This window comes from Streptosporangium sp. NPDC005286, from assembly GCF_040607515.1.
Classification (GTDB): Bacteria; Actinomycetota; Actinomycetes; order Streptosporangiales; family Streptosporangiaceae; genus Streptosporangium.
The window spans coordinates 57,672-113,689 of record NZ_JBEXGU010000005.1 but is presented as its reverse complement, the minus strand read 5'-3'; the positions used below and the strand labels follow the sequence as shown (position 1 = coordinate 113,689).

The following is a 56,018-nucleotide window of genomic DNA, read 5'->3' as shown; positions in this document are numbered from 1 at the left end:
AGGACGGCTATGCCTGGCTCGCCCAGCCCGTCAAGTTGAAGATCGTGAGCGCCGAACCGCTGCACTTCGTCAGCGACCGCGTCCCGTTGCGCAACGCCCGCGCGCTGAAGCCGTACGCCGCGACCGTCGGCGGCCTCACCCGGGGTGACGCCGAGGGCCTGACGTTCCGCAAGACCTCCGGGCCCCGCTGGGTCACCGTCGGCTCGGACGGCAGTATCTCGGGCACCCCGCGCCCGCCGGACGCGCTCCGGCCCGCGGCCGTGCGGATCGAGGCGCGCAACGGCGCCGGCGAGACCGCCTCGGTGACCGCGGCGATCGAGGTCAGGGTTCCGGGCGCCAAGCTCGTGCCCGACCTCAAGGCGATGAGCTGGAACCTCTGGCACGGCGGCAGCCAGGTGAAGGGCGCCCGCGAGAAGCAGCTGAAGTTCCTGCTCGACCACGACGTGGACGTGGTCGGTATGCAGGAGACCTCCGGCACCTCCGCGAAGGAACTGGCCGAGGCGCTGGGCTGGGAACACTTCCAGGCCGGGAACGACCTGGGCATCGTCAGCCGCTACCCGATCACCTCGCGCGGCCCGCTCCCGGCCGCGTCGGGACTGGCCGGGATCACCGCCAGGATCCGGGTCGACGACCAGCACAGGCAGGACGTCGTCATCTGGAATGTCCACCTCGGCTACACGCCCTACGGTCCCTACGACGCCTGCTTCGGGAAGATGAGCCACGAGCGGCTCCTGGCCAACGAGGTCTCCTCGGGGCGCACCCCGCAGATCACCGCGGTCCTCGCGGCCATGCAGTCCGACCTGCGGGACGCGAAGCGGACCCCCGTCCTGCTGACCGGTGACTTCAACGCTCCCTCGCACCTGGACTGGACGCCCGCGACCAGGCGCTGCGGCTATGACTCCGTGGCCTGGCCCGCCTCGGTCCTGCCGGAGAAGGCGGGCCTGAAGGACTCCTACCGGGTCGCCCACCCCGACCCGGTCGCCGCCCCCGGCATCACCTGGTCACCGATCTACCCGACCTTCACCGGCGGCTACGGCCACGACGCCCACAAGGGCGAGCCGGAGCCGCAGGACCGGATCGACTTCGTACACTACGCGGGCGATCTCCGGGTGCTGGACTCCAGCGCCCTGGTCGAGGGCACCCCCGCCCCCATCCCCGGCCACTCAGGCAACGCCTGGACCTCCGACCACGCCGCGGTTCTGACCACCTTCAGGATGCATTGACCGGACGCACCGAACCTCCCCGCGGAGGAAGGGCGGCTCCATGCCGCCCTTCCTCCGTTCGTACAGCCCGCGCCACCTGGAAACCGACACGACATCAACGTGCAACGTCACCGAAACCACCGGTTCCTATGGTCCGGGAATGCGGCTCACACCACACGAGCAGGAACGCCTGCTCATCCACGTCGCCGCCGGTCTCGCCCGCGACCGCAGGTCACGTGGCCTCCGGCTCAACCACCCCGAGGCCACCGCGATCATCGCGTCCTTCCTCATGGAGGGGGCCAGGGACGGACGGACCGTCGCCGAACTGATGGAGGCGGGGCGCAAGGTGCTCTCCCGCGACGACGTCATGGAGGGGGTGCCCGAGATGCTGTCGTCCGTACAGATCGAGGCCACCTTCCCCGACGGCACCAAGCTCGTCACCGTCCACCAGCCGATCCCGTGACCCCAAGGAGCGGTGAGCGCCGATGACACCCGGCGAGATCCTGTACGGCGACACGCCCATCCCGCTCAATCCGGGCCGCGAGCGCGTCACCGTCCGCGTCGTCAACACCGCGGACCGGCCGATCCAGGTCGGCTCGCACTACCACTTCTCCGCGTGCAACCCCGGCCTGGAGTTCGACCGCCAGGCGGCCTGGGGCACCCGGCTCGACGTCCCCGCGGGTACGGCGGTGCGGTTCGAACCCGGTGTGGAGCGCGACGTGACCCTCGTGCCGATCGGCGGGCTGCGGATCGTCCCCGGTCTCCGTCCCGAATGGGCCGGACCTCTCGATGGGAGTCCCGGTGTTCATTGAACGATCCCGCTACGCCGCGCTCTACGGCCCCACCGTCGGTGATCGGATCAGGCTGGCGGACACCGACCTGCTCATCGAGGTCACCGAGGACCTGTCGACGGGCCCCGCCGGAGCGGGCGACGAGGCGGTCTTCGGCGGCGGCAAGGTCATCAGGGAGTCGATGGGCCAGGCCAGGACCACCAGGGCCGAGGGCGCGCCCGACCTGGTGATCACCGGCGCGGTGATCCTCGACCACTGGGGCGTGGTCAAGGCGGACATCGGAGTCAGGGACGGCCGTATCGTGGCGATCGGCAAGGCCGGAAACCCCGACACCATGGACGGTGTCCATCCGGACCTGGTGATCGGCCCCTCGACCGAGATCCTCGCGGGCAACGGGAAGATCCTGACCGCCGGGGCGATCGACTCCCACGTCCACCTGATCTGCCCGCAGATCCTCGACGAGGCCCTCGCCGCGGGAGTGACGACCATCGTGGGCGGCGGCACCGGGCCCGCCGAGGGCACCAAGGCCACCACCGTCACCGGCACCTGGTATCTCGCCCGGATGCTGGAGTCTCTCGACTCCTACCCGATCAACGTCGCGCTGCTCGGCAAGGGCAACACGGTCAGCCGCGAGGGGCTGCTGGAACAGCTCCGCGCCGGGGCCTCCGGTTTCAAGCTGCACGAGGACTGGGGCACCACCCCGGCCGCCATCGACGCCTGCCTGTCGGTGGCCGATGCCACCGGCACCCAGGTCACGATCCACACCGACACCCTCAACGAGGCCGGGTTCGTGGAGTCGACGCTGGCGGCGATCGGCGACCGGATGATCCACGCCTACCACACCGAGGGAGCCGGCGGCGGGCACGCACCCGACATCATCCGGGTCGCCTCCTACGGCAACATCCTGCCGTCCTCGACCAACCCGACCCGCCCGCACACCGTCAACACGCTCGACGAGCACCTCGACATGCTGATGGTCTGCCACCACCTCAACCCGTCCATCCCCGAGGACCTGGCGTTCGCCGAGTCCCGGATCCGGCCGTCCACAATGGCGGCCGAGGACATCCTGCACGACATGGGCGCGATCTCGATGATCGGCTCGGACTCGCAGGCGATGGGCCGGGTGGGCGAGACGATCATCCGGACCTGGCAGACCGCGCACGTGATGAAGCGCCGTCGGGGGGCTCTGCCGGGTGACGGCCCCGCCGACAACCTCCGGGCCCGGCGCTACGTCGCCAAGTACACGATCTGCCCGGCCGTGGCCCACGGCCTGGACGGCGAGGTCGGCTCGGTGGAGACCGGCAAGCTGGCCGACCTGGTCCTGTGGGACCCGGCCTTCTTCGGTATCAAACCGAACCTGGTGGTCAAGGGCGGTGTGATCGCCTACGCCCAGATGGGCGACGCGAACGCCTCCATCCCGACCCCGCAGCCGGTCATGCCGCGCCCGATGTTCGGTGCCGCCCCGGTCACCGCCGCCGCCACGTCCGTCCACTTCGTCGCCCCGCTGGCGATCGAGGACGGCCTCGCCGACCGGCTGGCCGTACGCAGACGCCTGCTGCCGGTGGCCGACGTCCGCCGCAGGGGCAAGGAGAGCATGCCGCTGAACGACGCCATGCCCAGGATCGACGTCGACCCCGACACCTTCGCGGTCAGCGTCGACGGCGACCTGATCGAACCCGCCCCCGCCGAGACCCTGCCCATGACCCAGCGCTACTTCCTGTTCTGATCTCCTGCCCGGCCGAAGGGAGCCCCGGATGAACGCCGCGCTGCTGCTGCTGGCCGATTCCCGGCTGCCCGCCGGGGGACACGGTCACTCCGGTGGCGCCGAGGAGGCGGTCAGGATCGGCGCGATCCACGACCTCGCCGGCCTCGCCGCCTTCCTGCGGGGCCGGCTGGCCACCGCGGGCCTGGTGACGGCCGCCCTCGCCGCCGCGGCCTGCGATCTCGGCGCGTCTCCCCCCGCGGCGACCGGCCGCCCGGAGTGGACGCGGCTGGACGCGGAGGCAGACGCCAGGATCTCCTCGCCCGCCCAGCGGGAGGCGAGCCGCACCCAGGGCAGGCTGCTGCTGCGGACCTCGCGGAGGATCTGGCCCTCCCCGGTGCTCGACACGCTGGCCGGGGCCCTGCCCCAGGGCGCCCACCATCCCCTCGCGCTCGGCGCGGTGGCGGCCGTGGCGGGATGCTCCCCCGCCGAGGCCGCCCTCGCGGCGGCCTACACCTCCGTCACCGGACCCGCCACGGCGGCGGTACGGCTGCTCGGCCTCGACCCCGTCGCCGTCCACCGACTGCTCGCCGAGCTCGCCCCGGCCTTGGAAAGGGTCGCGGCCACCGTCCCCACCGGCTGGGAGGCGCTGCCCGCGCATGCCTCCCCCGCGCTCGACCTGCTCGCCGAACACCACATTCATGCGGATCTACGGCTTTTCGTCTCCTGACGACCATCTGGAAGGACGGTGACCCATATGGGCGCCAACCACGACGACCACCACCATGCGGCCGACCCGCACGGCCGGGCGTTACGCCTGGGCATCGGAGGCCCCGTCGGCAGCGGCAAGACCGCGCTGACCGCGGCGCTGTGCCGGACACTCGGCCCGTTCATGCACCTGGGCGTGGTCACCAACGACATCTACACCACCGAGGACGCCGACTTCCTGCGCAGGGCGGGCGTGCTCGACCCGGAACGGATCGTCGCCGTGCAGACCGGGTGCTGCCCGCACACCGCCATCCGGGACGACATCGCGGCCAACCTCGACGCGGTGGAGACCCTGGAGGAGCGGTTCGGCCCGCTCGACCTGGTGATCGTGGAGAGCGGCGGGGACAACCTCACCGCCACCTTCAGCAGGGGCCTGGCCGATCGGCAGATCTTCGTGCTGGACGTGTCCGGCGGCGACAAGGTCCCGCGCAAGGGCGGCCCCGGCGTGACGACGGCCGACCTGCTCGTGATCAACAAGACCGATCTGGCCCCGATGGTCGGCGCGGACCTCACGGTCATGTCACGCGACGCGGCGGCCGTACGGGACGGCAAACCCGTGCTTTTCACCTCGATCAGGGAGGATCCACGAGCGTACGCGGTCTCCGAATGGGTCACCGGCCTCGTCGAGTCCTGGGCCCACGAGCACTCCCACGCCTGACCCATGCCCCTCACCGACCCGGTCCCCGCACCCGTCCTGCCCGCTCCGGCACCGGCGGGGTCCGTACCACGGCCGGAGCAGGCAGGACGGCGGGCGATGAGGGCGCGGGCGGCGATCGCCACCCGGCGGGACGCGGCCGGCCGGACCGTCCTCGCCACGATGCGCTCCGGCCCACCGCTCACGCTGCGGGCGACCGCGCCCGGCCGGGTGCACCTGGTGTCCACCGCGGCGGGTCCGCTGGGCGGTGACGATCTGGCCCTCGACATCGAGGTGGCGCCGGGAACCGAACTGGAGGTGCGGTCGGTCGCGAGCACTCTGGTGCTGCCCGGCCCCGCGGGGGCCGAGTCACTGATGACGATCACGGCCCGGGTCGGCGCGGGCGCCTCGCTCAGGTTCGCGCCAGAACCGACGGTGCTCGCGGCGGGCTGCCTGCACCGCATGGTCGTCCGGCTCGACCTGGCCGAGGACGCGCGGGTGCGCTGGCGCGAGGAGATCGTCTTCGGCCGGTACGGCGAGCGCCCCGGACGCTGCCACTCACGCTTCGACGCCGTTCTCGGAGGGGTCCCGCTGCTCCGGCAGGAGTTCGTGGTGGGCGACCCGGAGATCGACGGCAGTCCCGCCGTCTACGGCGACGCCCGCTGCGTGGGCAGCATCCTGATCACCGGCCGGGCGCCGGAGACGGTGGTCGGCCGGGGCTGGGCCGCCCTGCCCCTGGCCGGGCCGGCCACCCTGGTCTCCGCGCTCGGCCGGGACGCGGTCGAGCTGCGGCGACGGCTCGGGCACGGAGAGGAGGCCATCACCGACCGCCGCTGAGGGGCACTGAGGGAGCACCGCCGCGGTCCCCGGGAGCCGGGCCCGCACAGCCGCGGCTCGCGCCGCCGTGCCGGGAACCGTCAGTCGTAGAAACCCAGGCGGCGGAGCTGTTTGGGGTCGCGCTGCCAGTCCTTGGCGACGCTGATGCGCAGGTCGAGGTAGACGCGGGTGCCGAGGAGCGCCTCGATCTGCCGGCGGGCGCGGCTGCCGACATCCTTCAGCCGGGAGCCCTTGTGCCCGATCACGATGGCCTTCTGGGACGGACGCTCGACGAACATGTGAGCGTAGATGTCGAGGAGGTCGTCACGCCCCTGTCTGGGAAGCATCTCGTCGACGACCACCGCGATCGAATGCGGCAACTCGTCGCGCACCCCCTCCAGGGCCGCCTCCCGGATCAGCTCGCCGACCAGCACCTGCTCGGGCTCGTCGGTGAGCTGTCCTCCCTCGTACAGCGGCGGGCTCTGGGGCAGGCGCTGGACCAGCACGTCGGCCAGCACGTCGAGCTGCTCACCCGACTGCGCGGAGACCGGCACGATGTCATCGAACTCGGCGAGCTGGGAGACCGCGAGCAGCTGCGCGGCGATCTGCTCGCGGGTCGCCAGGTCGCACTTGGTCACCACGGCGACCACCGGGGTCTTCTTGACGCCCGCGAGCTTCTCGGCGATGAACCGGTCGCCCTTGCCGATGGGCTCGTTGGCGGGCACGCAGAAGCCGATCACGTCGACCTCGGTGAGGGTGGAGAGCACCAGGCTGTCCAGCCGCTCACCCAGGAGCGTGCGGGGCCGGTGCAGGCCCGGCGTGTCGACGATGACGAGCTGGGAGTCGGGGCGGTGCACGATGCCACGGATGGCCCGGCGGGTCGTCTGGGGCTTGGAGGAGGTGATCGCCACCTTCGTGCCGACCAACGCGTTCATCAGCGTGGACTTGCCGACGTTGGGCCGGCCGACGAAGCAGGCGAAACCGGCATGGAAATCAGCAGCTGAGGAACTCACGTCAACCATTGTCGCCGATGCCGGACTCAGCTCTGACGCGGTGTCCCGTCAGGACCGGCCACGAGCAGGGTCTCGGCACCCAGGTCGCGGACCGCCCGCGTGTCGTCGTCGGAGGGCCCCTCACCCGCGGTGACCAGCGCGGCCGCCTCCAGCGACTCCGCTCCACCGGACACCGCCATCGCCACGGCGACCTGGATCGCCGACAGGGTCAGCGACGGCAGCGCCACGTTGGTCGCCGAGTAGGTCCGGCCTGTCTCGTCCCGTACGGCCGCGCCCTCGGCGGCTCCGTTGCGTGCACGGGCGGAACGGGCCAGCACGATGATCTTCTTGTCCTCGGGATCGAGGGTCGCGTCACTCACAGCACAAGGGTATTCAGCTCCCGGCGCCAAGGACGACACGGGTGCGGCCCCGGCACCAAAACGACACGGCTGCCGCCTCTCTCAGGCGGCGACCTCGTCGACCAGCAGGCGGGCGAGCTCCCGGGTGCGCTCGGCGTCGACGTCCCTGACACCGGCGTGCACCAGTGAGATCAAGGTATGGCCGCTGAGGGCGAACACCAGGTGCATCTCGTACGGATATCCGTTCAGCTTTCCGTTCAGCCTCCTGGCCTGCACCTCGTCACCGACCCCTGCCAGGTTCAGGGGGGAGACCCGAAGAGCGGTGCCGCGGCCCGCCCCCTGGGCACGTGCGACCGGACAGCCGCTCAGCGCCTCCGTGAGCTCGTTGAAGTGAAGCTCGGCGTCGTCACCGCGGTAGGAGGCCAGACCGAATCCGGCCAGCTCCCCGATCCCGTCACCCTGGTAGGTCACGGCCGCCCGCGCCCCCAGTGCCCGCTGCGGCGGCCTGCCTCCCGCGATGTCGAGAACGAGCCGGCAGTCCTCGTTCACCGGCTGGAACGGGGCGCGCCAGCCGTCCCGCGGACGGGCCGAGAACCCGTCGGGCAGCCCTCGCGTCTCGTCGAGCACTCCCCGCAGCCGGTTCAGCTCCGCGGCGCCGTCCATCGCGTCGCCGGCCCCCGCTCCGCCGGCGCATCCGGCCGCCCCGCCCACGATAAGTCCACATAACACCGCAAAAACGACAATATTCATCCCCCGCGTCATGACCATCCCCCCGATGTCATGTGCGAGGCGTCTCGTCCTCGCCGACTCGCTTTCTTCCCCGTCCGCAAAAGCGGCAATCATTAAGAAACGCCTAAGGGTGCCCTCAACCGTATTTCACGGTCGAGAACACCCCTAAGCGAGTGACGCAGGACAGCCACGAAGCCCTACGTGAACTCTTCTCCCCCGTGAGCCGACCCACGCGCCGCGAACCCCTCCGGACGCGGGGACCTCCCACCGGCTCCCGCGCGACCAGGTGCCGTGCGAGAAGCATCACCCGTGCCGCTTGCAGAGCACTTGCGGACGACTTGGGGCAAATCCACCGCCCCAGCCCGTCACTGGTCGGGGGAGGCCGAGACCGAGTCGGGCTCCGCGGGGGCGATCCTGGTGACGAGGACCGTGCCGATCCGGTTGCGACGCCCGGCGAGGCTCTCGGCCGTCAGGCTGAGACCCTCCACCACCGCCTGGGAACCGGCGATCGGCACCCGGCCCAGCGCGTGTGCCAGCAGCCCTCCGACGGTCTCGACGTCGTCGACCTCCAGTTCGATGCCGAACAGGTCTTCCAGATCGTCCACCGGGAGCCTGGCGGTCACCCGTACCGCGCCGCCCTCAAGCGGCTCCACCCTGGGGACCTCCTGGTCGTACTCGTCGGTGATCTCACCGACGATCTCTTCCAGGATGTCCTCAATGGTGACCAGGCCGGCCGTGCCACCGTACTCGTCGATGACGATGGCCTGGTGGATCTGGCGGGCCTGCATCTCGCGCAGCAGCTGGTCGATCGGCTTGCTCTCCGGCACGTAGGTGGCCGGGCGCATGATGGACTCCACCGGCTCGGCGCGCCCGTCGTCACCGGTGTCCTGCACCCGGCGTGCGATGTCCTTGAGGTAGGCGATGCCGATGACGTCGTCCTCGTTCTCGCCGACCACGGGAATCCGGGAGAAACCGCTGCGCAGCGCGAGGGACATGGCCTGGCTCAGCGTCTTGCCGCGCTCGATGAACACCATGTCGGTGCGGGGCACCATGACCTCGCGGACCAGGGTGTCGCCGAGCTCGAAGACCGAATGGATCATCTCCCGCTCGTCTGGCTCGATGACCCTGCGCTCCTCGGCCAGATCGACCAGGTCCCGCAACTCCGCCTCGGAGGTGAAGGGGCCCTCGCGAAAGCCCTTGCCCGGCGTCACCGCGTTGCCGAGCAGGATGAGCAGCTTGGGCAGGGGGCCGAAGATCCGGGTCAGGCCGTACACCACGGGGGCGCTGGCGAGCGCGATGGGCTCGGCGTGCTGGCGGCCCAGCGTGCGCGGGGAGACCCCGACGATCACGTAGCTGACGACGATCATGACCGCCGCCGCCGCGGCGTAGGCCCAGCCCTGATCCCCGAGCCAGTCGATGAAGAGCAGCGTGCCGATCACCGTGGCGACCAGCTCGCAGCTCAGCCGGAGCAGGAGCAGGAGGTTCAGGTAGCGCGGCGGGTCGGCGACGATGGCCTGCAGACGCACCGCGCCCCGGCGGCCGTCACGGACGAACTCCTCCGCGCGAACCCTTGAGATACGAGTCAGAGCCGTCTCCGCGCTGGCGATCAACCCGCCGACCACGACGAGGACGACGGCGGAGAACAACCACCCGTTGGCGAGGTTCACCGCTGGGGGCGCACCTCCTGCCACGACTCCAGAAGCTCGCCCTGAAGGCCGAACATCTCCTTGTGCTCCTCGGGCTCGGCGTGGTCGTAGCCGAGCAGGTGGAGGATGCCGTGCGTGCACAGCAACTCCAGCTCGGCCTCGGTGCCGTGCCCGGCCTCGGCCCCCTGCTTGGCGGCCACCTGCGGGCAGAGCACCACGTCACCGAGGAGCGCCGGGTCGGTGGGCGAGTCACCCTCCTGCCGTGCCCCCGCGCCCGGTCCCGGCCGCAGCTCGTCCATCGGGAAGGCGAGCACGTCCGTGGGGCCCGGCTCCCCCATCCACCGTTCGTGCAGAACCGACATGGTCTCCTCGTCGACGACCAGGATCGACAGCTCGGCGAGCGGGTTGATGCCCATCCGCTCCAGCACATGCCCGGCCAGCGAGACGATGAGCCCCTCGTCGATCTCGACGCCGGACTCGTTGTTGACCTCGACGCTCACAGGTCCCCCCCTGCTTCCCCCGTGCCGCGCGACCCGCTCCGGAATCGTTCCGCGCTCATGTCCTCTCCCGAGGACGCTGCTTGACCATGCCCTTGATCTGCTGCGGCGCGCGTTGGCGCTGCGTCTCGTCATAGCGCCCGTACGCGTCCACGATGTCGCCCACCAGCTTGTGGCGCACCACGTCGTCGCTGGTCAGACGGCTGAAGTGGATGTCAGAGATGCCTTCGAGGATGTCCTGGACGACCCGCAGACCGCTCTGCGTGCCGTTCGGCAGGTCGACCTGGGTGACGTCGCCGGTGACGACGATCTTCGAGTTGAACCCCAGCCGGGTCAGGAACATCTTCATCTGCTCCGGCGAGGTGTTCTGCGCCTCGTCCAGGATGATGTAGGCGTCGTTGAGCGTGCGGCCCCGCATGTAGGCGAGGGGGGCCACCTCGATCGTGCCCGCGGCCATCAGCCGGGGGATCGACTCGGGATCGAGCATGTCGTGCAGCGCGTCGTAGAGCGGGCGCAGGTAAGGGTCGATCTTCTCGTAGAGCGTTCCCGGCAGGAAGCCCAGCCGCTCGCCCGCCTCGACCGCGGGGCGGGTGAGGATGATCCGGTTGACCTTCTTCTCCTGGAGGGCCTTCACGGCCTTCGCCATCGCGAGGTAGGTCTTGCCCGTGCCGGCCGGGCCGATGCCGAAGACGACGGTGAACTTGTCGATCGCGTCGACGTACCGCTTCTGGTTCACGGTCTTCGGGCGGATGGTCCGGCCCCGCGAGGAGATGATGTCCAGCGAGAGCACCTCGGCGGGACGGTCGGAGGTCATCCGCAACATGGCGATGCTGCGCTCGACCGCGTCGACCGTGAGCTGCGCGCCTCCGCGGACGAGTTCGGACATCTCCTCGAAGAGCCGCACCACGGTGCTGCTCTCCTCCGGGCTGCCGGTGACGGTGATCTCGTTGCCCCGGACGTGGATGTCGGCGCGAAAGGCGCCCTCGATGACGCGCAACAGCTCATCGCGCGAGCCCAGCAGGCTGACCATCGACTGATCGTCCGGAATCACCACCTTTGCCTGAGTCCGGCTGGAACCCCTGGACCTCGGCGACGTTCTGCTGGAATCGTTTGTCTCGGACATGAGCTGGCCCTACGGCCTGTTCGCCTCCAGATATAGGCGTGGAACTTCAACGCCATCGTATCCGTGATCGCCAGGATCGCGCTTGCCGGTTTTCAGCCGGGCGGCCACTTCAGCCCGCGCCCCCCGATCACGTGTCCATGCACGTGGAAGACGGTCTGACCGGCCTCGGGTCCGGTGTTGAACACCAGCCGGTAGCCCGATTCCGCGACTCCCTCCTGACTGGCGACCGCGTGCGCGGTCTTGAGCACGTCGTCGGCCAGCCCCTGGTCGGCGGCCGCCAGCGCCGCGGCGTCCCGATGGTGCTCCCTGGGGACCACCAGCACATGGGTCGGCGCCTGGGGGTTGACGTCACGGAAGGCCAGCGTGCGATCGGTCTCATAGACGATCTCCGCGGGGATCTCCCCGGCCACGATCTTGCAGAACAGGCAGTCGGCTTCGCTCACCATGCAGGCACCTTATCGCCGAGGACGTTGTGAATCGGTGATGGTTCCCGCCAGCAAACAAAGATCCGCCCGGATATGGTGGTTGTGCAAAACTTCAACCAAGACAGCCTTTGCGCACAGCACCATATGGCCGCCTGGCGAGGACACGACTGGGTCATGCCCCTTAATGAACCGGAAGAGCGTAAACCCTCTGGGAAGGCCGAGCGTCCCACTGATGTGACCACCGAGACCCTCGTGGCAGACAGATCGCTCGGGGCGGCGCCCGTCGGGTGGGATGCCGACATGGCCGTTACCGCGCTCTACAGCGCGCACTATCGGTCTCTTGTCCGTCTCGCCGTACTCCTCGTTCGCGACATGGCGACCGCGGAGGAGGTCGTGCAGGACGCGTTCGTCGCCATCCATGGCGCCTGGCGTCGCCTGCGCGACACCGACAAGGCACTGGCCTACCTGCGACAGTCGGTCGTGAACCGATCACGTTCGGTGCTTCGGCACCGGGCGGTCGTCGAGAAGTACGCGCCCAAGGGCATGCCCGACGCGCCGAGCGCCGAGAACGGGGCGATCGGCGAGTTCGAGCGCTCCGCCGTCATCGAGGCGCTCCGCGGGCTGCCCGCGCGCCAGCGGGAGGCCCTGGTCCTGCGCTACTACGGAGACCTGTCCGAGGCGCAGATCGCCCACGCGATGGGCATCAGCAAAGGCGCGGTCAAGAGCCACACCGCTCGCGGCATGGCCGCCCTACGAACCTCACTGGAGCAACTGTCATGACCGACTCCCCGGATGAGTACGGCGAGCTGCTCCGCCGTGCGCTCAGCGCGGAGGCGAACTCGGTCGTTCCCTCCCCTGACGGGCTGGAGATAATTCGCGCCCGTATCGAGCGACGTGGGCTCCGCTGGCTGACGTGGTGGCGGACCGGAGCCTCCGTCGCCGGTGCGCTCCTCGTCGCGGCGACCATCGTCATGGTGGTCCCCCAGTTCCGCGAACAGGTGATCCCCCAGGTGAGCACCGGCACGGTCAACTTCACCGAGTCCACTCCCCCGCCGGACGGATCAGCCACCTCAAGGCCCCCGGCTCCGTCCCAGCCGTCGTCCGGCCCCGCCCAGCCCCCCGCCGTCGGCAAGTCGGAGGCGGGCAACGGCACGCTCCCGCCGACGCCCACGCCGTCCAGGAGCACGACGCCCAGCACGAGGCCGACCTCCAAGGCGACCCCGGCACCGCCGGCTCCCAGGCCGACGCCGACGCCCACCTGCCCCACCCCCCTCGACGAACCGCCGGTCGACCCCAGCGGGATCTCCAAGCAGTGCGAGGAGGCCGAGGCGACCCCCGCGCCGACGAAGACGAGACCGCCGGCTCCCTCGGAGAGCCCGTGCTCGGCCAATGAGTGCGGGCCATCCGATGACGCGTCGCCCCCGATGCCGACGGAGGCGAGCATCCCCGCGCCGACCCCGGTCAGCAGCTAGACCCTGTCCGGCGGATCCCGGCGTGCCGAGGATCGGTCAGACGGCCTCTCCCGAGGCGGAGGAGTCCCGCGGGGCGAAGGAGGGAGCCGCGGCGTGCCACGGTGCCCGACGCGGTAGGCGGAAGGCACCGGGCGCGGGGCTCAGGACCGCCGGCCGGGGATCACCAGCGGCCGCTGCGTGCCTGGAGCACCGCCGCCGCGACGACCCCGGCCGTCGAGGTACGCAGCACCGTCGGCCCGAGCAGCGCCGGCACCGCCTTGGCCTCGCGGAAGACGGCGATCTCCTCCTGCGACACCCCGCCCTCCGGGCCGACCACCACGACGATGTCGCCGCCCGCGGGGAGCGGCAGGCCGGACAGCGGGGAGGCGGCCTCCTCGTGCAGCACGACGCCGAGCGCCGCCGCCGACAGCAGGGCGGCGACCCCGGCGGTGGAGGCGAGCTCGGTCACCTCGGGCAGGCGGAAGCGACGTGACTGCTTGCCCGCCTCACGCGCCGTGGAGCGCCAGCGGGCCAGCGCCTTGGCCGCGCGCTCGCCCTTCCACTGGGTGACACACCTGGCCGCGGCCCAGGGGACGATCACGTCCACCCCCGCCTCGGTCATCATCTCCACGGCCAGCTCGCCCCGATCGCCCTTGGGCAGCCCCTGGACCACGACCAGACGCGGGGACGGCACGGGCACCTCGTGACGGCGCAGTACCTGGACCCGGAGCGAATCCTTGCCCGCCTCGATCACCACGCACTCGGCGACGGAGCCCGCCCCGTCCGTCAGGTCAAGCCGCTCCCCGGCCCGCAGCCGCCGTACGGCCGCCGCGTGGCGCCCTTCGGGGCCGCCGAAGACGAACTCCGGCCTGGCCAGGTCGGCGGGTTCGGCCAGGAAGACCGGAACGGTCATGAGCCGTCGGGGCGTGAGCGGGAGCGGTCCGGGTCAGCGGCCATTGAAGGCGTCCCGCAGCCGGGAGAAGAAACTCTGCTGCCCGGGGGCGAACTTGCCGGGCGGGCGCTCCTCGCCGCGGAGCTTGGCGAGCTCCCTCAGCAGCTCCTCCTGTGCCGTATCGAGACGGGAGGGGGTCTCCACGTTCACATGGATCAGCAGATCGCCGCGGCCGGTCTCGTTCAGGCGCTGCACACCGCGGCCGTAGAGCGGGATCGTCTGCCCCGACTGCGTACCGGGACGGATGTCCAGCTCCTCGGCTCCGTCGAGCGTCTCCATGGTCAGGATGGTGCCGAGCGCGGCCGCGGTCATCGGGATCTGCACCGTGCAGTGCAGGTCGTCGCCGCGCCGCTCGAAGATCTCGTGGGGGCGCTCGACGATCTCCAGGAACAGGTCGCCGGGCGGGCCGCCACCTGGGCCGATCTCACCCTCTCCGGCGAGCTGGATGTGGGTGCCGTCCTCCACCCCGGCCGGGATGCGGACCTTGATGGTCCGCCGGGTACGGACCCGGCCGTCGCCGGAGCACTCCTGGCAGGGGTGGCGGATGATCGACCCGAAGCCGCCGCACTGGGGACAGGGCCGTGAGGTCATGACCTGGCCGAGGAAGGAGCGGGTGACCTGGGAGACCTCGCCCCGGCCATGACACATGTCACAGGTGTCGGGGTGGGTGCCTGCGGCGGCGCCCGAACCCGTGCAGACCTCGCAGACCACCGCGGTGTCGACGACCAGCTCACGGGTCGTGCCGAAGCCCGACTCGCGCAGGTCGAGCTCGACCCGGATGGTGGCGTTGCGTCCGCGACGGGCACGCGAGCGGGGGCCGCGACCGCCGCCGCCACCGGCCGCGCCGAAGAAGGCGTCCATGATGTCGCTGAACGGGAAACCGGCACCGAAGCCTCCGGCCCCCGCACCGCCCGAGGCGAACGGGTCGGCCCCCATGTCGTACATCTGCCGCTTGCTGGAGTCGGACAGGACCTCGTAGGCCTGGGTGATCTCCTTGAAGCGCTCCTGAGTCTCGGGGTCGGGGTTGACGTCAGGATGCAGTTCGCGCGCCAGACGTCGGTACGCCTTCTTGATCTCTTCCGCACTGGCGTCACGGCGCACCCCGAGGGTGCCGTAGTAGTCGCTCTTAGCCACTTTTCGTTGACCTCTTATGATGCAGCCAGGATCTGGCTGACGTAGCGTGCCACCGCGCGCACCGCGCCCATCGTGACCGGATAGTCCATCCGCGTTGGGCCCAGCACACCTAGCCGGGCCAGTTGCTTGTCCCCAGAACCGTATCCGGCGGCGACGATCGACGTGCCCTGGAGTCCGGTGTAGGGGTTCTCCGAGCCGATCCGCACGGTCAGCGCCGACAGGTCGGAGGTCTCACCGAGCAGTCGCATGAGCACGACCTGCTCTTCCAGCGCCTCCAGCACATCGCGGAGCCCGACCGTGAAGTCGGCTCCCGCGAGGTTGGCGGCCCCGGCAAAAACGATCTTTTCATCGTGCCTGTCCACCAGGGACTCCAGCAGCACGGACAGGATCGTGGCCGCGAGCGGCCGGTCCTCGGCGGGCAGCCGCTCCGGCAGGTCGGCGACCTTGTCGGGAACGCCGGTGAGCCCGCAGCCGTCGAGGGAGGTGTTGAGGACCGCTCGCAGATGGGCCACCCGCTGCTCGTCCACGACGTCGGGCAGCTCGACCACGCGCTGCTCCACCCGGCCGGTGTTGGTGATGAGCACGAACATCAGCCGGCGCTCGCTCAGCGGCACCAGCTCGACGTGCCGGACCGTCGAGTTGGTCAGCGTCGGGTACTGCACCACGGCGACCTGCCGGGTGAGCTGGGCAAGCAGCCGCACCGTTCGCATGACGACGTCGTCGATGTCCACCGCACCCGCGAGAAAGCTCTCGATGGCCTTGCGCTCCGCGCTCGACAGGGGTTTCACCTGCGAGAGCCGGTCAACGAAGAGCCGGTAGCCCTTGTCCGTGGGCACCCGGCCGGCGCTGGTGTGGGGCTGGGCGATGTAGCCCTGCTCCTCCAGCACCGCCATGTCGTTACGGATCGTCGCCGGGGACACCCCCAGACTGTGCCGATCCGCGAGAGCCTTGGAACCCACCGGCTCGTTGGTGGACACGTAGTCCTCGACGATGGCGCGAAGCACGGCGAGCTTCCGGTCGTCGACCAACGTGGTCACCTCCCTGCCTGCGTTCAGATGGGAAACACGAGGTCTGGCACTCTGTGTTCCCGAGTGCCAAGTGTACGGCCCCCGTGCGGAAGGCGCGATAAGCAAGAGGTGCGGATGATGACGCCAAGCCATTGGCAAGTCAACTGCTATCGCGCTTCAACCGGTTCCCGTCACAATTCGTACATGTCCAATGATTTTGGTTCTTTTCCGGGCGACGCCTCCCGCGGCCCCGGTTACGGCTCCCCCCAGCAGCCGTATGGTCAGCAGCCCCACCAGAACGGCCCCTCCTACGGTTACGCACCTCCCGGCTACGGCGCCCCGCAGAGCCCGCCCCCCACCGGGAAGATCAAGCCCGGTATCGGATGGATCGTCGGGGTATGGCTGCTCGCCCTGGTCAGCATCATCGTCGGCATCGGCGGCTTCGCCGGTGGCGTGCTGGGCGCGGTCACCAGCGCGGCGCCGACGAAGACGTTCGCCCCCGGCGAAAACACGACGGTCACGCTCGACCCGGCCGACAAGCCCGCCATTTATGTCTCCACCAGTGGACCCACCAATTTCGAGTGCACGCTGACCGGCGGCACCGGCACGCCCAGCCTGCAGAAGCCGCTCGTCCAGCAGACCGTGTCGGGCTCCGATGGCGTCGTCTGGGAGATGGGCCTGCAGATCGGCGTGGAGCAGGCAGGCGACTACCAGGTCACCTGTACCGCCGACCCCGTGGAGGGCACCACGTTCGGCGTGGGCCGGGAACTCACCGCCGGATCACTGGTCGGCGGGGTGGTCGCCCTGTTCGCGGTGCCCGGCATCGGGATCCTGCTGGCCATCATCGTGACGATCGTCGTATTGGTGAAGCGGGGCAACGCCCGCAAGCGCAGGGCCGCCGCGTCGGCGGGGCAGTGGGGAGCGCCGGGACCCTACGGCAGGTGACCGTGGCGTTTGCTAGCGTCCCACGTGATCCTTTGCGAGAGACGGTGGGCGGTCGGTGATGTACGAGCGTGACGTTCTGGCGGGAGACTGGCGGCGCCCCCGCAGAGGGGGGATTCCCCAGGTTCCCGCCGAACTCGATCTGGTCGTCGAGGACGCCGACGGCGGCTTCTGCGGCGCCGTGGTGGCCTGCGACAAGGAGGCCGTCACCCTGGAGGACCGCTTCGGCCGCCGGCGGGTCTTCCCACTGGAGCCCGCCGCCTTCCTCCTGGAGGGCAAGGCGGTGACGCTCGTGCGCCCGGCCGCCGCACCACATGGCCCCAGGCGGAGCGCGTCGGGCTCCATCGCGGTGGAGGGCCTGCGGGCCCAGGTGGCCAGGGAGAGCCGGATATACGTGGAGGGCGTGCACGACGCCGCGCTCGTGGAGAAGGTCTGGGGCCACGACCTGAGGGTCGAGGGTGTGGTCGTGGAGTATCTGGAGGGGGTCGATCACCTGCCCGCCATCGTCGAGGAGTTCCGACCGGGCCCTGGCCGCCGCCTGGGTGTGCTCGTCGACCACCTGGTCCCCGGTTCCAAGGAGAGCCGGATCGCCGCGCGGATCTCCTCCCCGCACGTGCTAATCGTCGGGCACCCGTTCGTGGACGTCTGGCAGGCGGTCAAGCCGCACACGCTCAAGATCTCCTCCTGGCCGTCGGTGCCGCGCGGCGTGCCCTGGAAGGAGGGCGTCATCGCCGCGCTGGGCTGGAAGACGGAACCCGGCGACGCGTGGCGCCGCATCCTCGGATCGGTTACGACATATGCCGATCTGGAGCCCGAGCTGCTCGGTCCGGTCGAAGAGCTGATCGACTTCGTCACGGTTCCCGGCGAGGATGGCTAGGCCGTCAACCCAACAGGAGGGGCCATGAGCGAGAACCTTGGGGATTCACCGGGCGAGGACCGGACGGAGCGGCGCATCGGCGATCCTCCGCCCGGCCACACGACGCCGGGCCACACGACACCGGGCCGCACCATGCCGGGCCACACGACACCGGCCCACACGACACCGGGCCGCACCATGCCCGGCCAGAGCGTCCCGCCGCCGGGCCAGGGCCACGGACAACCGGGCCAGGGCTACCCCTCCCCCCCGTACGACCCGAGCGGTTACGGCTACCAGGATGGATACGCCCAGTACGGCGGGTACGGCCGGCCGGTGGGTTACGGCTACCAGGCGCCGCCGGGGACCTACGGCCCGCGGCCCGGCAGTGACGACACCACCATGGCGATGCTCGCCCACCTGCTGGGCCTGCTGACCAGCTTCGTCGGCCCGCTGGTGCTCTACCTCGCCAAGAAGGACGAGTCACCCTACGTGCGGGACCAGGCCGCCGAGGCCCTCAACTTCCAGCTCACGGTGATGATCGCCTATTTCGTCTGCATGGTCCTGGTGTTCGTGCTCATCGGCTTCGTGCTGATGTTCCTCGTCTGGATCGGGTCGATCATCATGATGGTCATCGCCGCGGTGGCGGCCAACCGGGGGGAGAACCACCGCTATCCGATGAGCATCCGCTTCGTCAGCTGACCGGGGCCGGAACTCAGGTGAGGTCGCGGACCAGGGCGTCGGCCAGCAGGCGGCCGCGCAGGGTGAGCACCGCCCGGCCCGCCTTGAACGGCTCCGTCTCCAGCAGGCCGTCGGCCAGCGCGCGGGCGACCACCCGGGGGCGGTCGAGCTCCCCGAGCGGGAAGCCCTGGGCGAGCCGCAGCTCCAGCATCAACCGCTCCACCGCCCTGTCCCCGGCCCCCAGCACCTCTCGCGCCTGGGCGGGCGAGGTGCCCGCGGCCAGTCGCCGGGCGTAGGCGGCGGGGTGCTTGACGTTCCACCAGCGGGTGCCGCCGACGTGGCTGTGCGCCCCCGGACCGACGCCCCACCAGTCTCCGCCGGTCCAGTAGAGCAGGTTGTGCCGGCATCGCCCGGCCTCGGAGGTCGCCCAGTTGGACACCTCGTACCACTCGAACCCCGCCTCGGCCAGCATGGCGTCGGCGATCAGGTAACGGTCGGCGGCCACGTCGTCGTCGGGCATCGGGAGCTCGCCCCGCCTGATCCTGGCGGCCAGCCTCGTCCCGTCCTCGACGATCAGCGAGTACGCGGAGACATGGTCGGGTCCCGCCTCGATCGCCGCGGCCAGCGAAGCGCGCCAGTCGTCGTCGCTCTCCCCCGGCGTGCTGTAGATCAGGTCAAGGTTGACGTGCTCGAACCCCGCCTGCCTCGCCTCCCGTACGGCCCGCGCCGGGCGGCCGGGGGTGTGGCGACGGTCCAGCACCGCGAGCACGTGCTCACGGGCACTCTGCATCCCGAAGCTCATCCGGTTGAACCCACCCTCGCGAAGCTCCGCCAGGTAGGCGGGGTCCACCGACTCGGGGTTGGCCTCGGTGGTCACCTCGGCGCCGGGAGCGAGCCCGAACTCCTCCTCGATCGCCCCCAGGATCCGTACCAGGTCCCCGGCCGGTAGCAGGGTCGGGGTGCCCCCGCCGAAGAACACGGTCTCGACCGGGAGGCGCGCGGCGCCGAGGTTGGCCCGCGCCCGCCGCACCTCGTCGACGGCGGTGTCCGCGTAGTCCCGCTGCGCGGCGCCGGGACCGAGTTCCGAGGCCGTGTAGGTGTTGAAGTCGCAGTAACCGCACCGGGTCACGCAGAAGGGCACGTGGACGTAGAAGCCGAAGGGCCGCTCGCCGAGTCCGGCGAGCGCGCTCTCGGGGAGTTCGCCCGAGGCGGGTACGGGATCCCCGTCGGGAAGTGTGGATGGCACGCCCCAAGTCTGCCGCTCCCCACGCGATGCCCGGGACGTCGCCCCGGCTGTGGAACGCCCGCCGCCGGCCGTCCACCGGTCAAACCACCGCGGGCCGTTGACGGCCGGATCGCACAGGTCTACGATCCGGGAAAACTTAAAGGAAAGTTTCCTATAAGTTACTATTCCGAGCAGTGGAGAAGCCCGTGCAGAGACTCCTCCGGAACATGATCGCGGCAGCCCTCGCCGCAGGTCTCGCGGCAGTGGCCTTACCGGCCCCGGCCCAGGCCCAGACCCCCTCAGGAAACGGTGACCGCTTCAAGCGGGTCGCCTACTTCATCCAGTGGGGCGTCTACGGCCGCGACTACCACGTCAAGGACATGGAGAGCAGTGGCGCCGCCGCCAAGCTGACTCACATCAACTACGCCTTCGGCTTCGTCAACGCCGAGGGCGACTGCTACTCCGCCGACCCGTGGGCCGACTGGCAACGCCCGGTGGCCGCCGAGCAGAGCGTGGACGGCGTCGGCGACGCCGAGGGCCAGGCGCTGAACGGCAACCTGAACCAGCTGAAGAAGCTCAAGGCCAAGCACCCCGGCCTCAAGACGCTGATCTCCCTCGGCGGCTGGACCGGCTCGAAGTACTTCTCCGACGCGGTGCTGACCCCCTCCGGACGCGCCAGGCTGGCCTCCTCCTGCATCGATCTGTGGCTCAGGGGCAACCTGCCCGGCACCGCCCCCGGCACCGGAGCGGGCGTGTTCGACGGCATCGACCTCGACTGGGAGTGGCCGGGCTCCTCCGGCAACGAGGGCAACGTCATCCGTCCCGAGGACAAGCGGAACTTCACCCTGTTCGTCACCGAACTGCGCCGCCAGATGAACGAGTTCGACCGGCGCACCGAGCTGACCGCCTTCCTGCCCGCCGCCGCCGCGAAGATCGACGCGGGCTTCGAGGTCCGCGACGTCTTCAAGCAGCTCACCTTCGCCACGGTCCAGGGCTATGACCTGCACGGCTCGTGGGAGAACGTCACCGGCCACAACGGCAACCTGTTCAACGACCGGCGCGACCCCAACCCGGTGAAGTACAGCGTGGATCAGACGGTCCGCGACTACCTCACGCGTGGCGCCCCGGCCAAGAAGATCGTGGTGGGCGTGCCCGCGTACGGTCAGGGCTGGACCGGCGTCACCGGCGGCAGGAACGGCCTGTACGGCACCGCCACCGGTCCCGCGCCGGGCACCTTCGCCGCCGGCAGCGAGGACTACAAGATCCTGGTGAACAAGCCGGGCAAGCGCTACCGCGACCTGCTGACCGGAACCGTGTGGCTCTACGACGGCAACGAGTTCTGGTCCTACGACGACCCGGCCTCGCTGGCCCAGAAGGCGGCCTACATCCGCCTGAAGGGCCTCGGCGGCTCGATGATGTGGTCCATCGACCAGGACGACACCTCGGCGTCGCTCACCTCGGCGCTCTACAGAATCCTGCGCTGAGCGACCCTCTCATACCGGGCGGGGCCGCAGAATCTGGGTCACCTGCGGCCCCGCCCGCACGTTCGTCCCCGGACGCCTAACCGCGCTCGCGGCCCAGCACCCGCTCGGCGACCCTGTCCCACTTCTCCGGGTGGCCCGGGTGGGCGAGCAGGCGGCGCAGCAAGTCTCTGTCACCGTGGTAGGCGCGGAAGGACTCGGTGACCGTGACGCTGCCCTCGGGGCGCGAGACGATCTCGACGGTGTCGCCCCGGCCCAGCTCGCCCGGCTCGACCACCCGCAGGTAGGCGCCGACCCGCCCGGCCCGGGTGAAGCTCTTGAGCCAGCCCTGCTCCCCGATCCAGCCGCGGAACACCGAGCACGGCACCCTCGGTCCGGTCACCTCGGCCAGAACCGTGCCCATCCGCCAGCGCTCCCCGATCCTGGCCCCGTTGACGTCGAGCCCCGCTGTCGTGAGGTTCTCCCCGAACATGCCGTCGCGCAGCTCCCGGCCCAGCTCGGCCTGCCACCAGTCATAGTCCTCCCGCGCGTAGGCGTAGAGCGCCTGATCGGAAGAGCCGTGGTGCTCCAGGTCGGCCCTCTCGTCCTGGGCCAGACCGCTCTCCGAGGCCCCGACCCGGCCGCCCACGGGGGTCTTGTCTATCGCGGTGCGCTTGAGACGACCGGCCCACTCCGCGTCGACCGCGCGACCCACGTTCACCGAGACAATGTGCATGACCGGACGGTATCGGAGCCCTCAATCGGAAGGCGAACCGATATCCACCGCTTCTCCATGCCCGGTTCCAAGCCTGGCCGGGCCCTCGGCGTCCTTTACTTCTTGGACTTGTCCACGGAGGACTCGGTGGACAGCGCGGCGACGAACGCCTCCTGGGGCACCTCGACGCGGCCGACCATCTTCATCCGCTTCTTGCCCTCCTTCTGCTTCTCCAGCAGCTTGCGCTTGCGGGAGATGTCGCCGCCGTAGCACTTGGCGAGGACGTCCTTGCGGATGGCACGGATGTTCTCACGGGCGATGACCCGGGCGCCGATGGCCGCCTGGATCGGCACCTCGAACTGCTGCCTGGGGATGAGCTCGCGCAGTTTCTTGGCCATCTCGACGCCGTAGGCGTAGGACTTCTCCCGGTGAACGATGGCGCTGAAGGCGTCCACGGCCTCACCCTGGAGCAGGATGTCGACCTTGACCAGGTCCGACTCCTGCTCGCCGGAGGGCTCGTAGTCCAGCGAGGCGTAGCCGCGCGTACGGGACTTGAGCTGGTCGAAGAAGTCGAAGATGATCTCGCCGAGCGGCATCGTGTAGCGGATCTCGACGCGATCCTCGGACAGGTAGTCCATGCCCTGCAGGTTGCCCCGGCGGTTCTGGCAGAGCTCCATGATGGCGCCGATGAACTCCGACGGGACGAGCACCGTCGACTTCACCATCGGCTCGAAGACCTTGTCCACCTTGCCGGTGGGGAACTCCGAGGGGTTGGTGACGACGACCTCCTTACCGTCCTCCATGATCACTCGATAGACCACGTTGGGCGCGGTGGAGATGAGCGAGAGGTTGAACTCGCGCTCCAGCCGCTCGCGGACGATCTCCATGTGGAGCAGGCCGAGGAAGCCGCAGCGGAAGCCGAAGCCCAGGGCGGCGGAGGTCTCCGGCTCGTAGACCAGGGCCGCGTCGTTGAGCTGGAGCTTGTCCAGCGCCTCGCGGAGCTCGGGATAGTCGTCACCGTCAATGGGGTACAGACCCGAGAAGACCATGGGCTTGGGGTGCTGGTATCCGCTGAGCGCCTCGGCGGCCGACCTCGACACGGAGGTCACCGTGTCACCGACCCGCGACTGGCGGACGTCCTTCACACCGGTGATCAGGTAGCCCACCTCACCGACGCCCAGCCCCTGGTCGGCGATCTTCGGTTCGGGCGAGATGACGCCGATCTCCAGCGTCTCGTGGGCCGCGCCGGTGGACATCATCAGGATGCGCTCACGCTTGCCCAGGTGTCCGTCCATGACCCGGACGTACGTGATCACGCCTCGGTAGGTGTCGTAGACCGAGTCGAAGATCAGCGCGCGGGCGGGCGCGTCGGCGTTGCCGACTGGGGCCGGGATGTTCTCGACCACGTGGTCCAGGAGCTCGCGAACGCCCACACCGGTCTTGCCGGAGACCCTCAGCACGTCCTCCGGGTCGCAGCCGATGAGGTGGGCGATCTCCGCGGCGTACTTCTCCGGCTGGGCGGCGGGCAGGTCGATCTTGTTGAGCACCGGGATGATCGTCATGTCGTTGTTCATGGCCAGGTAGAGGTTGGCCAGGGTCTGCGCCTCGATCCCCTGCGCGGCGTCGACCAGCAGGATCGCGCCCTCACACGCCTGGAGCGACCGGGAGACCTCATAGGTGAAGTCGACGTGCCCGGGAGTGTCGATCATGTTGAGGACGTAGTCGGTCTCGCCGACCTTCCACGGCAGCCTGACCGCCTGCGACTTGATCGTGATGCCGCGCTCGCGCTCGATGTCCATCCGATCGAGATACTGGGCGCGCATGGAACGGTCGTCGACCACTCCGGTGATCTGCAGCATGCGGTCGGCTAGCGTCGACTTGCCATGGTCGATATGCGCGATGATGCAGAAGTTGCGAAGCACCGCGGGGTCGGTCTGGCCAGGCTGAATGCGCACCGGGGTCCGTTTCAACAGATTGATGACGATCACACGACTGGCATGCCAGCCGCCTTCCATGGTGACATGTCCGGGTGATTGCCCGGACCAGAGCACGACTCGGCCTGCGTTTTCTCGCTGTGGTGGCGGCCCTGCTCCTTGCGCTTCCAGGGTTGGCCGTGGCCACCCTCACCCTGCAGTTTACCGGGACGCCCGCCCCGTGGGCGAAGACGACCGGCCACGACGCCCTGTGGCTCGGCCACGCATGGGTCGACGGCAGGAAGACCCACGACGACGTGCGGACGCTCGCCGCCAGGCTCCGCAAGACCGGTATCAAGGACGTCTATCTCCACTCGGGACCGTTCGACCACGACGGGACGTTGCCCATCGAGAGATATCCCAGGGCCGTCGACCTTCTGAAGTGGTGGCGCGAGGAGTTGCCGAAGGTCAGGATCTCGGCCTGGCTCGGCCAGAAGGTCGACGGCACCCTGGACCTCGACGACGCGGCCTCCAGGCAGCGTGTGCTGGACGGGGCGCGCGCGATCATGGCGCTCGGCTTCGACGGCGTGCACTACAACTTCGAGCCGATCGGCGACGGCGACACCGAGTTCCTCGACCTGCTGACTCGGACCCGCGCGATCGTGGGCGACGGTCTGCTCTCCACCTCGACCCCGCAGATCGAGCCGTTCCCGCTCACCCGCCCGGCCGTACGCGCCGTCCTCGGCCACGACAAGTACTGGTCGCCCGACTACTTCCGCCAGGTGGCGAAGCTTACCGACCAGGTAGCGATCATGACCTACGACTCGTATCTCCCCTTCCCCTCCGTATACGGCGGCTACGTCGTGCGGCAGAGCACGCTGGCGCTGGAACTCGTCCCCGAGGAGAAGACGGTGCTGATCGGCGCCCCGGCCTATCACGACCACGGCGTCTCCTGGGCCGACGAGGCCGAGAGCGTCGAGAAGGCGGCCAGGGGCGCCCGGCTGGCACTGACCTCGTACGGCAAACCCCGTGAGCGGTTCGGGCTGGCGATCTACGTCGACTTCGCCGCCACCAAGGAGGACTGGGCTGAGTACGACAAGTTCTGGTTCAAGCCGTGAGGATTACGGTCCGAGCGATCAGAATCACACGCTAAACTGATCAGGCATCCCTCTGCCCGGCCTGTCGATTTGAGCGACGACCTCGGCAGTTGGTAGCCTAGTCAACTGCGTGTGGCGCGCCCTCTCTGCCCGCGCGCCCCATCCAACGACATTCACCGAGGCTTCTTCGTGGCGAACATCAAGTCCCAGATCAAGCGCAACCGGCAGAACGAGAAGGCCCGGCTGCGTAACAAGGCTGTCAAGTCTTCCCTGAAGACGGCCATCCGCAAGTTCCGCGAGGCCGCCGACCAGGGTAACGTCGAGCAGGCCGCTGTGCTCCAGCGCGCCGCCGCCCGCCAGCTGGACAAGGCTGCCAGCAAGGGCGTCATCCACAAGAACCAGGCCGCCAACCGCAAGTCGGCGATCGCCCAGCGCGCCGCCGCCCTGTCGACGGCCACCAAGTAGTTTCAGGTTTCGCGGACGCCGCCCCCCTCGCGGGGTGCGGCGTTCTTGCGTTTCATCCGCCCGTGACGCTTGGCGCACCGAGTTTCTCGCCCCTGGTGGCCTCGTGACGCGTCGCCGACGGCACGCCCCTGTGGGCCGGGGCGGCGTGATGCCGAGCGTGTCCCCGCCCGGCCGGCCCCGTTTTCCGCACCTGCCGCATCGTTGCAGCTCAGCTGCTATACCTGATCCAGTGCAGCGGGTGATCACCCCAGGTCGATCGGGGTCATGTGCGGAATGCAGGCTAGCGTCCGGTGCGGCTGGCGACCACGGTCTGGACCATGTGCTCCAGCGCGTACGCGGGGTCGGCGCCGCCGCCCTTCACCTGAGCGTCGGCGGTGGCGACGGCCTGGATCGCGCGGGCGAGGCCCTCGGGCCCCCAACCGTTCAGCTGCCGCTGGACCCGTTCGATCTTCCAGGGCGGCATGCCGAGCCGACCGGCGAGTTGACCGCCCCTCAGGTTGCGGGGAGCACCGCCCACCTTCGCCAGCGAGCGCAGGCCCCCGGCGAGCGCGCTGACCAGCAGGACCGGTGCCGTACCGGTCGCCAGGGCCCAGCGCAGTTGCTCCAGGGCGTCGCCCAGGCGCCCCTCGACTGCCGAGTCGGCCACGGTGAACCCGCTGACCTCGGCCCTGCCCCGGTGGTAGCGCGCCACGGCGGCCTCGTCGATCGCCTTGCCGGGGGTGTCGAAGGCGAGCTGGCTGCAGGCGGCGGCGAGCTCGCGCAGGTCGTTGCCCACGGCGTCGAGGAGCGTGGCGGCGGCGTCCGCCCCGATGGTGCGCCCGGCCCGTTTCAGCTCCGCCTTGACGAACGCCAGCCGCTCGGCCGGTTTGGTCACCTTGGTGACCGAGACCACCTGTGCCCCGGCTTTCTTGACCCCGTCGACCAGTGCCTTCCCCTTGACGCCCCCCGGATGGACGAGGATCAGCACGGTCTCCTCGGCCGGGTGAGCCGCATAGGAGACGACTTCGGCGATGACGTCCTTGCCGAGGTCCTGGGCCGAGCGGACGACCACCACGGACCTGTCGCCGAACAGCGATGGCGACGTCAGACGGGTGAGCTCCCCGAGCTCCATCTTCGCGCCGGGGAGGTCGTGCACCTCGGCGGTCGGATCGGCCGCCTTGGCCGCCGAGGTCACCTCGCTCACCGCGCGGTCGGCCAGCAGTTCCTCGTCGCCGAGTATCAGGATCACGGGTGCCGGATCGGTTGCCGCCATGCCGAGCAGCATGCCATGTCCCGGTGACGGGAGGGGCATCGGCAAGTCGTTCGCAATTGGAATGCAGGTGCCGTGAGACACCCTGGGAACATCACAGGAGGTGAAAACCATGACAAACTCCACTATTCGCCGCCACGCCTGCCCGCGCTGCGGAACATCCCTCGACGAGGGCCCGATCATGTACCGCTGCGCGCGCTGCAGCCGGTCGGTCTACGCCGCCGACGTGGACACCGAGTTCCGCCGCCCGGCCAAGGTCACGTCCTAGCCCCGTACCGGAGCCCCTCCGGCCGGAGCGCTCCTTTGGGGGATGACGGACAGGGCTCCCCCACTGTCCACCACGGCGAGGTCCCCCGACAGATCCGTCCGGTGGACGCGCACACCGAGCCGGTACAGCGTGGCCAGGGTCGACGGGGCGGGATGGCCGTAGTCGTTGTCCGCCCCCACGCTGATGAGGGCGGCACGAGCACCGATGGCGGCGAAGAAGGCCGGGTCGTACCTGCTGGACCCGTGATGCGGAACCTTGAGGATCTCGGCGGGCGGCAGGCCCCTGCGGAGCAGCTCCGCCTGAGCCTCGGTCTCGATGTCGCCGCTGAGCAGAGCCGACCCCGCGGCCCAGCGAACATGCACCACGACGCTGGCGTTGTTGACGGCCGCTCCCTTCCCCGCGCCAGTCAGGGACGCCTCGGCCACCGGGCCGATGACCGTCAGCTCGGAGGGCCCGAACCGCCAGCTCGCCCCCGGACTCGCCACCCACTCGACCACACGGCGGCGGGCGAGATCCTCGCTCAGCCTCACCCCCTCGTGCTCCCCGGCATCGCCTCCGGTGCCGCGCGGGGTCACCAGCACCGCTCCCACCGCACGCCCGCGGAAGACACCGTCGAGCCCTCCCACATGGTCGAGGTGCGGATGGGTGAGGATGACCAGCGGCACCTCCCCGATTCCCATGGAACGCAGACAGCGGTCCACCCGGACGGGATCGGGCCCCGCGTCCACTACCACGGCTCGCCCAGGCCCTGCCGCGACCAGCAACGCGTCTCCCTGACCGACATCGCAGGCCACCAGCAACCATCCGCGAGGCGGCCAGCGAGTCACGATCGGCGCGGCCACCGTCACGGCGAGAACCAGGCCGACGACGGTCGCCAGGGCGATCAGGCGTGTCCCCCGGTGCCGTAGTACCAGCACGGCGAGCGGGACGGCAGCGGCCAGCAGGAGCAGCCCGGTGACACCGCCCGGCCACGGGAGCACACCCAGCGGGAGCCCAGCGGTGTGCCCGGCCACCTCGATGATCCATCCGGTGGCCAGACCCGCCGGCCGGACCAGCAGCTGCGCGAGCCCCATGTGCAGGGGGGCGACCAGCGCCACCACGAAGCCGAGCAGGGTGGCCGGGGCCACGGCCGGGCCCGCGAGCAGGTTGGCCGGGATCGCCACCGGTGCGAGCTGCCCGGACATGAGGACCAGGACGGGGGTGACGGCGGCCTGGGCCGCGGCGGCCACGGCGATCGCCTCCGCCGCCCAGCGGGGCATTCGGGTCGAGAGCCGGTCGCGCCAGCGCGGTGCGAGGACCAGAATGCCCGCGGTGGCGAAGACCGACAGGGCGAAGCCGTAGGAGCGGGCGAGGTCGGGGACAAAGAAGATCAACCCCAGAACCGTCGCCGACAGAGCCGCGACGCCGTCGCGCGAGCGGCCCGTGCCGAGTGCCACGGCGGCTACCCCGCCCATCAGTAGAGCCCTGAGCACACTGGGCGAGGGCCGGGCGACGACCGAGAAGGCGACCATGGCCGAGATCGCCAGCACCGCCCGCGCGGCGAGTGGCAGACCGGCCATCCTGGCCATCGCGACCGCCGCACCGGCCACGACGGCGAGGTTCGCGCCGGAGACGGCGAGCAGGTGGCTGAGGCCGGCCGCCTTGAAGTCGGCCCTGACCTGGTCGTCCATCCGGGACACGTCACCGACCACCAGGCCGGGCAGCAGCCCGCGCTGCGCCGGCGGCAACACCTCGGCCGCCTTCCTCAGCCCCGATCTGAGCACCCCGGCCGCGCGTTGCTCCCAGGAGGGCCCGCTCAGGACTCGCGGTGCCCCCCTGACCAGCACCACCGCCGCGAGCAGCTCACCGGGGTCCGCCGGGCCGAAGCGCCCGCTGACCTCGACCCGCTGGCTGGGCAGCAGCGAGCGCCACTCCGCGCCGGAGACGAAAAGCAGCACCGGAGCCCGCAGCGTCACCCTGTCCGCTCCCGTCCCGACCGACTCGACCCGGGCGGGCACCACGAAGCTCTCCCGTCGGAACAGCCCGCCACGCCGGGCCACCTCCCGGGGGTCGTCGGTCACCACCGCCTCCGCCACCGCCGAGGCGTGCCTTCCGGCCAGCTCGGCGACCGGTCCCGTACCGGCGGCGTGCACCCGGAAGGCCACCGACCCGGCCACCGCGGCCGTGCACCCCAGGACCGCGATCACCGCGTTACGCCAGCCCGCCGTCCTCCCTGTCCGGACCGGAACAGCCACGGCCAGGGCACCCACGGCCGTGAGACCGGCCACCACGGCACCCGTCGCCGCAGGACAGCCCAGCAGGACGAGGGCGGTCACCCACGATGCCGCCGCGGGCAGGAGCAGATGCGCGGCATGCGCGCCCCACCCCTTTCCGGAACTCCTGGAACCGCCGGCCTTCCCGGGAGCGCCGGAACCATCAGGGCTCTCGGTATCCCCGGCGCGCTCGACCTCGACGGCCGGGCCGGCTCGCATCGCGACCGCCCTCCCCGACCGGCGGATCACACGCGGACCTTGTCGCGCATCTCGGCATACTTACGGTCGCCGATGCCGCTCACGTCGCGGAGCTGCTCAACGGCGCGGAAGCCGCCATGGGCGGCGCGATACTCGGTGATGCGCCGGGCGAGCACCTCGCCCACGCCCGGTAGCCGCTCGAGTTGCTCGGCCGTGGCCGTGTTGAGGTCGACGACGGCGGTGGCGGGGTCCGCCGGGTCCACCGAGGCGGGGGCCGCCGCGACGGCGGGGCCGGTCGAGCCGACGACGATCTGCTCGCCGTCGACGAGTCTGCGCGCGAGGTTGAGAGAACCCGTGGCGGCTGCCCCGCGAACGCCCCCGGCCGCCTGGACCGCGTCGGCGACCCGGGAACCTCCGGGCAACGTGATCACCCCGGGGCGGCGGACCTTGCCGGTCACGTGAACTGTCAGCTCGGTGGCCGGCGCGGGCCGGGACCGTGCGGCGTTGACAGGCTCCGACAGCGGGGCCCCGGAGATCGGTGCCGGCGGGGCCAGCGGCTCGGGCTCCGGCTGGGACCTCCAGGCATACACGCCGCCGGCGACGGCGGCCGTCAGGGCGACGAGCAGCAGGAGGCGCAACCCCGGCCTGCCCGGACCGAGAGCCTGTCCCTGTGCGGCCACGACCTTGCGCAGTGCCTCGAAGGCCGGGGGAGGCGGCATGGAACGCATGCGCGCGGCGGGACCGTCGAGGGAGACGGCATCCTGCGGCCGGCCCTGCCCACCGGACCACGCATCCCCAGCCGAACAGGGCAGACCGGCCCCGGCCTCCCCATGAGAGAGCGGATCTCCCGAATCGGCGGGGCCTACCGGCCGGAACGGCGAGAACCGATCGTTGGGCTGCGGCAAGGCGAGCAGGTCGGTCGACCTGCGTGGGAGGGGCACGGCGGTAGGTGATCCACGCCCTGTCAGGATCCGCAGCCGCGACTCGGCTCGGAACCGCTCGATGTTCTGGCCTGTGGTCCGCACCCGCAGGACGCTACGGCGACGACACCGGGAACATCCTCACCGAACTCCGTTCTGTGGATATCCGGCCGACCGTACGGCCAGGCTGTGGACGGCGATCCGGCGGACGGGCGCCCGGACCGGGCATGCGCGCCCACGGGTGTCAGGAGGGCGGGAAGGAGACGGTGATGCCGAGCATCCCGGGGCCGACATGGGCGCCGATGACCGAACCGACCTCGACGACTGTGACCTCGACGAGTGCGGGGATGCGCCGGGGCAGGCGCGCCGCCAGCGCCTCGGCACGGGCCGCGGCGCCGAGATGCTGGACCGCGACCTCCACCGGGGCGGTGCCCGCGGCCTCGACCGCGAGATCCTCGAGACGGGCGATGGCCCGGCTCGCCGTACGGACCTTCTCCAACGGAACGATCGCGCCGTCACGGATGTGCAGGATCGGTTTGATCATCAGTGCCGAGCCGAGGAGGGTCGCCGCCGCACCGATCCGGCCTCCCCGGCGCAGGTATTCCAGGGTGTCGACATAGAAGAAGCTGCGGATCGACTCCGCACGGCGGCGGGCGGCATCCGCCACCTCCGTCCGGGTCGCGCCCGCGGCGGCGGCACCCGCGGCGGCGAGGACGGGGAATCCCAGGCCCATCGCGATGGACCTGCTGTCGATGACGTCGACCGGAACCGGTGAATCCTCGGCTCCCGCGCGGGCGGCCTCGACCGTGCCGGACATCTCCGCCGACAGGTGGATGGAGACGATGCCGGTCGCGCCTTGGGCCGCCGCCTGGTCGTAGGCGTCCGCGAAACGCCGCGGAGCGGGCCTGGAGGTCGTCACCGGAGCCCGCTCCCCGAGCGCGTCGTCCACGCTCGCGCCGTCGAGCCGCGCCATGTCGTCGAGCGACCTGCCTCCCACGACCACCTGGAGCGGTACCACGATGATTCCCAGGCGGGAGGCCTGCTCTCGCGGCAGGTAGGCGGTGGAGTCGGTGACGACGGCGACCGATGGCGACATGTCCAGAGATTACTCGGAGAAGATCAGACGAAGAAGGCCGGAGTCACGGACGTTGGACCTACTGGACGGGGGTGCCTCCACGCCAGACCCGGCGGGGCTTGAGGCCGAAGGCCCAGGCGAAGGCGCCCTCGTGGTCGGCGTCCCACTGGACGATGTCGGCCAGGCGACCTGGGGCGAGAACACCGCGGTCGGAAGCCCCGAGGACCGTGGCACCGCCGAGGGTGGCGGCGCGCAGGGCGTCGCCGACGCTCATGCCGAAGGCCGCCACCGCGAGGCTGATGACCAGTGACATCGAGGTGATGCCGCAGTGGCCCGGGTTGTGATCGCTGCCGAGGGCCACGGTGACCCCCTGGGCGAGCATCCGGCGGACGGGAGGCAGGCTGCCACGCTGGAGGGCGGTTCCCGGGCAGACCACGGCGGGGACTCCGTAGCGGGCCAGGATCGCGATGTCCTCGTCGGTGGTGTGGTGGAGCAGGTCGGCGGAGGCGCAGCCGAGCTCGGCGGCGAGCTGAACGGCGCCCCGGCGGGTGTACGCACCGGCGTGCACGCGGGGCTGCAGGCCGACGTTGCGCCCGGAGGCCAGGACCCAGCGGGCCTCTTCCGCGGTGAAGTGACCCTCGTCGCAGTAGACGTCGACGCTGTCGGCTCCCGCCGCCGCGGCGTCGGCGCACCAGGAGCCCACGGCCTCGACGTAGTCGCGCTGGCGGCCGAAGTACTCGGGCGGGACGACGTGCGCGGCCATGAAGGTCACGTGCACCCGCGGCATCATCGGCTCCTTCTCCAGCTCGCGCAGGAGCCGCACGTCGGCGAGTTCGCCGTCGCGGGTGAGGTGGTAGCCGGTCTTGGCCTCGATGGTGGTGGTGCCGCTGAGCAGCCAGTCTCGGAGCCGCTCACGGACACCGTTGCAGAGCGTCCAGGGATCGGTGCCCCGGGTGACCGTCACGGTGGAACCGATGCCGCCGCCCGCCGCGGTGATCGCGGAGGGGGTGGAACCACCGGAGCGCATCGCCATCTCGGCGTAGCGGTTGCCCGCGTAGACCGGATGGGTGTGCGCGTCGATCAGGCCGGGGGTGACCAGCGCGCCGCCCAGGTTCTCGACATGGTCGACGTCGACGATGTCGTCGACGACGCCGGGCACGCTCTGCGGTAGATCCGCGGCCCGGCCGACCCAGGCGATCCTGTCGTTGTGAACGAGGATCGCCGCGTTGCTGAACACATCGTTTCCGGTCCAGAGCCGGCCGATGTTGGTCAGAAGGCGGACCGTCATCGCATCACCGCCTTGTGTTCAGGGGAAGACGCTTGGAGGAGGAGGACCACACCCGGACGGGACGAGTCGCCCCTGACACTGCCGGGCACCGTGCCCTTCAAGCCCGCTGTGACTCCGGACGGCATCGGGGGTCTCCTGCTCTCATCCGCGTATCTGTTGTGCGGCGACAGTATCGCCGAGATCATGATCGGGCGATTTCAGTTCAGTTACGTTATTTCACAAGTCAGCCCGCTGTACAGGCTAATTGGGAAGAACGCCGCCTCACCGCGACCGCACCTCGCCCGCCGGCTCGACGATCACGCGTGGCGTTGAGCACCTTTCCACAGCTCAGACTACTTCTTCATCGTCCGTAACAGTAGTCACCAGAGCAACTTGCGTCATAACATCTCGCTAGATTTGCCTTATGGTAGCAATCTAAACCCCGGCCGACCACTGCGGCTTTCGCGGCTTTTGTACGTTTTCGCGACCACAGTGCACCCCACAGAGCCTTTCGGCGCAAGCCCCGCCATTGAAACGCGATTCGCGATCAACCTAGGCTGGTAATCGGGAGGCTTGGACCATGATCCTTACTCCCCTCCACATCGGCGGGCGGCTGCGTCGCCGTGCGGGCACCTGGGACGGCCGCGACATCGACCCCCGACACCTGCCGACCAAATCCCTAGAAAAGGCCGCAAGCAGGACGCTCCATGTAGCCTTTCGTACGAGTTGTCTGCAGGTCACACGCATAGGAGTTGCCTTGTCCGTCCACGCGGACGCCGGTCGGCGTCGCATTGAAGAACTTCTCCAGGGGCACGAGGAACGCATCCTCAAGCGCTGGCTTGAGGTCGCCGGCTCCTCCACCGGAAGCCAGGTGGATCGCGGAGGACTGGCCGAGCAGCTACGTGAGCTCTACCAGGCACTGCGTCGGTCGTTCGGCGATTCCGGCGACCTCAGCGACCTGCGTGGCCTCCTCGCCGAACTCTCCCGCGACCGCGCCCGCCAGGGGTTCACCCCGACCGAGACCGCGATCGTGGTGTTCGGCCTGAAGGAGGCGCTCTACGAAAGCGTCGAGGAGGACGCCTCCCCCGAGGCCCTGCGAGGTTTCATCTGGTTCTCCCGGGTAATCGACGACCTCGGGCTCTTCACCGTGGAGAGCTACGCGGCGGCCAGGGAGAAGATCATTATTGACCAGGCGGAGCAGTTGCTGGAGCTGTCCACCCCGGTGGTCAAGCTCTGGGACGGCATCGTCGCGGTGCCGCTGGTCGGCACGCTCGACTCGGCCAGGACCCAGGTCGTCATGGAGAAGCTGCTGCAGACGCTCGTCGACACCGGCTCCGAGCACGCGGTCATCGACATCACCGGGGTGCCTGCCGTGGACACCGAGGTCGCGCAGCACCTGCTCAAGACCGTGGTGGCGGCCCGGCTGATGGGTGCCGAGTGCGTGATCTCCGGCATCCGCCCGCAGATCGCCCACACCATCGTCACCCTCGGCATCGAGTTCGGCGACATCGTGACCAAGGCCACGCTCGCCGACGCGCTGGCCCACACCCTGCGGGCGAGCGGCGTCAGGGTCGTCAAGGGCGGGGAGTCCCGCATCGCCGTGAGAACGGTTGAGGGCTGATGGAGCGCGTACCCATCCTCAAGCTCGGCGACATCCTGATCGTCTCCATCCAGATCGACCTGCAGGACATGAGCGTGCTCGCGCTCCAGGAGGACCTGTCGGAGAGGGTGGTCGCGACCGGCGCCCGAGGGGTGATCATCGACATCACCGCCGTGGAGATCGTCGACTCCTTCATCGGCCGGATGCTGGCCACCATCGCGGCGATCTCCCGCATGCTCGACGCCGAGACGATCGTCGTCGGCATGCGACCGGCGGTGGCGATCACCCTCGTCGAGCTCGGCCTCTCCCTCGGCGGCGTGCGCACGGCGCTCAATCTCGAGAAGGGTGTCGCGCTGCTGAACCAGATCGAAAACTCCCAGACCTCTACGGCCGCCTGGTGACAACCGCCGAGGAGTTGCCCATCAACGTCAACGGCGACGTCGTGCTGGTCCGCCAGCGCGTCAGGACCGTCGCCGTGAACGTGGGCCTGTCCCTGGTCGACCAGACCAAGGTGGTGACCGCGGCCAGCGAGCTGGCCCGCAACGCCCTGGTCTACGCGGGAGGGGGACAGGTACGGGTCGAGGTCGTGCACAAGGGGGTACGGCGCGGCCTACGGATGACCTTCAGCGACAACGGGCCCGGCATCCCGGACATCGAGCAGGCGCTGACCGACGGGTGGACCACGGGCAACGGCCTCGGTCTCGGCCTCAGCGGCTCCCGCCGTCTGGTCGACGAATTCGCCCTGGAGTCGACTCCCGGTGAGGGCACGCTGATCACGGTGACGAAATGGGCACGTTGATCCGCTCGCGGCACGACGTCTGGGTGCGCGCCGAGGACGCCAGTGCGATCGGCGCGCTCCGCCGTACCGCCGTGGCGCTCGCCGAGATCCGGGGATTCGGCGAGGAGGACACCGGGCGGGTCGCCGTGGCGGTGAGCGAGGCCGCGTCGAACCTGGTGAAGCACGCGATCGAGGGGGTCATGCTGATCCGGCCGCATCCCGAACTGGACTCGGCGGTCGAGGTTCTCGCGATCGACCGGGGGCCGGGGATGCACGACGTCTCCCGTGCCCTGCGCGACGGCTACTCCACTGCGGGCACGCTCGGCATCGGGCTGGGCGGCATCGCCCGGATGGCCAGCGGATACGAGGTTCATTCCATGCCCGGCCGGGGAACCGTGCTCGGCATGTACTTCGTCGCGCAGGGCGCCCCGCGGCCCCCGTCCCAGGTGAGCGGCCTGACGCGCCCGATCGGCGAGGAAACCGTCTGCGGCGACGCCTTCGTGGTCACCGAGACCGGCACCGCGATGACCGTGATGCTCTGCGACGGGCTCGGCCACGGCCCCGCCGCCGCCCATGCCTCCCAGGAGGCGGTGCGCCTGTTCCTGCGGCACGCGGACCTCGCACCGGTCACCGCCCTGGAGCGCATCCACACCGGCCTGGGCCACACCAGGGGCGGCGCGGTCGCCGTGGCCCGCGTCGACGGCGCCGCGGGCACGGTGAGCTTCGCCGGCCTCGGCAACATCTCCGCGTGGATCGCCCACGGCGACGGCCGTCAGGGGATGATCTCGGTACCGGGCATCGCCGGCCACAAGGCCAGGACCCTGCGCCAGTACGAGTACACCGTGCCGCGGCACAGTGTCGTCCTGTTCCACTCCGACGGCCTGTCCGAGCGCTGGGACATCACCTCCTACCCCGGGCTGGTCACACGCCTCCCCTCCGTCGTCGCCGGCACGTTGCTGCGCGAGGCCGGTACCCGCAGGGACGACGCCTGCGTGGTCGCCGTCAGGCCGGGCGCATGACCGGGGACGAGCTGATCAGGGTCGGCGTCCGGGACGACCAGGACGTCTTCGCCATGCGCAGGCTCGGCCGGGAGGTCGCGGAGAGTGTCGGGTTGGAGGCCCAGGACCAGATCCGGGTGGCCACCGCGCTGAGCGAGATCGGCAGGGAACTCCTCGAGGCCGAGATCGAAGCCTCCGTCGCCTTCCGGCTGGAGCGGGACGCCCTGCTCGTCACCGTCGGCTTCTCGGCGGAGACCGGTTTCCGCCCCTCGGACGGTGTGACGCTGGCGGGGCGTCTCGTCGACCTCATCGAGGTCGATTCCGCAGAGGGAAGAATCAGCATGGTCAAACGGCTCCCGCAGGGCCGCAAGCCGAGGCTCTCGGCAGAGGAGATACGCGGCAGACTCGCCGGCGTGGCGCCCACCACCGCCCTCGACGAGCTGCGCCTGCAGAACCGCGAGCTCGCCGAGACCCTGGAGGAGGTCCTGCAGCTCAACACCGAGTTGCAGGAGACCAACCAGGGAGTGCTGGCGCTCTACAACCAGCTCTCCGAGGAACTGGAGGAGACCAACCGCGGCGTCGTGGCGCTCTATGCCGAGCTGGACGAGAAGTCCGCGCAGCTCCGGACGGCGAGCGACGCGAAGAACAGGTTCTGGGCCACGGTCAGCCACGAGCTGCGCACCCCGCTCAACTCGATCATCGGCCTGGTCCGCCTCCTGGTGGGTCCCGGCGGGGAGCCCCTGGCCGCCGAGCAGCTCCACCAGGTGAACCTCATCGGCTCCTCGGCGCAGACGCTTCTGGCACTGGTGAGCGAGCTGCTCGACATGGCGAAGGCCGAGGCCGGGCGGCTCGATCCCCAGCCCGCCATGGTCGACCTGGTGGCACTGGCGGAACGGCTGCGTATGACGCTCCACCCCACCAGCGGCAACGACGAGGTGGCGCTCACGGTGGAGATCCCGCAGGCACCGTTGGAGATGATGGTGGACGAGGTGATGCTCACCCGGATCCTGCGGAACCTGCTCTCCAACGGGCTGAAGTTCACCGAGCGGGGCGAGGTCAGGCTGGAGGTGAGCATCGACGCCGCCACCCACGACCTGGTCTTCACCGTGACCGACACGGGGGTAGGCGTGCCCGAGGAGCACCTGGAACGCGTCTTCGAGGAGTTCTTCCAGGTGCCGGGGGTGATCCAGGCACGGACCAAGGGGACCGGGCTCGGCCTGCCGTACGCCCGCAGACTGGCCGAGGCTCTGGGCGGCGGACTGCAGCTGGCCAGCACGGTGGGATCCGGAACCACGGCCACCCTGAGGCTGCCCTACCGGCACGACGAGGCCCCGATGGTCGGCCGGTTGCTCGTCGTGGACGACGACGCGGAGTTCCGCGCCACGGTACGGCGGATGCTCACCGGTTTCGCCGCGCACATCGACGAGGCCTCCGACGGGCTGGGGGCGCTGGAGACGATGGCGAAGAACCCGCCCGACCTCGCGCTGGTGGACCTGCTGATGCCCCGTCTCGACGGCACCGCGCTGATGTTGCGGATGTCCGACGACGAACGACTGTGCGGGATACCGGTGATCATCGTGACCGTCGCCACGTCACGGCAGGCCCCGGAGGGAGCACACATGGTGATCTCCAAGCAGGGGCTCCGCCGTGACACCCTGCTGGAGGCGATCGGAAGCGCTCTGGGACACGCCCATGGGTAGCGGCGGAGCGACGGTGCTGGTCGTGGACGACACCCCGACCAAGCTGTACATCCTGTCGAGCTGGCTGCGCCGCTCGGGACACCAGGTCGTGCAGGCCACCGGCGGCTTGGAGGCGCTCACCAAGGTCAGGGAGCTCCAGCCGGACCTGGTCGTCCTCGACGTACGACTGCCCGACATCAGCGGCTACGAGGTCTGTGAGCGGATCAAGGCCGACCCGGCGACGTCGTCGATACCGGTCATCCAGATCTCCGGAGCAGCGATCACCCCGGCCGACCGCGCCCAGGGGCTCGAACGCGGAGCCGACGCCTACCTGGCGGAACCGGTCGAGCCTGACGAGTTCGCCGCGACGGTCGAGGCCACGCTGCGCTACTACCGCGCCCGGCAACGGGCCGAGCTGATGGCCCGGCGGCTGGCCGCCCTCACCGAGGTCACGCTCTCGATGAACTCCGCCGAGACGTTCGACAAGCTCCTCGGCACGGCCGTCGAGGGGACCTCCAGGATCCTGGAGCGGCAGGCGGGCACGCTCGCCCTGCCTCCCGACGGCCGGACCCGCAGGTTCTCCGCCATGCCCCCGGAGAACGTCGTCGTCGCCAAGGTCGCGGCGTCGGACACGCTGAACAAGTTGAGCGCGATGTCCCTGGGCGACTCCGCGGGCACCCAGGTTTTCACGATCCCCGCCGCCGAGTGGATGGAGCTGGTGCCCGACTCGAAGATCAGCGGCGACGTCTCGGCCGTGGTCTGCCGCACCAAGCTGGGCAGGCCCCCCGTCTATCTCGGGGTGGACGGGGTCCCGCCGCTCGACGTCGACGAGTCCAACGTGCTGCGCCAGCTCGGCCAGGCCCTCGCCCTCGCCGTGGACGCGCTCCGGGCGTACGCCGAGGAGCACGCGATCGCCCTCACCCTGCAGCGCAGCCTGCTGCCGGCGCGGATCCCCGAGACCCCCGGGCTCACGATCAGCTGGCGGTACCAGCCCGCGGTCGACAACGTCGAGGTCGGCGGCGACTTCTACGAGGTCCTACGGCTGGGCCACCGGGTGCTCATCGCCATCGGCGACGTCCAGGGACACTCGCTGCTGGCCGCCACCGTCATGGCGGAGCTGCGCCACGCACTGCGTGCCTCCATCATCGGCACCTCGGACCTCGGCACGTCGATGGCCCTGCTCAACGATGTGCTGCGGCGCTACCACCCCGGTATGACCGCCACCGTCTGCCTGCTCCTGCTCGACCCGGTGACCGGGGAGATGGAGATCGCCAACGCCGGGCACATCCCGCCCCTGTTCATCGCCGACGGCCAGGCCCGCTATCACCGCCTGGGCAATCTCCTGCTGGGCGTGGCCGAGGAGAGTTACCGGGTCGACCGGGTGAACGTGCCGCGGGGAGCCGCGGTGCTGATGTTCACCGACGGACTCATCGAGGACCGCGACAAGCTGCTCGACGAGAGTCTGGAGATCGTACGGCACCTGGCCGAGGAGGCGGAGGAGGACCTGGAGGTCTTCTGCGACCGGCTGATCGAGAGGTTCGGCGCCAGGGAGGACGACGTGGCACTGGTCATGTTCCGCCGCGAGAGGTGAGGGAAGGCGTCGCCGTCCCGCCGTACCGCCCCCAAGGAGGCGGTACGGCGGAAGGAGCCGATCAGACGGTCTCGACCGGCTTGGCGGTCTTCTCCAGCTCGGCGAAGAGGCCGGGCAGAACCCTGGCGTGCAGCACCGTGCCGTCCTCGGTGTGCTCGATACCGAGGACCTCACCCTCCCCGTGCGCCCTGGAGATCAGGTCGCCGCGCTCGTACGGCACGAGAAGCCTGACCTCCTGGTCGAACCGGGGCAGCTCCCGCTCGATCACGGCCCTCAGCTCGTCGATCCCGGCGCCCGTGCGGGCCGAGACCACGACCGTGTGCTTCTCCCGCGCGGTCAGCTGGGCCAGCACCACCGGGTCGGCGGCGTCGGCCTTGTTGATAACCACGATCTCCGGGATGTCGCGGGCGCCCTCGATATCGGCGAACACCTCACGCACCGCGGTGAGCTGCGACTCGGGGTCGGGGTGCGAGCCGTCGACCACGTGCAGGATCAGGTCGGCATCGCCGACCTCCTCAAGCGTGGAGCGGAACGCCTCGACGAGCTGGTGCGGCAGGTGCCGGACGAACCCGACCGTGTCGGCCAGCGTGAACAGGCGGCCGTCGGGCGTGTGCGCCCTGCGGACCGTCGGGTCGAGCGTGGCGAACAGGGCGTCCTCGACCAGCACTCCGGCACCGGTCAGCCGGTTCAGTAGCGAGGACTTGCCCGCGTTGGTGTATCCGGCGATGGCCACGGCGGGGACCTCGCGCTGCAGGCGTCGCGCCCGCTTGGTCTCGCGGGCGGTGGTCATCTCGCCGATCTGGCGGCGTAGCTTGGCCATCCGCTCGCGGATCCGGCGGCGGTCCAGCTCGATCTTGGTCTCACCGGGACCGCGACCGCCCATGCCGACGCCGCCCGCGGCGCGCCCGCCGACCTGGCGGGACAGGTTGCCACCCCAGCCTCGCAGGCGCGGCAGAAGGTAGTTGAGCTGCGCGAGCTCGACCTGGGCCTTGCCCTCGCGGCTCTTGGCGTGCTGGGCGAAGATGTCGAGGATCAGCATGGTCCGGTCGATGACCTTGACCTTGACCGTCTCCTCGAGCTGACGGAGCTGGCCGGGGCTCAGCTCACCGTCGCACACCACGGTGTCGGCACCGGTGGCGGAGACGATGTCGGCGAGCTCCTGCGCCTTGCCCGAACCGATGTAGGTCGCCGTGTCGGGCTTCTGGCGGCGCTGGATCAGCCCCTCCAGCACCTGTGAACCCGCGGTCTCGGCGAGGAGCTTGAGCTCCAGGAGGGAGTTCTCGGCGTCGATCGCCGTACCGGAGGTCCAGACGCCGACCAGGACGACCCGCTCAAGTCGCAGCTGGCGGTATTCGACCTCGGTGACGTCTTCCAGCTCCGTGGAGAGGCCCGCCACCCGGCGGAGCGCCTGGCGCTCGGCCAGATCCATCTCACCGGTGTCGAGCAGGTCGTCGAATCGATCGATGTCCATGTCCAGCGGCTCACGAGTGTCTATGTCGTCGCTCCATTCAGATGGTGGGTCCGTCGTTCTTCTCATATGAGTGAACGCCCGAACACCCCGGGTCTCTTCCCCCCGATGGTGCCATGGGAACCGCTCCGTCATCACCTGGTTATCACCGCTCCGTCCGCCGACCGGCGCGGTGCCGGTGTCGGTGTCGGTGTCGGGTTCAGGAGAGCAGAACCCGGGCGTCGCCGGAGCCGGTCTTCAGCGTGATCTTGTGCGGCGCCGAGGGGTCCCTGACGACCTCCACGGTCTCGTCGCCGGAGCCGGTCTCGGTGGTCACGTCGTAGCCGCCCTTGGGAAGGTACGCGGCCACGTCGCCGGAACCGGTCTTGATCTCCACCCTGTCGGGCATGACCGCGAACCTCGCCTCGACCTCGCCGGAGCCGGTGTCGGCGGTGAACTGCTTGGAACCCAGGTTTCCCGCCTCGATGTCGCCGGAGCCGCTCTCGGCGCTCACTCCCCCGGTCAGCCCACGCAGCGTGATGGTCCCGGAACCGGTGTCGAGTTTGGCCGTCAGACCTGGCGGGATCTCGACCTTGTAGTCGACCGAGCAGCTCATCCCGTCGCAGCGGTGCCGCAGGGCGAGCGTGCCGCCGTCCACCGGATGCTCGGTGGTGGGCCTGTCGCCGCCGCGCCAGTGGATGGTCTCGGTCACGTGGACGGCCTGCCGGTCCGACTCGGTGACCACGATGTCGCCCGAGCCCGTGGCGACGTCCAGGGCCGTCACCCTGCCGGTGACGTCGTAGGAGACGACGTCCTGCTGCCGGTCACGGAAGTCCAGGGCGAACTCGCACCCCGAGAGCATGAAAACCGCCCCCAACAGCCCACCGGCGACGAGCGTGTTCCTCTTCATGCGCTCAATCCTCGACTTCCCGGGAAGTCTCCGCTTCCCATTCGCGACTTGTCCGTCCTCTCCCTCTACCGGGAGGCGCTGATCCAACTGTCTCCCAGTACATCCCCCAGATCATCGGGGAATTCCCCGAGCGACCCCTGAGGAGGACCCTGCCTTTGACCGAGAACCGGCCGTCAAGTAGCGTCTATTCCACAATTCAGAAGTGGTTTTCCATGATACGGAAAGAGGGCTCATGGACGGTGTTGAGATCAGTGGCCCCGGTCAGGACCGTTTTGACGAGATCCTCACGCCGGAGGCACTGGCCTTCGTGGCCACCCTCCAGCGCGAGTTCAACGACCGGCGTCTGGAGCTGCTCCAGGCCCGCCAGGACCGTCAGGCGGAGCTGTCGGCGGGCGGCACCCTCGACTTCCTGCCCGAGACCAGGCACGTGCGCGAGTCCGAGTGGCACGTCGCCCCGCCCGCGCCCGGCCTGGAGGACCGCCGCGTGGAGATCACCGGCCCGGTCGACCGGAAGATGACGATCAACGCACTGAACTCCGGCGCCAAGGTCTGGCTGGCCGACTTCGAAGACGCCAACGCTCCCACCTGGGAGAACACCATCAACGGCCAGCTCAACCTCCGCGACGCGCTCGACCGGACCATCGACTTCTCCGCCGGGGAGAAGAGCTACGCCCTCAAGCCCGACTCCGAGCTGGCCACCATCGTGGTCCGCCCCCGCGGATGGCACCTGAACGAGAAGCACCTCACCCTCGACGGGGTGCCGTTCTCCGCCTCCCTCGTCGACTTCGGGCTCTACTTCTTCCACTCGGCGCAGCGGCAGATCGCCAAGGGCAAGGGCCCCTACTTCTACCTGCCGAAGATGGAGTCACACCTGGAGGCCCGCCTCTGGAACGACGTCTTCGTCAGGGCCCAGGAGCTGCTCGACATCGCCCAGGGCACGATCCGGGCGACGGTGCTCATCGAGACCTACCCGGCCGCGTTCGAGATGGAGGAGATCCTCTATGAGCTGCGCGACCACTCCGCCGGCCTCAACGCGGGCCGCTGGGACTACCTCTTCAGTGTGATCAAGAAGTTCCGCACCCGCGGCCGCGAGTTCCTGCTGCCCGAGCGGAACGCGGTGACGATGACCGCCCCGTTCATGCGCGCCTACACCGAACTCCTGGTCAGCACCTGCCACCGGCGCGGGGCCCACGCCATCGGCGGGATGGCCGCGTTCATCCCCTCCCGCCGCGACCCCGAGGTCAACAAGATCGCTCTGGAGAAGGTCACCGCCGACAAGACCCGCGAGTCCGGCGACGGCTTCGACGGTTCGTGGGTCGCCCACCCCGACCTGGTGCCGATCTGCCGCGACGTCTTCGACGCCGTCCTCGGGTCGCGGCCGAACCAGCTCGACCGCCTGCGCGAGGACGTCTCCGTCTCCGCCGCCGACCTGCTCGCGGTCGCCCAGACTCCCGGCGACATCACCGAGGCGGGGCTGCGCAACAACGTGGACGTGGCACTGCGCTACCTGGCCGCCTGGATGGGCGGGCTGGGCGCGGTCGCGATCCACAACCTGATGGAGGACGCGGCGACCGCCGAGATCTCCCGCTCCCAGATCTGGCAGTGGATCCACAACGACATCAAGCTCGCCGACACCGGCGCCGTGGTGACCAGGGAACTGGTCGAGCAGATCATCGACGAGGAGCTCGCCAAGATCAAGGAAGAGCCCGGATACGACGAGGCCCTTTACGACCAGGCGACCGCGCTGTTCAAGGAGGTCGCCCTGGACGACGACTTCGCGGAGTTCCTTACTCTCCCTGCCTATGCGCGTATGCCATGACATGACCGGCCCGACGGTGAGGAATCCTCATCCCCTGACGAGGATTCCTCACTCCAGGCGGTCATCGGCGGCGGATGCGGAGGCCGAGCCGAGTGGATACTTTGCGTGCATGAGTGATGACAGGAACGGCGAGGAAGCCGGTCGGGGCGACTACGGGTCGCTGCTCGACGCCGTCAAGCGCGAGATCACCGGCAGCCGGGGGCGGGTGGCCCTGCTCACCACCGATGCCGAGCTGATCCGGCAGTACTGGCGGATCGGCCGCCACATCCTCGAACGGCAGACGGACGATGACTGGGGCAGGAAGGCGGTGCCCCGGCTCTCGATCGACCTGCGCGGCGCGTTCCCCGAGGCCATGGGCTACTCGCGGACCAACCTCCTCTACATGAGGGCATTCGCGGCGGCCTGGCCGGACTCCGTCCCGCAGACCGGGCGGCCGATCCCGTGGGGCCACCACATCGTCCTGCTGGACATGCTGGACAGCCGGACGACGAGGGAGTTCTACGCGCGCAAGACCGCGGACGAGGGGTGGGCCAGGGGCGTCCTGATCACGATGATCAAAGGTCGGCTCCACCTCCGTATCCGTCACTCCCCGCCAGGCCCCGCCCGTATCTCGCCGGTCCCCGACTGCCGGTCCGCCCAGCGGGAATTCGCCGGCCTGCTGGACGAGGGCCCCAGGCACGGCAGGAACGCCGGTGCCCCCGCACTGAGCGAGAATGCGAGATGAGGGTTATGTCGTTAATCGGCCGATGCAGGCCGGTGGGCGACGGCGACGGCGTCCCCGTCGTCGCCGGACCCTCGGTCACATCGCAGGAGGAACGATGTCGACGAAGACGCTGGACGAGTCGGCCCGCAGGTTCGAGGAGCTCCTCGGCCCCGGGTCGGTGATCACCGACCCCGTGCGGCTGCGCACCTACGAATGTGACGGACTGACCCACCACCGGGCCACTCCCGGCGTCGTGGTGCTTCCGGAGAGCGCCGAGCAGATCGCGGCCGTGGTGAGGATCTGCAACGACTACGGTCTGCCGTTCGTGGCCAGGGGCGCCGGGACGGGTCTGTCCGGCGGGGCTCTGCCGAGGACCGACGGGGTACTGGTGGTGACCTCGAAGATGCGGCGGATCCTCTCCGTCGACGTGCCGAACCGGCGGGCGACCGTGGAGCCGGGAGTCACCAATCTGGCGATCACCGAGGCCGTCCGCGACCTGGGCTACTACTACGCGCCCGACCCCTCCAGCCAGCAGGTCTGCACGATCGGTGGCAACGTGGCGGAGAACTCGGGCGGCGCGCACTGCCTGAAGTACGGCTTCACGGTCAACCACGTGGTCGGCCTGGAGATCGTCACCCCCGACGGTGACATCGTCGAACTCGCCGACGTCGATCCCGGCTACGACCTGCTGGGCGCGTTCGTCGGCTCGGAGGGCACGCTCGGCATCGCGACCAAGGTCGTCGTACGGCTGAGCCGGCTTCCGGAGGCCGTGACGACGCTGCTGGCGGCGTTCGAGGACATCGAGCGGGGCGGGCGGGCGGTCTCGGCGATCATCGGCGGCGGCATCGTACCGGCCGCGATCGAGATGATGGACGCCCTGGCCGTCGAGGCGGCCGAGGCGGCCGTGGCGTGCGCCTACCCCGAAGGGGCCGGCGCGGTGCTCATCGTGGAGCTGGACGGTCCGGCCGAGGAGGTCGCGCACCAGTTCGGCGAGGTGACGCGGATCTGCCGGGAGAACGGCGCGTTCGAGATACGGGTCGCCGACGACCCGGTGGAGCGGGCGGCCATCTGGCGGGGCCGCAAGTCGGCGTTCGCCGCGGTGGGCCGGATCAGCCCCGCCTACATCGTCCAGGACGGCGTCGTACCGCGGACCGCGCTGCCCGAGGTGCTGGCGAGGATCGACGGGCTCTCCCGCGAGTACGGGATCAGGGTCGCGAACGTCTTCCACGCCGGTGACGGCAACCTGCACCCACTGGTGCTGTTCGACGACGCGGAGCCGGGCGCGGGCGAGCGGGCGGAGATCGTCTCGGGAAGGATCCTCGACCTGTGCATCGAGCACGGCGGTTCCATCACCGGTGAGCACGGCGTCGGAGTGGACAAATCCCGATATATGCCAAAAATGTTCTCCGACGACGACCTCGACACCATGCAGCTGGTGCGCTGCGCCTTCGACCCCCGCGGCCTGTCGAACCCGGGCAAGATCTTCCCCACCCCGCGGCTGTGCGGCGAGGTCCCCGGGGTCCGCAAGGGCGTGCACCCGCTGGTCGAGTCCGGACAGGCGGAGCACTTCTGATGGAGGCACTGCACGAGACGGGTGTGACGGTCCGCCCGGCGACCCCCGGCGAGACGGTGGGTGGAGTCCTCCCCCGCTGGGTGGCCCTGCCCGAGAGCACCGATGAGGTCGCCGCGCTGATGCGTGTCTCGGCCGCGCACGACCTGGCCGTGGTCCCGACAGGAGGCGGCACGAAGCTCGGCTGGGGAAATCCCCCCGAGCGGTGTGACCTGCTGATCGACACCCGCCGCCTGCTTCTCGGCAACGGATCGACGGTCGAGCACTCCGCCGGCGACCTCGTGGCACGGGTCAGCGCCGGGCTTCCCCTCGACGTCCTCGACTCCACGCTCTCGCGGTTCGGGCAGGAACTGGCCCTGGACGGCGCCCCGCGCGCCGGCACGGTCGGCGGCACGCTCGCCACCGCAGTCGCCGGCCCCCGCAGGTTCCGCTACGGCACCGCCCGCGACCTGCTGATCGGCATCACGGTCGTGCTGGCCGACGGCACGACCGCCTCCTCGGGCGGCAACGTCGTCAAGAACGTCGCGGGCTACGACCTGGGCAAGCTCTTCACCGGCTCGTACGGCACGCTCGGCGTCATCACGGAGGCCACCTTCCGTCTCCACCCGATCCCGGCCGACCGCCGCTGGATCACCGTGGAGCCGGCTTCCCGGGCCGGAGCCGGCCACGGAACGGCCGCGCTGGTCACCGAGCTCGCGGCCGCCCTGGCCGAGCCGAGCGCGATCGAGCTGGACTGGCCGGACCACCCGCTGGGCGCACCCACCGTGTCCGCGCTCGTCGAGGGGGTGGCGGCCGGCGCCCGGGCGGAGGCCGTGCGCCGGCTCATGGACGGGTACGGGAGCGCGCTGATCACCATGGAGGCGCCCGCCTGGTGGGCGGTACCGCCCGGTGCGGACGTGCTGCTGGAGTTGCGGGTCCCGCCCGCCGCCGCGCACCTGGCGCTGCGGGCGGTCGCCGCGCGCGGGCTGCCCGCGCGGGTGCGCGGTTCGGTGGCCTCGGCGGTCCTGCGGGTCGCCCTGCCCGCGGACGTCGACGAGGCGGTCTTCGCCGGGTTCGTGACGGGCCTGCGCGACGACCTCCGCGAGCTCGGCGGCGGGCTGACCGTGCTCACCGCGCCTCCTGAGACCGCCTGCGGGGTGGATCGCTGGGGTCCGTCGGGCGCGCTGCCGCTGATGCGGCGGATCAAGGAACGGTTCGACCCCGACCGGAGGATGTCCCCCGGCCGGTTCGCGGGAGGGATCTGACATGGACCCGAAGCTGATCAATGACTGTGTGCACTGCGGTTTCTGCCTGCCCTCATGCCCGACGTACGTCCTGTGGGGCGAGGAGATGGACTCCCCGCGCGGCCGGATCCACCTGATGAAGCAGCACGTCGAGGGCACACCGCTGACACCGGAGATGGCCGGGCACTTCGACGCGTGCCTGGGATGCATGGCGTGCGTGTCCGCCTGCCCGTCCGGGGTGAGGTACGACCGGCTGATCGAGCAGACCCGCGCCGAGGTGGAGCGGGTGCACGTGCGCAGGCCCGACGACCGGGCGCTGCGGGCGCTGGTCTTCCAGTTGTTCCCCTACCCCCGGCGACTACGGGCGATGCGGCTGCCGCTGCGGCTCAGTGCCGGACTGCGCCGCGCGATCGCCCCGAGGCTGGAGCGGATCAACCCGTCCCTGGCCGCGATGGCCGACCTCGCTCCCCCGGCCGCCGCCAGGGAGGAGTTGCCGCGCGTGCTCCCGGCGCGGGGCCCGCGCAGGGCGACGGTCGGGATGCTCACCGGTTGCGTGCAGGGCGAGTTCTTCCCGCAGGTGAACGCGGCCACGGCCCGGGTGCTCGCGATGGAGGGCTGCGACGTGGTGATCCCGCCGTCGCAGGGCTGCTGCGGGGCGTTGTCACTGCACTCGGGCCAGGAGAGGCAGGCCCTGCGATTCGCGAAGCGGACGATCTCCGTCTTCGAGCGGGCGGGCGTCGACACGATCGTGGTCAACGCCGCCGGCTGCGGATCGACGATGAAGGACTACGCGGAGATCCTCGAAGCCGAGGAAGGCGAGTGGGCCGACAGAGCACGGGCGATCAGAGTCGTCGACCTGGCCGAGTATCTCGTCGCGCTCGGGCCGGTGGCCGAACGGCACCCGCTGCCGCTCACCGTGGCCTACCACGATGCCTGCCACCTGGCCCACGCGCAGGGGATAAGGTCCGAGCCCCGCAGGCTCCTGGAAGGCGTGCCCGGCCTGGTACTGAGAGAGATCGCCGAGTCGGCGATCTGCTGCGGCTCCGCGGGAACCTATAACCTGTTCCAGCCCCAGGCCGCCAGGGATCTCGGTGACCGCAAGGCGGAGCGGGTGCTGGCCACCGGCGCCGACCTGCTGGTCTCGGCCAATCCCGGCTGCACCATGCAGATCGCCTCGGCGATCCGCCGCCGTGGGGACGCGCCCATCCCCGTGGCGCACACCGCCCAGGTCCTCGACGCCTCGCTGCGCGGGCTCACGGAGGTGCCGTGAACGAGCCGTCCGGCGGCCATGGGGCACGTAAGGATCCGGGGTCGCCCGGCGAGGAGGTCAGATGAGCGCCGTGCAGTCGGTCGACCGGGCACTGGACGTGCTGGAGGCGCTGGCCGAGCAGGGCGGGGAGGCGGGGCTCTCCGAGATCGCGGCCAGGACCGGCCTGCCCTACGGGACGATCCACCGGCTGCTGCGCACGCTGCTCGCACGGGGCTACGTGCGCCAGGAGTCCGACCGCCGCTACGCCCTGGGCGGCGCGCTGGTACGGCTCGGTGGGGTGGCCGAGCGCATGGTCGGCGTATGGGCGCAGCCCCACCTGACGAAGATGGTCGAGCTGTGGGGCGAGACGGCCAATCTGGCGGTGCTGGAGGGGGACTTCGTGGTCTACGTCGCCCAGGTGCTCTCGCCGCGGCGGCTGCGGATGTTCGCCGAGGTCGGCAGGCGGGTGCTGCCGCACAGCACGGCGGTGGGAAAGGTGCTGATGGCCGACCGTCCGGACACCGAGGTGGCGTCGCTGGTCAAGCGCACCGGCATGCCCCGGCGGACCGCCAACACGATCACCGACCTGCAGGGGATGCTCACCGAGCTCGAGCGGGTGCGCGAGCACGGGTACGCGATGGACCTGGGCGAGGAGGAGATCGGCGTGCACTGCCTGGCGGTGGGCGTACACGACGGGGCGCGGACCGTCGCCGCACTGTCGGTCTCCGGGCCCGCCGAGCGGATCTCCGCGCTCGACCGGCGGGACCTCACCGAGGGGATGCGCAGGATCGCGCGCGACTTCGGCGCCGAGCTGGGTCCGGCCACTTCCACCAAGGCGGACGGCACGGCATGAACCGGTCACCCGTGACGGTTCCGGCCACCGGGGTCAGCAGCCGGGAGGGGTGATGTTGAGGTTGCTGCCCTGCGGCACCGGGACCACGCTGACCTGCCCCTTCTGGATGGCCTGCCAGAGCACGGCGCCCTGCGGGCCGAGGACTTTGACAAGGTCCTTGATCGATTCGATCTCGGTGCGGACCTTGGCGTTGCGCTGGGTCTGCGCGACGTTCTCCGCCTTGGCCGCCTGCTCCGAGGCAGGGCGTTGACCAGGGCCTCCGGCGGCTCGGGCTTCTGGATGGTCAGGGAGCTGTCACCGCACTGCCCACTGCCCGCGTAGTTCTGGTTGCAGAAGTAGTCGCCCCCCGCCGTCTCCTTGATGAACTCCCTGGCGAGCCGGCCGACCCGCGCCTCCCACGCCTGCTTCACCTTCGGGTCGTTGAACAGCCCCCGCCGCTCGAACTCCTGCGAGGCGGCGTCCATGGCCCGGTCCAGCGGCACCCGCATGTAGATGTTGAGCCTCCGCCGCCAGCCGTCGGACGACACCCAAGGGAGACATGTCCGTCTATGGAACCCGATGGAGGCGGTCGGCGGAGTAGGGAGTGAGAGTGCGTACGCGCTCCGGAAGGATTCCCTCTTGATGACGACTGGACGAAACAGGTGGTGACACTGGATCTCCCCCAACGGACCGGGGTGTTCCCGCTGTCCCCGCCCGCCGACGACGCGACCGACGCGACGCTGATCGGGGAGTCCCTGACGGACCCCGACAGGTTCGCCGGGCTCTTCGACCGGCACGCCGACGAGATCCACCGGTACGTGGCGCGGCGGCTGGACGACGTGACCACGGCCGACGACATGACGGCCGAGACGTTCCTCGTAGCCTTCCGCAAGCGGGCCCGGTACGACCTCGGCCGCGCCGACGCCAGACCCTGGCTGTACGGGATCGCCTCCAACCTGATCTCCGGCCACCGCAGGTCGGAGACCCGCAGGTTGAAGACGCTCGCCCGGCAGGTTCCCGAGCCCGCGGCCGAATTCGAGGACCGCAGCGCCGAGCGCGTCAGCGCCGACCGGCTCAGACCCGCCCTCGCCGCCGCGCTGGCCGGGCTCGGCTCCGCGGAGCGGGACCTGCTCCTGCTGGTGGCCTGGGCCGACCTGACCTACGAGGAGGCCGCGCAGGCGCTCGGCATCCCGATCGGGACCGTCAGGTCCCGCCTCTCCCGCACCCGGACCAAGATCCGCCGCTCCCTGGAGTCACACAGATGAACAAGGACGAGATCGAGCTGGTGGCCGCCATCCGGCCTGAGGCTCCCCCGTACGCCGACGAGGCTAGGCAGGCGGCCAGGCGGGGGCTGGCCGCGGCCGCCGCGCCGCGGGCACGGGGACGGAACCCGCTGCGGAACGGGCCGCGGTGGCGCGGGCCGTACGCGATGGCGCTGGCCGGGGCGCTCGCGGTGGCGGTGGGGGCGACCGCGATCACCCTGGCGCGGGCTCCGGGCGGCGGCCCCTCCGGAGACGTCGAGGAGGTCGTGGTGACGATGCCCAAGATCGTCGCCGTCTCGGCGAGCGAGGTACTGGACAGGGCGGCGCGAGCGGCCGTGAAGAAGGACCTCGCCCCACGTGACGACCAGTTCGTCAAGGTCGAGTCGGAGACGATGTACGGCTCCTTCGGCTTCGAGGCGATGAACCCGGAGACGGGCGAGCCAGATGAGGAGACCCGCTACCTCTACCGGACCAGGCGGGCCATCTGGCTGTCCGCCGACGGGACGAGGAACGGCGTGCTGCGGATCGAACACCTGGAGCCCAGGGCCTACCCGGGCTGGCCGATCCCCGAGACGGCGTACAAGGAGCCCGGAGTCGAGACGATGCCGCTGGTGAACTGCGGGAAGACCCCCGAATACATGCGTACCGACCACGCGGCGCTCAGGAGGCTCCCCACGGACGCCGACGGGATGCGCGCCCACCTCTACACCGGCGACCGGGGCGGCAACTCCAAGGACGAGGCGGCCTTCACCGCGGCGGGCGACATGCTCAGGGAGACCTACATGCCCCCGGCGCAGCGGGCGGCGCTGTTCAAGGCGGTGGGCACCATCCCCGGGGTCGACGTCACCGAGCGGGCCGAGGACGCGGCGGGACGCGAGGGGATCGGCGTCGGCAGGGTCGGCCTCGACGGCGTCAGGCAGGATCTGATCTTCGACGCGAAGACGTACGATCTGCTCGGCGAGCGCGGGATCGTGGTCGACGAGAAGGCCGCCAAGTCCCCCAGGGGCAGCCTGGTCGCCTCGACCGCCCAGCTCTCGGTCACGGTGGCCGACGAGGCTCCCGAGGTGGAGGTCGGGGACGCGGACCGCTGCGGCTGACAGCCGCTTCCGCCTGACCCCCGCCCGCCGCGGCGCCGTGGACCCGACTTCGCGGACGGGGAGCCCCGGCCACGGCCGATCAGCTGTGGACGCGGTGGACGGGTGATCCGTCGGCCGCGCAGTTGACCTCGACCTTGACCTCGGTCTCCTCGGACTCGAACTCGACGCGGGCCCGGTCGGCGGGTCCACGCTCGACGTCGTCGGTCTGGAATCCCTGGGCCGGGCTCCACGACCGGAGGGTGACCAGGCCGTCCTTACACCGGGCGATGACCCTGCCGCCCGCCGTGGTGATCACCCGGCTCTCGCCGGGCTCCACGACGGGCGCGGCGGTGGTGGTGACGGTAACGGTCGGCTGGGGAGCGGACTCGGCGGGATCCGAGGTGACCCCGGGCGTGGGGACGGCCGTGGGAGCGGACGTGGGAGCGGACGTGGGAACGGCGGTGGGAAGACCGCCGGGAAGGGACGAGGCCAGGGCGAGCGCCTCGTCGACCTCGGCGGCGGAGAGCGGCTGGAGCCCGGTGTCCGTCAGCGGCTCGCTGAGACGGTCGATCACCGCCACACCCACTCCGATCGCGAGGAGTCCGGTGACCAGCCATCCGGCCACGGCCAGGGGAAGACGCTTGCGCATGCGTTCACTGTGCCATCTGAAACGATAAGACAAGGTTAAGGGGCCGATAACCCGCTTTTGACGTGGTGTGGAAGGAGGCTAACGTGGCGGCAAATGTCGAACGTACTGCTCATCGAGGACGACGCCGCGATCCGCACCTCCCTCACCCGGGGCCTGCGCGACCGCGGTCACGCCGTGTCGTCCGCTCCCACCGCTCTCGACGGCCTCCGGCTGGCCGTTGAGGAACGCCCCGACCTGGTGGTACTCGATCTCGGCCTGCCCGACATGGATGGGCTGGACCTCCTTCGGATGCTCCGGGCGGTGAGCCGGGTCCCGGTGATCGTGGCGACCGCGCGGGACGGGGACGCGGAGATGGTCAGGTTGCTGGACGCGGGCGCCGACGACTACGTGGTCAAGCCGTTCAGCGCGACCCAGCTCGACGCCCGGATCCGGGCGGTGCTCCGGCGGGTGGCCGGCGAGAACCGCGCCGACAGCTCGGTCACCGTCGGGGGCCTGCGGATCGACCCGCGTACCCGGGAGGCGACCCTGGACGGGACGCCGCTGGATCTGAGCCCACGGGAGTTCGACCTGCTCCACTACCTGGCCGCCCGCCCCGGCGAGGTGGTCACCAAGCGGGAGCTGCTCACCCACGTCTGGCAGATCCCCTACGGCGGAGCCGACAAGACCGTGGACGTCCACCTGTCATGGCTCCGCCGCAAGCTGGGCGAGACCTCGCAGGAGCCCCGCTACCTGCAGACCGTCCGGGGTGTCGGCGTGCGACTGGCCGCCCCGGCATGAGGCGCTGGCTGACCCTGCTGGTCGCGGCGACCACCTCCCTGGTACTGATCGCGCTGATGGTCCCGCTGGCGCTCCTGGTCCGCACGGTGGCGGTGAGCGGGGCGGTCAGCGAGGCCGAGAGCGAGGCCGAGTCGGTGGCCGTCGCGGTCGGCGCCGTGGACGCCGAGACCCTGCGGCTCACCACGGAACAGACCTCGCACCCGGTCACCGTCTTCCTCCCCGACGGCCAGGTGATCGGTGCCCCGGCCCCACGCTCCACCGCCGTGGAACTGGCCTTCCTCGGTCGCAGCGTCACCGCCGCCGCCCCCGGCGGGAGGGAGATCCTGGTCTCGGTCCAGGGGGCGCCCGGGGGCACCGCGGTGGTCCGGGTGTTCCTGGACGACGACCGGCTGACCAGGGGGGTGCCCCAGGTCTGGGCCGGGCTGGCGGCGCTCGGCCTGGCCCTGGTCGGGCTGGGCGTGCTGGTCGGCGACCGGCTGGCCCGCGCGGTGATCAGGCCGATCACCGCGCTGGCGGGGGTCTCGCACCGGCTCGCCGCGGGCGACCTGTCCGCCAGAACCGTGCCCGACGGCCCCGTCGAGGTGCACGCGGTCGGTCTCGCCCTCAACCACCTGGCCGAACGCATCACCGGCCTGCTGGCGGAGGAGCGGGAGAGCGCCGCCGACCTGTCACACCGGCTGCGCACCCCGCTGACCGGGCTGAGGCTGGAGGCCGAGTCCCTGACCGACCCGGAGGAGTCGGCCAGGATCGAGGCCCGGGTGGACGCCCTGGAACGCGCCGTCACCTCGGTGATCAACGAGGCCAGGCGGCGGGTGCGGGACCGGGCCGAGTGCGACGCGGCGGCGGTGACCGCGGCCCGGGTCGCGTTCTGGTCGGTGCTCGCCGAGGATCAGGCGCGGCACTTCACCCTCGACCTGGCTCCCGGCCCGTTGCCGGTCGCCGTCCCCGCGGACGAGCTGGCCGCCTGCGTGGACGCGCTGCTCGGCAACGTGTTCGCGCACACGCCCGAGGGGGTCTCGTTCTCCGTACGGTTGGAGCCGGCCGAGGGCGGCGCGCTGCTGACCGTCGCCGACGCCGGTCCCGGCTTCGCCACCTCCGACCCGCTGCAGCGCGGTGAGAGCGGGGCCGGGTCGACCGGCCTCGGCCTCGACATCGCCCGCCGCACCGCCGAGTCGGCGGGCGGCTCGCTGTCCCTGCGGACCTCTGCCGCGGGCGGGGCGGGCGTGATCCTGTTCCTGCCCGCCGCCACGTCCTGAGGATCGGCGGCCGTTCGCCGATCCTCGGCCTCCGGCTGAGCGGCTCAGCGGGTTGCCGCGGCGGCGTTCCCCCTTTCGCACCGGTGCTCGTCGTGAACGAGCACCGGGCCCTACGGGCGTCCGGCCGGATGACGGGCCGCGTTCGGGTGGCACTGCCCTGACAGCCGGGAAGCCCGATCCGGCCCGCCCAGGGGGGAGATCCGAAACCGGATTCCCTTGCTTAACGATCTCTTAGCGTGCCCCTATCAAAATCTCCGCAAATCTTGACCCATGAAGCGAATCACCAGAATCACCGTCGGAACCCTCGCAACCGCCGCCCTGCTGACCGCTGGGGGCGGTGTCGCCCTCGCCGCGCACCAGACGGACAGCACGGCGATCACCTCCACCACCACCATCGCCGCCGCCGGCACGACCGCGGCGGACATCTCCTCCCGCAAGGCCGTACAGATCGCCAAGAAGCGCGTCCCCGGCGCGCGGGTGACCAAGGTCGAGCGCGAGTGGGAGCACGGCCAGCGCGCCTGGAAGATCGAGCTGCGCAAGGGCGCCTGGGAGTACGACGTCTACGTGTCGGCGCGGACAGGGAAGATCATCAAGTTGAAGCGCGAGTACGACGACTGATCAGCAGGCCTCGAGTACGGCCTGCATGGCGTCCTTCTCCGCGGGCGTCACCCACAGGCCGTACTTGACCTTCACCTTGATCTGGCGCTCGACGTAGGGGCACCGGTAGGCGTGGCGCGGCGGGAGCCAGGTCGCCGCGTCACCGGCGCCCTTCTGGCTGTTCAGCGGCCCGTCGACGGCCAGCAGGTTCAGCGGGTCGTTGGCCAGTTCCTTGCGCTTGGTCTTGGTCCACTCCTGGGCACCCTTCTGCCAGGCATCGGCGAGCGCGACCACGTGGTCGATCTGCACCGCCGAACTGGTCCGTGTCCCACGCTCGAACTTGATGGTCTTACCGCTGTAGGGGTCGTCGAGAATGCCGGACTGCACGATGCAGTCCTTGCCGCCCTCCTTGAAAGTCTCATCCTTCAGGTCGCGGATGAGAATGTCGTTGCGGGTGTCGCAGCCGTTCTTGTCGACGTCCGACCACGCGGGCCCGAACTCGCCACGGTCGAAACCGGTCATCGGGGCGCGGCCCTTGACCTCAAGCTTCTTCAGATCCTGGAGCGCCTCGGACGCGGACTGCCCGCCGCCGGAGGACTTCGTACCCTCGTCCGGACCGCCCGGAATCGGACCGCAGCCCACCACCGTGAACGCGATCGTCGCGATGACCATCCCTCGTGCCAGCGCAGCCCGCACTATGCCACCTCTCCCGCGCGTTCGCTACCTCTGAAGCGGCAAATTATTCCAGATACCTCCTTCAATCCTAAAAGCCTCAAGCAGTCTGTGGGAGACCGGGAGGCTTTTCGGCGCGTCAATCCGCACCTTAAACACGTCTCACATCTGACCTGCACAAATGCATTGCGAGCACCACCCCGCCGGAAGCACGCCTCGGAATTTTTACTCAACGCGACTATCGACTACGTAAAGTAACGATGCTCTAATGGCCAAGAGTGCTCACGATGAGTGAGCAAACAACTACGAAGAGGATTCGCATGGGCAAGATCTCATCGCGTCATCCCCACCTCGCACGGACCGCGACAGGACTGTTCACCACCGCGGCCGCCCTGCTCCTGGCCTCCACCGGCTCCACCGCGGCGGCCGCTCAGCAGGCCTCCAGCCTGCCGCCGAGAGTGGTCCAGCTCGCGGAGAACGCGAGCTGCCCCTTCAACAGCCTCTGTCTCTACCGCGACTACG

The 56,018-nt window shown here is 70.3% G+C and carries 57 protein-coding genes (2 of these 57 cut by a window edge); 35 read left to right on the top strand and 22 right to left on the bottom strand.

The genetic code is table 11. The features are described from left to right. The 7 genes from ABZU75_RS03775 to ABZU75_RS03745 all read left to right on the top strand — a co-directional run. Positions 1-1,223 carry the 3' portion of an endonuclease/exonuclease/phosphatase family protein gene (locus ABZU75_RS03775; RefSeq protein WP_355549158.1) on the top strand. 334 nt of this gene lie to the left of the window's left edge, so 1,223 of the gene's 1,557 nt are visible here — the last part of the coding sequence; its start codon lies off the left edge, out of view; its stop codon occupies positions 1,221-1,223. 139 nt (positions 1,224-1,362) lie between these two features. Continuing rightward, entirely contained in the window at positions 1,363-1,665 is a 303-nt protein-coding gene (locus ABZU75_RS03770; protein WP_343978549.1) for an urease subunit gamma, read from the top strand. A gap of 22 nt (positions 1,666-1,687) precedes the next feature. After that, entirely contained in the window at positions 1,688-2,014 is a 327-nt protein-coding gene (locus tag ABZU75_RS03765) for an urease subunit beta (protein WP_030903960.1), read from the top strand. Beyond that, positions 2,004-3,719, top strand: coding sequence for an urease subunit alpha (locus ABZU75_RS03760; protein WP_355549154.1), 1,716 nt, complete (start codon positions 2,004-2,006; stop codon positions 3,717-3,719). Before ABZU75_RS03765 ends, ABZU75_RS03760 begins: the two co-directional genes overlap by 11 nt. Positions 3,720-3,747: 28 nt before the next feature. Next, positions 3,748-4,425: an urease accessory UreF family protein gene (locus tag ABZU75_RS03755; RefSeq protein WP_355549152.1), complete on the top strand. Its 678-nt coding sequence runs from the start codon at positions 3,748-3,750 to the stop codon at positions 4,423-4,425. A gap of 27 nt (positions 4,426-4,452) precedes the next feature. Then, a complete protein-coding gene (gene ureG / locus ABZU75_RS03750; RefSeq protein ID WP_355549150.1) occupies positions 4,453-5,121 on the top strand; it encodes an urease accessory protein UreG in 669 nt (222 codons plus the stop codon). Between the two features lie 3 nt (positions 5,122-5,124). Beyond that, positions 5,125-5,934, top strand: a complete 810-nt coding sequence (locus ABZU75_RS03745; protein ID WP_355549148.1) for an urease accessory protein UreD — start codon at positions 5,125-5,127, stop codon at positions 5,932-5,934. 80 nt (positions 5,935-6,014) lie between these two features. Here the strand turns inward: ABZU75_RS03745 and era are convergent, their stop codons facing one another. The 7 genes from era to ABZU75_RS03710 all read right to left on the bottom strand — a co-directional run bounded on the left by era (position 6,015) and on the right by ABZU75_RS03710 (position 11,702). Then, positions 6,015-6,935 carry a GTPase Era gene (gene era, locus ABZU75_RS03740; RefSeq protein ID WP_350913256.1) on the bottom strand — a complete coding sequence of 307 codons (921 nt, stop codon included), beginning with the start codon at positions 6,933-6,935 and terminating at the stop codon, positions 6,015-6,017. 17 nt (positions 6,936-6,952) lie between these two features. Next, complete coding sequence (locus ABZU75_RS03735) at positions 6,953-7,285, bottom strand: cytidine deaminase (RefSeq protein ID WP_350913254.1); 333 nt, start codon at positions 7,283-7,285, stop codon at positions 6,953-6,955. Between the two features lie 81 nt (positions 7,286-7,366). Continuing rightward, positions 7,367-7,993, bottom strand: a complete 627-nt coding sequence (locus ABZU75_RS03730; protein ID WP_355549145.1) for a hypothetical protein — start codon at positions 7,991-7,993, stop codon at positions 7,367-7,369. A gap of 365 nt (positions 7,994-8,358) precedes the next feature. Then, complete coding sequence (locus tag ABZU75_RS03725; RefSeq protein WP_355549143.1) at positions 8,359-9,660, bottom strand: hemolysin family protein; 1,302 nt, start codon at positions 9,658-9,660, stop codon at positions 8,359-8,361. Then, positions 9,657-10,139 (bottom strand): rRNA maturation RNase YbeY, encoded by a 483-nt coding sequence (ybeY, locus tag ABZU75_RS03720; RefSeq protein WP_343979833.1) that lies wholly within the window; start codon positions 10,137-10,139, stop codon positions 9,657-9,659. The genes ABZU75_RS03725 and ybeY overlap by 4 nt, the downstream gene beginning before the upstream one ends. Before the next feature lie 55 nt (positions 10,140-10,194). Next, positions 10,195-11,259 carry a PhoH family protein gene (locus ABZU75_RS03715; protein WP_350913248.1) on the bottom strand — a complete coding sequence of 355 codons (1,065 nt, stop codon included), beginning with the start codon at positions 11,257-11,259 and terminating at the stop codon, positions 10,195-10,197. Between the two features lie 92 nt (positions 11,260-11,351). Further along, a complete protein-coding gene (locus ABZU75_RS03710; RefSeq protein WP_030903982.1) occupies positions 11,352-11,702 on the bottom strand; it encodes a histidine triad nucleotide-binding protein in 351 nt (116 codons plus the stop codon). A 282-nt stretch (positions 11,703-11,984) separates the two neighbouring features. Between ABZU75_RS03710 and ABZU75_RS03705 the strand changes: the two genes are divergently transcribed. Together ABZU75_RS03705 and ABZU75_RS03700 are read left to right on the top strand one after the other, a co-directional pair. Next, a complete protein-coding gene (locus ABZU75_RS03705; protein ID WP_043655278.1) occupies positions 11,985-12,464 on the top strand; it encodes a SigE family RNA polymerase sigma factor in 480 nt (159 codons plus the stop codon). Continuing rightward, positions 12,461-13,156 (top strand): hypothetical protein, encoded by a 696-nt coding sequence (locus ABZU75_RS03700; protein WP_355549140.1) that lies wholly within the window; start codon positions 12,461-12,463, stop codon positions 13,154-13,156. The genes ABZU75_RS03705 and ABZU75_RS03700 overlap by 4 nt, the downstream gene beginning before the upstream one ends. Positions 13,157-13,316: 160 nt before the next feature. Here the strand turns inward: ABZU75_RS03700 and ABZU75_RS03695 are convergent, their stop codons facing one another. The 3 genes from ABZU75_RS03695 to hrcA are packed head-to-tail and all read right to left on the bottom strand — an operon-like array spanning position 13,317 to position 16,249. Continuing rightward, the gene (locus ABZU75_RS03695) at positions 13,317-14,048 is read right to left on the bottom strand and encodes a 16S rRNA (uracil(1498)-N(3))-methyltransferase (RefSeq protein ID WP_355549138.1); all 732 of its coding nucleotides are present in this window, start codon (positions 14,046-14,048) and stop codon (positions 13,317-13,319) included. Between the two features lie 33 nt (positions 14,049-14,081). Then, the gene (gene dnaJ, locus ABZU75_RS03690) at positions 14,082-15,221 is read right to left on the bottom strand and encodes a molecular chaperone DnaJ (protein ID WP_355549136.1); all 1,140 of its coding nucleotides are present in this window, start codon (positions 15,219-15,221) and stop codon (positions 14,082-14,084) included. A 14-nt stretch (positions 15,222-15,235) separates the two neighbouring features. Further along, the gene (gene hrcA / locus ABZU75_RS03685; protein WP_355549200.1) at positions 15,236-16,249 is read right to left on the bottom strand and encodes a heat-inducible transcriptional repressor HrcA; all 1,014 of its coding nucleotides are present in this window, start codon (positions 16,247-16,249) and stop codon (positions 15,236-15,238) included. 183 nt (positions 16,250-16,432) lie between these two features. Between hrcA and ABZU75_RS03680 the strand changes: the two genes are divergently transcribed. From ABZU75_RS03680 to ABZU75_RS03670, 3 genes are read left to right on the top strand one after another with little or no spacing between them, the layout of a single operon-like run. Continuing rightward, positions 16,433-17,173 carry a hypothetical protein gene (locus ABZU75_RS03680; RefSeq protein WP_355549134.1) on the top strand — a complete coding sequence of 247 codons (741 nt, stop codon included), beginning with the start codon at positions 16,433-16,435 and terminating at the stop codon, positions 17,171-17,173. 58 nt (positions 17,174-17,231) lie between these two features. Continuing rightward, entirely contained in the window at positions 17,232-18,047 is an 816-nt protein-coding gene (locus ABZU75_RS03675; protein WP_355549132.1) for a DUF3097 domain-containing protein, read from the top strand. A gap of 24 nt (positions 18,048-18,071) precedes the next feature. Continuing rightward, positions 18,072-18,725, top strand: a complete 654-nt coding sequence (locus tag ABZU75_RS03670; protein ID WP_355549130.1) for a DUF4870 domain-containing protein — start codon at positions 18,072-18,074, stop codon at positions 18,723-18,725. A gap of 13 nt (positions 18,726-18,738) precedes the next feature. On the opposite strand, the gene hemW is transcribed toward ABZU75_RS03670, so the two are convergent. Continuing rightward, a complete protein-coding gene (hemW, locus tag ABZU75_RS03665; RefSeq protein ID WP_355549127.1) occupies positions 18,739-19,950 on the bottom strand; it encodes a radical SAM family heme chaperone HemW in 1,212 nt (403 codons plus the stop codon). Between the two features lie 185 nt (positions 19,951-20,135). On the opposite strand from hemW, the gene ABZU75_RS03660 reads away from it, so the two are divergent. Next, positions 20,136-21,413, top strand: coding sequence for a glycoside hydrolase family 18 protein (locus ABZU75_RS03660; protein WP_350913233.1), 1,278 nt, complete (start codon positions 20,136-20,138; stop codon positions 21,411-21,413). Positions 21,414-21,489: 76 nt separating this feature from the next. Here ABZU75_RS03660 and ABZU75_RS03655 read toward each other — a convergent pair whose 3' ends face one another. Next, the gene (locus ABZU75_RS03655; protein WP_355549124.1) at positions 21,490-22,125 is read right to left on the bottom strand and encodes an MOSC domain-containing protein; all 636 of its coding nucleotides are present in this window, start codon (positions 22,123-22,125) and stop codon (positions 21,490-21,492) included. A gap of 95 nt (positions 22,126-22,220) precedes the next feature. Next, positions 22,221-24,059 (bottom strand): translation elongation factor 4, encoded by a 1,839-nt coding sequence (gene lepA, locus ABZU75_RS03650; RefSeq protein WP_355549198.1) that lies wholly within the window; start codon positions 24,057-24,059, stop codon positions 22,221-22,223. Positions 24,060-24,217: 158 nt separating this feature from the next. Here lepA and ABZU75_RS03645 point away from each other — a divergent pair, with 158 nt between their 5' ends. Together ABZU75_RS03645 and rpsT are read left to right on the top strand one after the other, a co-directional pair. After that, positions 24,218-25,135, top strand: coding sequence for a hypothetical protein (locus tag ABZU75_RS03645; RefSeq protein ID WP_355549122.1), 918 nt, complete (start codon positions 24,218-24,220; stop codon positions 25,133-25,135). A gap of 168 nt (positions 25,136-25,303) precedes the next feature. Next, complete coding sequence (gene rpsT / locus ABZU75_RS03640; RefSeq protein WP_355549120.1) at positions 25,304-25,579, top strand: 30S ribosomal protein S20; 276 nt, start codon at positions 25,304-25,306, stop codon at positions 25,577-25,579. Positions 25,580-25,859: 280 nt separating this feature from the next. On the opposite strand, the gene holA is transcribed toward rpsT, so the two are convergent. Then, positions 25,860-26,831 (bottom strand): DNA polymerase III subunit delta, encoded by a 972-nt coding sequence (holA, locus tag ABZU75_RS03635; protein ID WP_355549118.1) that lies wholly within the window; start codon positions 26,829-26,831, stop codon positions 25,860-25,862. Between the two features lie 109 nt (positions 26,832-26,940). On the opposite strand from holA, the gene ABZU75_RS03630 reads away from it, so the two are divergent. Beyond that, positions 26,941-27,096 (top strand): hypothetical protein, encoded by a 156-nt coding sequence (locus tag ABZU75_RS03630; protein ID WP_343979879.1) that lies wholly within the window; start codon positions 26,941-26,943, stop codon positions 27,094-27,096. On the opposite strand, the gene ABZU75_RS03625 is transcribed toward ABZU75_RS03630, so the two are convergent. The 4 genes from ABZU75_RS03625 to hutI all read right to left on the bottom strand — a co-directional run bounded on the left by ABZU75_RS03625 (position 27,093) and on the right by hutI (position 32,829). Next, on the bottom strand, positions 27,093-29,567 hold the full coding sequence (locus ABZU75_RS03625; RefSeq protein WP_355549115.1) for a ComEC/Rec2 family competence protein: 2,475 nt from the start codon (positions 29,565-29,567) through the stop codon (positions 27,093-27,095). The two genes, ABZU75_RS03630 and ABZU75_RS03625, sit on opposite strands and share 4 nt — an antisense overlap. 26 nt (positions 29,568-29,593) lie before the next feature. Beyond that, positions 29,594-30,274 carry a ComEA family DNA-binding protein gene (locus tag ABZU75_RS03620; RefSeq protein WP_355549113.1) on the bottom strand — a complete coding sequence of 227 codons (681 nt, stop codon included), beginning with the start codon at positions 30,272-30,274 and terminating at the stop codon, positions 29,594-29,596. 436 nt (positions 30,275-30,710) lie between these two features. Then, the gene (locus ABZU75_RS03615) at positions 30,711-31,562 is read right to left on the bottom strand and encodes a DegV family protein (protein WP_355549111.1); all 852 of its coding nucleotides are present in this window, start codon (positions 31,560-31,562) and stop codon (positions 30,711-30,713) included. Between the two features lie 58 nt (positions 31,563-31,620). Continuing rightward, complete coding sequence (hutI, locus tag ABZU75_RS03610) at positions 31,621-32,829, bottom strand: imidazolonepropionase (protein WP_343979893.1); 1,209 nt, start codon at positions 32,827-32,829, stop codon at positions 31,621-31,623. 736 nt (positions 32,830-33,565) lie between these two features. On the opposite strand from hutI, the gene ABZU75_RS03605 reads away from it, so the two are divergent. From ABZU75_RS03605 to ABZU75_RS03580, 6 genes are read left to right on the top strand one after another with little or no spacing between them, the layout of a single operon-like run. Then, entirely contained in the window at positions 33,566-34,429 is an 864-nt protein-coding gene (locus tag ABZU75_RS03605; protein WP_355549109.1) for an STAS domain-containing protein, read from the top strand. Further along, positions 34,429-34,809 carry an STAS domain-containing protein gene (locus ABZU75_RS03600; protein WP_355549107.1) on the top strand — a complete coding sequence of 127 codons (381 nt, stop codon included), beginning with the start codon at positions 34,429-34,431 and terminating at the stop codon, positions 34,807-34,809. The genes ABZU75_RS03605 and ABZU75_RS03600 overlap by 1 nt, the downstream gene beginning before the upstream one ends. Continuing rightward, on the top strand, positions 34,806-35,207 hold the full coding sequence (locus tag ABZU75_RS03595) for an anti-sigma regulatory factor (protein WP_350957803.1): 402 nt from the start codon (positions 34,806-34,808) through the stop codon (positions 35,205-35,207). The genes ABZU75_RS03600 and ABZU75_RS03595 overlap by 4 nt, the downstream gene beginning before the upstream one ends. Beyond that, positions 35,195-36,205, top strand: coding sequence for an ATP-binding protein (locus ABZU75_RS03590; protein WP_355549104.1), 1,011 nt, complete (start codon positions 35,195-35,197; stop codon positions 36,203-36,205). Before ABZU75_RS03595 ends, ABZU75_RS03590 begins: the two co-directional genes overlap by 13 nt. Next, the gene (locus ABZU75_RS03585; protein ID WP_355549102.1) at positions 36,202-37,884 is read left to right on the top strand and encodes an ATP-binding protein; all 1,683 of its coding nucleotides are present in this window, start codon (positions 36,202-36,204) and stop codon (positions 37,882-37,884) included. The genes ABZU75_RS03590 and ABZU75_RS03585 overlap by 4 nt, the downstream gene beginning before the upstream one ends. Further along, complete coding sequence (locus ABZU75_RS03580; RefSeq protein WP_355549100.1) at positions 37,877-39,454, top strand: SpoIIE family protein phosphatase; 1,578 nt, start codon at positions 37,877-37,879, stop codon at positions 39,452-39,454. The genes ABZU75_RS03585 and ABZU75_RS03580 overlap by 8 nt, the downstream gene beginning before the upstream one ends. 61 nt (positions 39,455-39,515) lie before the next feature. Here the strand turns inward: ABZU75_RS03580 and hflX are convergent, their stop codons facing one another. Both hflX and ABZU75_RS03570 read right to left on the bottom strand, forming a co-directional pair. Then, positions 39,516-40,925, bottom strand: a complete 1,410-nt coding sequence (gene hflX, locus ABZU75_RS03575; protein ID WP_355549098.1) for a GTPase HflX — start codon at positions 40,923-40,925, stop codon at positions 39,516-39,518. Positions 40,926-41,121: 196 nt separating this feature from the next. Then, positions 41,122-41,811 carry a DUF4097 family beta strand repeat-containing protein gene (locus ABZU75_RS03570; protein ID WP_355549096.1) on the bottom strand — a complete coding sequence of 230 codons (690 nt, stop codon included), beginning with the start codon at positions 41,809-41,811 and terminating at the stop codon, positions 41,122-41,124. 232 nt (positions 41,812-42,043) lie between these two features. Between ABZU75_RS03570 and aceB the strand changes: the two genes are divergently transcribed. The 9 genes from aceB (at position 42,044) to ABZU75_RS03525 (ending at position 51,566) form a co-directional block, all read left to right on the top strand. Continuing rightward, positions 42,044-43,630, top strand: coding sequence for a malate synthase A (gene aceB / locus ABZU75_RS03565; protein ID WP_355549094.1), 1,587 nt, complete (start codon positions 42,044-42,046; stop codon positions 43,628-43,630). A gap of 109 nt (positions 43,631-43,739) precedes the next feature. Then, positions 43,740-44,354 carry a DUF1016 N-terminal domain-containing protein gene (locus tag ABZU75_RS03560; RefSeq protein ID WP_350913199.1) on the top strand — a complete coding sequence of 205 codons (615 nt, stop codon included), beginning with the start codon at positions 43,740-43,742 and terminating at the stop codon, positions 44,352-44,354. 94 nt (positions 44,355-44,448) lie between these two features. Then, complete coding sequence (locus ABZU75_RS03555; RefSeq protein ID WP_355549091.1) at positions 44,449-45,906, top strand: FAD-linked oxidase C-terminal domain-containing protein; 1,458 nt, start codon at positions 44,449-44,451, stop codon at positions 45,904-45,906. Next, a complete protein-coding gene (locus ABZU75_RS03550) occupies positions 45,906-47,147 on the top strand; it encodes an FAD-binding oxidoreductase (RefSeq protein WP_355549089.1) in 1,242 nt (413 codons plus the stop codon). The genes ABZU75_RS03555 and ABZU75_RS03550 overlap by 1 nt, the downstream gene beginning before the upstream one ends. A 1-nt stretch (position 47,148) precedes the next feature. Beyond that, entirely contained in the window at positions 47,149-48,396 is a 1,248-nt protein-coding gene (locus tag ABZU75_RS03545; RefSeq protein WP_355549087.1) for a heterodisulfide reductase-related iron-sulfur binding cluster, read from the top strand. Positions 48,397-48,457: 61 nt separating this feature from the next. Beyond that, on the top strand, positions 48,458-49,228 hold the full coding sequence (locus ABZU75_RS03540) for an IclR family transcriptional regulator (RefSeq protein WP_355549085.1): 771 nt from the start codon (positions 48,458-48,460) through the stop codon (positions 49,226-49,228). 360 nt (positions 49,229-49,588) lie between these two features. After that, positions 49,589-49,720, top strand: coding sequence for a hypothetical protein (locus ABZU75_RS03535; protein WP_355549083.1), 132 nt, complete (start codon positions 49,589-49,591; stop codon positions 49,718-49,720). Between the two features lie 152 nt (positions 49,721-49,872). Further along, entirely contained in the window at positions 49,873-50,472 is a 600-nt protein-coding gene (locus ABZU75_RS03530; RefSeq protein ID WP_355549081.1) for an RNA polymerase sigma factor, read from the top strand. After that, entirely contained in the window at positions 50,469-51,566 is a 1,098-nt protein-coding gene (locus tag ABZU75_RS03525; RefSeq protein WP_355549079.1) for a CU044_5270 family protein, read from the top strand. The genes ABZU75_RS03530 and ABZU75_RS03525 overlap by 4 nt, the downstream gene beginning before the upstream one ends. A gap of 79 nt (positions 51,567-51,645) precedes the next feature. Here ABZU75_RS03525 and ABZU75_RS03520 read toward each other — a convergent pair whose 3' ends face one another. Further along, positions 51,646-52,194, bottom strand: a complete 549-nt coding sequence (locus ABZU75_RS03520) for a hypothetical protein (protein WP_355549077.1) — start codon at positions 52,192-52,194, stop codon at positions 51,646-51,648. Positions 52,195-52,287: 93 nt separating this feature from the next. Between ABZU75_RS03520 and ABZU75_RS03515 the strand changes: the two genes are divergently transcribed. The 3 genes from ABZU75_RS03515 (at position 52,288) to ABZU75_RS03505 (ending at position 54,845) form a co-directional block, all read left to right on the top strand. Next, positions 52,288-52,971 carry a response regulator transcription factor gene (locus ABZU75_RS03515; RefSeq protein WP_030904055.1) on the top strand — a complete coding sequence of 228 codons (684 nt, stop codon included), beginning with the start codon at positions 52,288-52,290 and terminating at the stop codon, positions 52,969-52,971. Further along, the gene (locus ABZU75_RS03510) at positions 52,968-54,227 is read left to right on the top strand and encodes a HAMP domain-containing sensor histidine kinase (protein WP_355549075.1); all 1,260 of its coding nucleotides are present in this window, start codon (positions 52,968-52,970) and stop codon (positions 54,225-54,227) included. Before ABZU75_RS03515 ends, ABZU75_RS03510 begins: the two co-directional genes overlap by 4 nt. Before the next feature lie 270 nt (positions 54,228-54,497). Further along, positions 54,498-54,845: a PepSY domain-containing protein gene (locus ABZU75_RS03505; protein WP_350913179.1), complete on the top strand. Its 348-nt coding sequence runs from the start codon at positions 54,498-54,500 to the stop codon at positions 54,843-54,845. Here ABZU75_RS03505 and ABZU75_RS03500 read toward each other — a convergent pair whose 3' ends face one another. Beyond that, the gene (locus ABZU75_RS03500; protein ID WP_355549072.1) at positions 54,846-55,520 is read right to left on the bottom strand and encodes an HNH endonuclease family protein; all 675 of its coding nucleotides are present in this window, start codon (positions 55,518-55,520) and stop codon (positions 54,846-54,848) included. It lies immediately after the preceding gene. 296 nt (positions 55,521-55,816) lie between these two features. Here ABZU75_RS03500 and ABZU75_RS03495 point away from each other — a divergent pair, with 296 nt between their 5' ends. Next, positions 55,817-56,018 carry the beginning of a peptidase inhibitor family I36 protein gene (locus ABZU75_RS03495; protein ID WP_355549070.1) on the top strand. 248 nt of this gene lie beyond the right edge of the window, so only the first 202 of its 450 coding nucleotides appear in the window; the start codon lies at positions 55,817-55,819; its stop codon lies beyond the right edge, outside the window.

What these genes read in the sequence shown, in the direction of transcription:
- ABZU75_RS03590 (WP_355549104.1), top strand. Translation starts at nt 35,195, where the DNA reads ATGGGCACGTTGATCCGCTCGCGGCACGACGTCTGGGTGCGCGCCGAG.
- ABZU75_RS03555 (WP_355549091.1), top strand. Translation starts at nt 44,449, where the DNA reads ATGTCGACGAAGACGCTGGACGAGTCGGCCCGCAGGTTCGAGGAGCTC.
- aceB (WP_355549094.1), top strand. Translation starts at nt 42,044, where the DNA reads ATGGACGGTGTTGAGATCAGTGGCCCCGGTCAGGACCGTTTTGACGAG.
- ABZU75_RS03580 (WP_355549100.1), top strand. Translation starts at nt 37,877, where the DNA reads ATGGGTAGCGGCGGAGCGACGGTGCTGGTCGTGGACGACACCCCGACC.
- ABZU75_RS03655 (WP_355549124.1), bottom strand. Translation starts at nt 22,125, where the DNA reads ATGCACATTGTCTCGGTGAACGTGGGTCGCGCGGTCGACGCGGAGTGG.
- ABZU75_RS03670 (WP_355549130.1), top strand. Translation starts at nt 18,072, where the DNA reads ATGAGCGAGAACCTTGGGGATTCACCGGGCGAGGACCGGACGGAGCGG.
- ABZU75_RS03705 (WP_043655278.1), top strand. Translation starts at nt 11,985, where the DNA reads ATGGCCGTTACCGCGCTCTACAGCGCGCACTATCGGTCTCTTGTCCGT.
- ABZU75_RS03560 (WP_350913199.1), top strand. Translation starts at nt 43,740, where the DNA reads ATGAGTGATGACAGGAACGGCGAGGAAGCCGGTCGGGGCGACTACGGG.
- hflX (WP_355549098.1), bottom strand. Translation starts at nt 40,925, where the DNA reads ATGGACATCGATCGATTCGACGACCTGCTCGACACCGGTGAGATGGAT.
- ABZU75_RS03535 (WP_355549083.1), top strand. Translation starts at nt 49,589, where the DNA reads ATGAACTCCCTGGCGAGCCGGCCGACCCGCGCCTCCCACGCCTGCTTC.
- ABZU75_RS03625 (WP_355549115.1), bottom strand. Translation starts at nt 29,567, where the DNA reads ATGCGAGCCGGCCCGGCCGTCGAGGTCGAGCGCGCCGGGGATACCGAG.
- ABZU75_RS03630 (WP_343979879.1), top strand. Translation starts at nt 26,941, where the DNA reads ATGACAAACTCCACTATTCGCCGCCACGCCTGCCCGCGCTGCGGAACA.
- ABZU75_RS03695 (WP_355549138.1), bottom strand. Translation starts at nt 14,048, where the DNA reads ATGACCGTTCCGGTCTTCCTGGCCGAACCCGCCGACCTGGCCAGGCCG.
- ABZU75_RS03525 (WP_355549079.1), top strand. Translation starts at nt 50,469, where the DNA reads ATGAACAAGGACGAGATCGAGCTGGTGGCCGCCATCCGGCCTGAGGCT.
- ABZU75_RS03615 (WP_355549111.1), bottom strand. Translation starts at nt 31,562, where the DNA reads ATGTCGCCATCGGTCGCCGTCGTCACCGACTCCACCGCCTACCTGCCG.
- ABZU75_RS03620 (WP_355549113.1), bottom strand. Translation starts at nt 30,274, where the DNA reads ATGCGTTCCATGCCGCCTCCCCCGGCCTTCGAGGCACTGCGCAAGGTC.
- ABZU75_RS03505 (WP_350913179.1), top strand. Translation starts at nt 54,498, where the DNA reads ATGAAGCGAATCACCAGAATCACCGTCGGAACCCTCGCAACCGCCGCC.
- ABZU75_RS03515 (WP_030904055.1), top strand. Translation starts at nt 52,288, where the DNA reads ATGTCGAACGTACTGCTCATCGAGGACGACGCCGCGATCCGCACCTCC.
- ABZU75_RS03715 (WP_350913248.1), bottom strand. Translation starts at nt 11,259, where the DNA reads ATGTCCGAGACAAACGATTCCAGCAGAACGTCGCCGAGGTCCAGGGGT.
- ABZU75_RS03600 (WP_355549107.1), top strand. Translation starts at nt 34,429, where the DNA reads ATGGAGCGCGTACCCATCCTCAAGCTCGGCGACATCCTGATCGTCTCC.
- ABZU75_RS03675 (WP_355549132.1), top strand. Translation starts at nt 17,232, where the DNA reads ATGTACGAGCGTGACGTTCTGGCGGGAGACTGGCGGCGCCCCCGCAGA.
- holA (WP_355549118.1), bottom strand. Translation starts at nt 26,831, where the DNA reads ATGGCGGCAACCGATCCGGCACCCGTGATCCTGATACTCGGCGACGAG.
- ABZU75_RS03550 (WP_355549089.1), top strand. Translation starts at nt 45,906, where the DNA reads ATGGAGGCACTGCACGAGACGGGTGTGACGGTCCGCCCGGCGACCCCC.
- ABZU75_RS03765 (WP_030903960.1), top strand. Translation starts at nt 1,688, where the DNA reads ATGACACCCGGCGAGATCCTGTACGGCGACACGCCCATCCCGCTCAAT.
- ABZU75_RS03545 (WP_355549087.1), top strand. Translation starts at nt 47,149, where the DNA reads ATGGACCCGAAGCTGATCAATGACTGTGTGCACTGCGGTTTCTGCCTG.
- ABZU75_RS03755 (WP_355549152.1), top strand. Translation starts at nt 3,748, where the DNA reads ATGAACGCCGCGCTGCTGCTGCTGGCCGATTCCCGGCTGCCCGCCGGG.
- ABZU75_RS03510 (WP_355549075.1), top strand. Translation starts at nt 52,968, where the DNA reads ATGAGGCGCTGGCTGACCCTGCTGGTCGCGGCGACCACCTCCCTGGTA.
- ABZU75_RS03745 (WP_355549148.1), top strand. Translation starts at nt 5,125, where the DNA reads ATGCCCCTCACCGACCCGGTCCCCGCACCCGTCCTGCCCGCTCCGGCA.
- era (WP_350913256.1), bottom strand. Translation starts at nt 6,935, where the DNA reads ATGGTTGACGTGAGTTCCTCAGCTGCTGATTTCCATGCCGGTTTCGCC.
- ABZU75_RS03520 (WP_355549077.1), bottom strand. Translation starts at nt 52,194, where the DNA reads ATGCGCAAGCGTCTTCCCCTGGCCGTGGCCGGATGGCTGGTCACCGGA.
- ABZU75_RS03570 (WP_355549096.1), bottom strand. Translation starts at nt 41,811, where the DNA reads ATGAAGAGGAACACGCTCGTCGCCGGTGGGCTGTTGGGGGCGGTTTTC.
- ABZU75_RS03700 (WP_355549140.1), top strand. Translation starts at nt 12,461, where the DNA reads ATGACCGACTCCCCGGATGAGTACGGCGAGCTGCTCCGCCGTGCGCTC.
- ABZU75_RS03585 (WP_355549102.1), top strand. Translation starts at nt 36,202, where the DNA reads ATGACCGGGGACGAGCTGATCAGGGTCGGCGTCCGGGACGACCAGGAC.
- ABZU75_RS03770 (WP_343978549.1), top strand. Translation starts at nt 1,363, where the DNA reads ATGCGGCTCACACCACACGAGCAGGAACGCCTGCTCATCCACGTCGCC.
- ureG (WP_355549150.1), top strand. Translation starts at nt 4,453, where the DNA reads ATGGGCGCCAACCACGACGACCACCACCATGCGGCCGACCCGCACGGC.
- hutI (WP_343979893.1), bottom strand. Translation starts at nt 32,829, where the DNA reads ATGACGGTCCGCCTTCTGACCAACATCGGCCGGCTCTGGACCGGAAAC.
- ABZU75_RS03540 (WP_355549085.1), top strand. Translation starts at nt 48,458, where the DNA reads ATGAGCGCCGTGCAGTCGGTCGACCGGGCACTGGACGTGCTGGAGGCG.
- ABZU75_RS03680 (WP_355549134.1), top strand. Translation starts at nt 16,433, where the DNA reads ATGTCCAATGATTTTGGTTCTTTTCCGGGCGACGCCTCCCGCGGCCCC.